We start from the raw sequence: 48803 nt of genomic DNA, 5'->3' as shown, positions 1-48803 counted from the left end.
CGATCTCGATACCCGTTCGCATGCCGCATCGTCGCACGGCACCGAAAGAATGGGAATCCCTCAAGCGGACTCATTCGTTCCGATCAATCCACTAGCACACTTTCCAAGGTCGCGCGCGGTGGCGGCAAATGACAATCATCCGACTTCGTATCCGCAGGAAAGGGGAGGGCGGATTGACCAGAATGGCGTGCCGCCGCCAGAAAGTCGCTTGTCCCGGCTTGAAACGGCTGTGCTCGCCTTGGCCGAAGCGGACGGTCCGTCGAGCCTTTTCGAGCCTTCGAAAGTTCGCAGATGGTATCGCGTCGTAACAGGAACGCGGTTGCCCAACCGTCTCGCGAACCCGCGGCTTGAAGCGCTCCGGCGTTTCGCGATCCTGGCCCGCGTCGGGCTTGCGAGTGATGCCGACGAGCGGGTTCGGATTCGGAGGGCGGGTTTCGACACCGAACAGATTAATGAGATAGCGGACAGGGCCTCCGCGTTTCACGAACCGCAGGGCGTCTTCTCCGCGCTGTCGATGTGGCGGCACCGCGCTTTACTGAAGCTGCTTTCGAAGCAAGTCGCCTCCCATGGAGACATGGGAGAGGAAGCGGCAAGCCAAGATGACGACCAGTCGCCCCATGGAGGTGAGCAACCCAGCGGCGATCATGTTGCGCCGGTGCGCCCCCTGAACGCAGATTTAAGCGCTCATTGGACCATTTTTCTGGGAAATGAGGGTGATGGTCCCGACCTTCGCACCATCCTCACCGATTTCGGACGGCGGTTGCTTGCGGCGATCACCTCGCCGACGCTCTTACCGATTTTTCGGGCGGTAGTTGGCGATTCTGAAATGTCGCAAGGCTCGATCAGGCAATTCTTTGAAGATGGGCCTCGCGCTGTGACCGATGGCCTCGCCGACGTGCTTCGGAACGCAGCTATGCGGGAGGAGATTGTCGTCGACGACTGCGCGATCGCCGCCCAGCAGTTCGTGGGCATGGTGCGCGCCAACATCCATCTGGAGGTGGCTCTGGAACTCCGGCCCGCCCCTGCGCGGGAAGAAATCGAACACGTCGTTCACCAAGCCGTCGAAATCTTCCTGCGGGGGATCGAATACGAGAGTCCCGCGCCGTTCGGGAGATCGCCCGCGGCCCAGCACAGGCGGCGATAGTGGCCACGTCTTACCACGACGATTCGCACACTACGCGCCCGTTTCTGACCCAACATGCATATCATAAGGGATGAATCGGTAGATGGCACAGCGACCGCAATCACCGCACGCAACAATTTACCGGCCCCCCATCGCGATGATGACTTCGATCATGCATCGCTTCTCGGCTATTGCGATTTCGCTGGTAGGCATGCCGATATTGCTCTGGTGGCTCTGGGCGATCGCTGACGGCCCGAAGGCATATGAGCGCTTTGCCCACTTCGCCGCGAGTTGGGTCGGCACCTATATCCTGTTCGGATTGAGCTGGTGCGTGTTCCAGCATCTCGCTTCGGGAGTGCGCCATTTAGTAATGGATATCGGAGCCGGTTATGAACTCAGGACCGCGCGCCTGGGCGCTTGGAGCACCTTCCTGTTCTCGTTCGTCATGACCTTGGGATTCTGGGCAATATTGGCGCTGAAGTGAGATATGGGGTATCAGGTTATGCGTTCTCCCAAACATCAAGGGTTTCAGAATATATTTGAGACCCTGTCTGTGACCAACAGCGTAGGGGCGACGATCCAGCTTTGCGTCTTGGTTGCGGCACTTTGCGCGATTTTCAGCACGTTCTTCTGGTGGATACGGTAATGAAGATGGTCGAGCCTCCCCAACCATGGGTAGGTGCGTCACCTCTTAGTCCGACATTGGCGTGACGGACTATCGTTGATGAGCGGGATTCTGACGTTGCTGCACCAGCACCCGCAGATCGAGCAACGCGCCATTCTCATTTTGCGAAACCTGGCGGGCAACGCCGGCGATCGAGCGCGGGCGCTGGAAACGATCGAGTCGCTCGGCGGGACGCGCACCACGCACGTCGCGCTGGCGCGATTGGTCGGCGCGGCACTCGCGATGGGCTGCGAACTGCTCCCGATCTACGCATCGCACGTTTCGAGTGATGAACTCGCGCTGCTGCGCCAACTTGCCCGCGTGCGAGGAAGTGCGGACTCCTCGACACTGCAAGGCGATATGGCGATGCGTGACGCGCTGGTGAAAGCTGCCCGCGCGTTCGATGACTTGGGCCTGTGCTTTCCTCCGGTCATTAAAGGGGAGGGCAGCGCTCCGGATGAGGGCGGCTGAAGATCAGAGGAACTTTTCGCCAGCGTGGTCGCGGAACATCTCGAAATCGCGCACGTAGTCGGCAAGCACCTGAACGGATTTGTGGCGGCTCACATCGCGCATCTTGAAGATGCTCGCGCCTTGCCGCGCAGCTTCCGTGAGAAAACCCGATCGCAGCGAATGTCCCGCATAGTCGGTCGGATCGAAGCCGGCCGCCGCTGCACAGCGCTGAACGAGACGAGCAACGGCGCGGTCCGACACGGGATCGGCCGTCAGCTCGCCACCGCGCGTCAGGCGCCGGAACAGAGGCCCGGATTCGAAGGTGATGAGAGGATTATTCAAGTTCCGTGCTGCTTCCATCGCTGCGTCGATCCAAGCGAGCAACAGCGCCTTGGGTCGGATGCGCCTGCCTTCGGGGATGGCGATGACGGCGCCTTCGCCAGACTGATCCGTCTTGGATCGACCGATCAGGAGGCGCAGTCCTTCGGGTGGTAGTTCGACATCATCAATAAGCAAGCCGGCCAGCTCGGAACGCCGCAGCGCCGCTGCCATGCCAATCGCCAGCATCGCGCGATCGCGGACCGCGCGCAGATCGTCGCCCTCGATGGTGCGGATCATGTCGCGCAGCGCGTCGGCATCGGCGGGGGCCTTGCGTTCAGGCCGTGTGCCGACCTCGCGGCGAATGCCGGCAAGCACTTCCTTGATCGCGGACGCGCCCGCCATTTCTTGTGGGGGGTCGAAGCCAGCTTGCCTATGGTGGTAGCCGATAGCGGCGAGCCGGCGGCCAATCGTCGGCACTTTCAGGCCGCTGTCGGCCTCGCTCGCCAGAAATGTCGCGACCGCGGCGGGCGTCGCTGGCAGGCTTTCCATCCCGCGAACGTCACACCAAGCGGTGAAGATATCCCAATCGGAGGCATAGGCACGTTGCGTCGCCGCTGACCGCGACGCCTTCGCATAGTCGGCCGCGCGATCGACCTCAGCGCGCAGGATGTCGGGCAGCGCCGGTTGCGGCACGGTCACGGGCAGGTTGCCGGTGTCGCTAGGATCGTCGGATGCCATCGCTGGACACCCTAAAACCCCCCCGCCAGACCGTCAATCTTATGTCCGAGAATCATAATTATCGGACATAATTGGCAACAGCACTCTTGTTGACCGAACGGTTCGGTTGATATAGACTCGCTGAGGTTTTGAGACTGCAAGATGGTCATGGTGCTGCACGCGAACGAATGCCGTCGTCCACATTGCCGGCTGCTGCCGTGGTTCCCGCGCTGCCGACACGCGGCCATTTCGCGTCGCAATGAGATTCAACCGCTTTCCGTCCCGCACGCCCCCCCGGGATGGAACGGGTCGCTCGCCACGCCCCCTGTTCCTCCCCGTGGCGAGCGACCTGAAGTTTCCCATATCGGTATGCGTTGCCCTTGATCGAGCCAGCGGCAATGACCGAAATGGTCCCTCCGGAGAGGTTCGGCGAGCTGCTGCGCGCTGCGTTTCGAGAAATGGAGGATTGGATCGAGCGACAGATCCGCGACAGCGGGCTTCGCCTCTCACATTGGTTGACGCTCAAATATATCGCGGACGGCCGCATATGTTTCATCGGAGACGTGTATCGGGAGCTTGGCATTACCGATGGTGCATCCACCCGGCTTATCGATCATCTTGAGCAGAAAGGTCTCGTGCGTCGAAACCGATCGCGCAAGGACCGCAGGCTGGTAGCGGTTGCGCTGCAACCGGAGGGAGAACGAATGGTCAGGCAGCTCCGGCTTCGCATCGAACGGCGCTGGCAGCGACAACTCGGCCCCTTCTGCGAAGCAGACCGGATTCACATCACCACCGCCCTCATACATCTCATCGACGCCTTCAGGTCGCTGGCTGCCGGCGAGAACGAGGCTTCGGACGCCGCAACGCCTAACAGGGACAGGTTATCAGCCATCTGAAGGAGCGACATCCAGCGTTGCTCTGCAAACGCCGCGCACGAAGCGCTCGATCCGATCCACATCGCTGGGTTTGGCCAGATCGAGTCCGGTGGTCCGCCGCATCAACTCCGGCGCCGCGCAAAACATACGAACATGGCTAAGGATAGCGAAGGTTTTAAGGCGAACTTCGGTGCTGCTCCATCGTTCTCCCCCGAGCTGGGCTATCAGCTCGCTGAGTCTGACGGTCACGCGTTCCAATATGGTCTCATATAACGAATTGAATGCTGGCGTCGGCTCCAGTTGTTCACGCAGCACGAACCTTTCCCACGGCTTGCTCTGACCTGCCAACATTAGATGAAGGAGATCGACGACAAGTCCGTCAATCTTCTCGAAGGCGGTCGCCTCGCCGAGCCAGATGTCCGCTCTTGCCCGCTCTAGGCTCGGAGCAAGCGCTTCTTGGCAGCGGTTGGCGATGTGCTGGGCGGCAGCAAGGTAAATACCTTCCTTCCCGCTGTAATGATAGGTGATGGACGACATTGCGGTGCCGGCCGCCGCGGCGATCGCCCGCGTGCTGGTGCCATCGATGCCATGTTGGCCAAACTGGTCGATGGCCGCGTCCAGAACACGGTCACTACAAGGCGAGGAGAACGCGCGCTTCGGCATGGCCGATACGATACGGCTACAAACCATCAACCTCAATCGCGGCCCCGATCGCGACGGTCCGGTGGGAGGGCCAAGTCAACCATGAGGCACGTCGAAAACAGCGCCACGCTCAAAACTATCCGGAGCGATGACTCAGGAAATCGGGTGATCGGTGACATCGGCTTTTCCAGAAGGGCGACTAGGTCCCTTTCATCCTGGGTGATCTCCTGCTGAGAGCCGGTAATCATCGGTCGTCCAAGGCAGGCCTCAAAGTTCAAAAACAGCGCGTCGAACACGGGCGCGAGAATCTCGCAAGCGAATGGCGCGAACGTCTGAACGAGTCGAGGCTGAACCGCCAGTTTTTCGCGCCGCGCAGCACACCAGCATCTGCCGGCTTCGAGAACGAAATCCCGATGGCCTGCGGCGGAGCTTTGTGCCTGCGCGACGCACATATACTTGGTCAGGCCCTTCTAGGCCCCTCTCCTTATCTCTCAGATCATGAAGCCAGGCGCGTCCCGAAGGCTCCAGTCCAATAGTTCCGTTAGTCCGACGTCAGATCCGTCAACGTCGTTTCAACCGTCTTTCCGAGATCCCGAAGATAGTCCCGGAAGGCGCTCAGTCGCGATTGGACGAACTCCGCCTGAAGCTCAGCCGCTTCCTTGAAATCCCGAATCTGCGTCAGCCGGGAGAGATGTTCCGCCGATGCCGTTGCCGCCGTTTGAGAATAGGCGATCGTTTTGGTGGTTGCCTCAACTGCAAGTTTGCTCGTTCGCGCGCTCGACGTCCGCAAGGCGTTCAACGACGCCTGCCTCGATCTGTTCGCCATATCGAGAAGCTGCTGCACTTGCTCGAAACCGGCATCGGCCGAGGTTGGCACGGTTGCCTTGCTGTCGGAAGAACTGTCGTTCGCAGGCATGATTCGATCCAGTTTTTGATGTTGCTTTCCTCGCTCGGATACCGCCTCATAGATAGAGAGTCAACCGAACGGTTCGGTTGACTCTCTTCACGCGGACGGAGTAAGCACAGCGCGGCAGGGGCGACGCAATCCAGCCAATGGCCAATCGGACAGGAACACTGCCTATGAATATCGATGACGTGCGGGCGCGCGCATTCGCGATGCCGCTATGCAATCCGGCATTTCCCCGCCCACCCTATCGATTCTACAATCGCGAATATATCGTCATCAAATACCGCACCGATCCCGATGCTTTGCGCGAAGTGGTTCCGGCGCCGCTTGAAATCGACGAGCCGATCGTAAATTACGAATTTATTCGGATGCCCGACTCCACCGGCTTTGGTGACTATACGGAAACCGGGCAGGTCATTCCCGTCCGCTTCAATGGCGAAGCGGGCGGCTATGTCCATTCCATGTATCTCAATGATGAGGCCCCGATAGCAGGCGGCCGCGAAATCTGGGGCTTTCCAAAGAAGCTCGCTACCCCCTCGATCGCACATGAATCGGACGTCATCGTTGGCAAGCTCCATTATGGAAGCTCGCTCTGTGCGCTCGGAACGATGGGCTATAAGCACGTCATTCTCGAACATGAGCCGATGCTTACGGCCCTGCGGCAGCCGAACTTCATGTTGAAGGTGATTCCGCATGTCGATTGTTCCCCGCGAATTTGCGAGCTGGTTCGCTATTATCTCGAGGACGTCGAGCTGAAAGGAGCGTGGAGCGGACCTGCCGCGCTCGATTTATATCCCCATGCTCTTGCCGATGTCGCTCGGTTGCCCGTGCGCGAAGTTCTAGGCGCGACGCACTATATTGCCGACCTGACGCTGGGGTTAGGCGAGGTCGTGCACGACTATCTGGGGCAGGAACGCCCCGGATGACACGCCATGAACAAGCGATCTGTCGCCGCAGCACCATCGCACAGCGCCGCCTCTCTAACGACAAGGTGGGCCATGAGCAGTGAGACGTTCGACTATCTGTTGCTAGGCGGGGGCCTGGCGAGCGCGACGGCGGCCGAGACACTAAGGCGCGAGGGCGCGGCCGGATCGATCTGTGTCCTGACGGCAGAGGATTTTCCTCCCTACCACCGCCCGCGGCTCTCGAAGCAGTATCTTCTCGGCACGTCGACCGAAGTCGATATTCTCGTTCATCCGGTCGATTATTACCGCCAGCAGAATATCAGTCTCATTCTGGGCATCGACGTCACCGGCATCGACCCGGCGTCCCGAACGGTCTCGGCCAGCGACGGCCGAACTTTCGCTTATGGCAAGCTCCTGATCGCAACCGGCACCCTGCCTCGATGCTTGGAAGTGCCCGGTTCCACCAAAGACGGAGTCTTTTATCTCCGCCGCAAGTCGGACTGCGATGCCGTGCGGGATTCGGCCCAGCCGGGACGCAATGCCGTAATCCTTGGTGCCAGCTTCCTGGGTATGGAGATCGCACTTTCGCTGATCGAGATGGGCCTGCAAGTGACCATGATCGACATTGGCGACCGTGTGCTGACACATTTGGAATCGCAGGCGATTTCAGCCTTCTTTCAGGACTACGCCGAGGGCAAGGGTGCAACGATCTTGCTGGGCGATACGATCAGCGAGGTCGTCGGCGATAGCCGAGTGACGGGGATACGGACGCGGGACGGCCGCGATATCGCGTGCGACATGGTCATTGTCAGCATGGGGGTCGAGCCGGCGACGCATTTTCTCGAAGGAAGCGGAATTCAACTCGAAAATGGTTTCGTTTCTGTCGACGACCGGCTGCGAACGAATGTCGAAGATGTTTTCGCAGCGGGAGACGTTACCCGTTTCTATGACCCTGTTTTTCGGTGCCGCCGCCACATCGAGCATTGGGACAATGCGGTCCGCCAGGGGCGGCTTGCCGCCCGCAACATGCTCGGGCAGCGGCTTATATATGATGAGGTGTCCTATTTTTATTGCGAAATAGGCGAACTCGGATTCGATATGCTCGGGGTGCCGGAGCACGCCGACGAATGGATAAGCCGCGGAGATCTCAAGGACCAGAGCTACGCTCTTTTCTATATGCGCGATCAGGTTCCTCGGGCCGCGTTCATGATGGGGCGACCTACGGGTGAGATTCGCGTTGCCGAAGGATTGATCCGCTACAGAGTCAATCTCGATCAATACAAGGAGCGGCTGGGCGACCCGGCCTATCTGCTCGACAAAATTCCCATGCAGAAAGTGCTGGTGCTGCAAGGCGGTGGCGCGCTTGGCGCCTTCGAATGCGGAGTGGTCCGCGCACTGGAAGAAGAACGAATCTTCCCTGATATCATCGCGGGCGTGTCGATCGGGGCGCTCAACGGCGCCATCATCGCCGGCAATCCGCATCACGCGACGGAAGCGCTCAAATCGTTCTGGGACGATATTACGGTCGTGGCGCCCCCGTTGCCGCTTGCTGAGATGCGCCGGGGTGCGGTTGCAGCCCAGATCCTGGCCTTCGGCGTGCCGAACTTTTTCAAGCCGCGCTGGATGCCACCGTTCGATCTCACATCCTCTTGGACGGGCTATTATGACACGGCCCCCATGCGGCATCTGATCGCAAAGTATGTTGATTTCGCCAGTCTCAAAAGCAGTCCGGTCAGGCTCCTGGTGGGCGCGGTCAACGTAAGCACCGCGCAACTGGAGGTGTTCGACAGCTACGTCGATGACATGACTCCAGACCATGTTCTGGCGAGCGGGAGCCTCCCGCCTGGCTTTTCCTGGACGGTTGTTGACGGAACGGCCTATTGGGACGGAGGGATCGTCAGCAACTCGCCCTTGGATCTTGTGCTGGATCGCTGCGGACCGGATGGAAAGCAGGTCTATATCGTCGATCTGTTCGCCGGGGAAGCTCCGCTTCCGACCAACATGATCGAGGTGCTCGCCCGTCGGGATGAGGTGGTCTATTCCGAGCGGATCAGGAGCGATCTTCGCGCGCGCGAAATGACCGACGCTTACCGCAGCATGATAAATGTCATCCTGTCGGGCATCGATCCGGTGGAGCGCGCAAAGATCATGCGCCATCCTCGGTTCATCCAGTTGATGGGCGATGGTTTCGCCAACGAGATCGTCCGCTTTCAACGCCCCCGTCGCGCCGGCGAAGCATCGTCCCGCGATTATGACTTCTCCGATGAGTCGGTCCGATACCTGCAAGATGAAGGCTACGCGCTCGTAAAGCAGACACTTGCCGAAGCCAGCAAGGCCGGCGTGTCGGCCACGCCCGCGGCAAACCCAGCGCTGCAAAAGATCAAACAGGCCGAAGCGGTCGCGGGTGTTGCCTCTCCCGGAACATCGCATTCCGGCGCAGACGCCATTCTCCAAGGGATCGTGCAGGCGGAGGCCCAGACCAAAGCTGACCCCGCTCACAAAATCCCATCGAAATCGAAAAGCAGAAAGGAAAATCCATGACATTAACAGGCAAGGTCGCCGTCATCACAGGTGCGGGGAGCGGCATCGGCAACGACATCGCCCATGAGTTCGTCCGCAACGGAGCGAAGGTTGTAGTCGCTGACCTCCAACTCGAAAAGGCTGAGGCTGCGGCAGCCGCTCTCGATCCTAGCGGCGAGACAGCGATGGCCGTGGCGATGGACGTGACTGACGAGGCTCAGGTGGAAGCGGGTATAGAAGCCGTTATCCAGCGATTTGGCCGGATCGACATTTTGGTGTCGAATGCGGGGATTCAGATCGTCGCGCCGCTCGACCAATTTAAATTTTCCGACTGGAAACGGCTCCTCGCCATTCATCTTGACGGCGCATTTCTAACGACGCGCGCTTGCCTCAAGCATATGTATGCCCAAGGTGGCGGTAGTGTGATCTACATGGGGTCAGTGCACTCCAAGGAGGCATCCGTCCTCAAGGCTCCCTATGTGACCGCGAAGCACGGCCTGATCGGGCTCGCGAAGGTGGTCGCCAAAGAAGGCGCCCCCCACGGCGTCCGCGCCAATGTCATATGTCCAGGTTTTGTCAGGACGCCGTTGGTCGAGAAACAGATCCCTGAACAGGCGCAGGAGCTTGGAATCAGCGAGGAGGACGTTATCAAGAAGGTGATGCTGAAGGAGACGGTCGACGGCGAATTTACCACCGTGGATGATGTCGCCCGGACCGCAGTGTTCCTTGCGGCCTTCCCTACCAACGCCCTGACGGGTCAGTCCATCGTCGTCAGCCACGGCTGGTTCATGCAGTAGGCGAATGTGTCGAGATACCCTGCGGCGCCGGTGACGGGCGGTGCCCTGCATCGCCCCATTCGCTGTTGAGACATCCCGCTTATGACCGGCGTCCATAGGCGGCCGTGAAGGTTTCGACGGCCGAGTCCACCAGATGATCGATCTCGACCCGATCAGGCGCTTCGCGGACGCAAAACAGAAATTCGAGCATGATATCCGCCTGGCATAAGCGGACGAATTGCGAGGCGGCGAGCGAGACGTCCGCAATATCATAGTGCCCCTGGTCTGTGCAGCGTTGCAGGAATGCGACCAACTTATCATGCGCGGCCTTTGGGCCGCCCTCATAGAACAATCGTCCAATCTTTGGAAATCGGCTCGCCTCTGCGATAACCAGACGCAGGATCGCAGAGACGGTCGGATGGGTGGTCAGTTCAAGGTATCGTATGCCGAGTTCGCGGAGCACGGCAGTAGGATCATCGGTTCGCGTGGGAAGTTCGAAAACGGGAGCGACGCGCGCTTCAATTTCCGCGTGCATGAACTCCTCGAACATTTGCTCCTTGCTATCGAAATAGGTGTAGAGCGTGCCCTTGGACCCTGCCCCAGCCTTGGCGATCTCCCCCATTGATGTGCCAGCGAACCCATGTTCGAGAAACAGCCGCCCCGCGACGTTGAGGATGTGCGTTCTCTTGTCGATGTGTTGCTGGCTTGCCATCGTCGCTCCTGGTGCATCATTTGGACAACTCTGCCGATTTGGCGGGTGTTAAGCCATGGCACCATACCGAACGGTTCGGTTGATGTCACGCCATCTATGGAAACGCGAGGTTGTCCTGCCCATCTGAGAACGGTCGTCGACACGCGGTGGAGCAGGCTAGTCCGCGATCGGCTCAGTGCCGCAGATGTCGCGCATCCGTTCGACAAGCGGCATGCGGTCTTCCCGCCGTGAAATCATAAACACTGTTACGCGCGGGTCTTCGTCGAGTGGAACCAGCCGCGCGGCGCTCACATCGGAGAGCGTGCCACGGAGGTCCGGCACGAGCGCCACGCCATAGCCTGCGGTCGCCATCGTGATCGCGACTGGCATACTCTCCACTTGCTGCCGGATATAAGGCTCAAAGCCAGCATCGTCGCAGATCTGGCATAGCCGCTCGTATGAGGCGGAGTAACCGTGCTTTGAAAGCGCCAGGAACGGCAGACCCACGAGATCTCGCGCCGAAACGCTCTGTCGGTCGGCCAGCGGGTGATCCTGCGAAACACAAAGCATGAGCCGCACATCCAGCGCCGGTCGCACATCAAGGCGATCGGTATCGCTGATACCCGCGTGATCGAGGGCGAGATCGACGAACCCGACGTCCAAATCACCCCGCAGCACCCCCATATACTGCTGATCCGACGGCTTGCGCGAAAGGATCAACTCGGCCGATGGAACCTCATCACAAAATCGCCTGAGATATGGCCGCAGCTTGAGCAGCATGATCGAACTCATGAAACCGACCGAGATGGTCCCTGCCGCGCCTTGATCGGCTCGCCGGGTCTCGGCTACAGCCTCCTGAGCCTGCGAAAGGACTTCCCGCGCTCGCTTGAGGAAGGTTCGGCCCGCTGCGGTCAATTCCACGCCCCGACTGTTCCGGACAAGCAGTTTCGCCCCCAATTCGGCTTCAAGCGCCGCAATCTGCTGGCTGAGGGGGGGCTGCGAGATATTCAGCCGCGTCGCGGCCCGGCTGAAATTTAGCTCCTCCGCGACCGCCACGAAATATCTGAGATGCCGCAGTTCCAAATCAGGGACTCCACCCATTTGCTCCACGCACGTCGAGCGAGGCTGCGTATCGCGAGACGCCACCGCCATACGTTTCGACTATGGAGGCGATTTGTCAAAGGTATTTGACCTCTTCAGCGCGCTGCATAAGCTGCAACACCGGAGAGGCCATTATGGGAAAGACGACGATAACAACATCTCTCGCGTCTTTCAATAAATCGGCCTGCATCGAAGAATAGAAAAAGAGACCAGCTTCGCGCTAGCCGCGTTGCATGGCATAGCAGGAGTGGGATTGTGAACGCCGAAGCACTTACTTTTCCAAGGGACGATGGTTCGCGCGTTCCTTATACTGTGTTCAGCAGTCAGGAAATCTATGATCGAGAGCAGGAACGCATCTTCCGCGGGCCTGTGTGGAACTTCCTCGGACTCGAAGCCGAAATCCCGAACCCGCACGATTTCAAGCGCACCTTTGTCGGCGATACTCCGGTGGTCATGACGCGCTGCGCGGACGGCAGCCTCGCCGCCTGGGTCAATCGCTGCGCCCATCGCGGCGCGGAAGTGTGCCGCGCCAATCGCGGCAACGCCCAGACGCATGATTGTGTCTATCATCAGTGGAGCTACGCGCCCAATGGCGATCTGATCGGCGTCCCGTTCCGCCGTGGCCAGAAAGGCGCCTGCGGCATGCCGGCCGACTTCAAGCCCGCCAACCATGGGTTGCAGAAGCTTCGCGTTGACAGCTATCGCGGACTGGTCTTCGCGACTTTCAGCGAAGAGGCGGTGCCGCTTCCGGACTTTCTCGGTCCGATCATGCGGCCCTATATCGACCGCCTCTTTCACAAACCGGTGGTCTATCTCGGCTGCACGCGGCAATATTCCAGCTCGAACTGGAAGCTCTATTTCGAGAATGTGAAGGACGCCTATCACGCCAGCCTCCTTCACCTGTTCCACACCACCTTCAACATCTACCGGGTCAGCGCGAAGCTGGTTCTCAAGCCTGACACCGATGGCCTGAGCAGCGTGTTCTTCGCCGCCAAGGGCGACGAAAACGAAGCGGTCGACGCCTATAAGGCACAGAATATCCGCACCTTCGCCGATGGCTTCCGTCTGGAGGATGATTCCGTGCTCGGGCTCATCAAGGAATATGATGAGGTGACGACCAACCACATCCAGGCGATCTTCCCCCAGCTTGTCCTCCAGCAGATTCACAACACGCTCTGCGCGAGACAGCTCCTGCCCAAGGGGCCGAGCAACTTCGAACTGGTATTTCACTTCTTCGGCTACGAGGACGACACGCCGGAGCTACGCGCGCTCCGCATCAAGCAGGCCAATCTGGTCGGCCCCGCCGGCTACATCTCCATGGAAGATACCGAGGCGACCGAGCTGGTCCAGCGCGGCACGGCCACGGCGCCGAACGCCTTTTCCGTGCTCGACATGGGGCGCGGCGCCGAAGGGAACGAAAGCTCGACGATATCGGAGCACATGATCCGCGCCTTCTGGCAGGGCTACGCCAAGATCATGGATCTCCCGGTGGAGGATGTCCAATGAACCAGGCGATCGCACTGCGCTCGGAGATCCAGGAGCTGCTCGATTCCTATGTCGAGACCATCGACAATGACGATCTGGAGGCTTGGCCGGACCATTTCACCGACGATTGCCTCTATGAGATCATCCCCAAAGAGAATGTGGATTTCGACCTCCCGGCGCCGCTGATCCGGTGCGAGAACAAGCACATGCTGCGTGATCGTGTCACAGCCTTGCGGAACGCGAACATCTACCCGCCGACGATCTACCGCCATTTCGTGTCGGGACTGAAGATTTCGCGCCATCAGGGCGATGAGGTCGAGTTCACCGCGAACTACCTGGTCATGTCGACCGGCCTCGAAGGCGAGACGAAGATCTATCAGGCCGGCCGCTATGTCGATCGCGCCGTTCGCCTCGACGGTCGATGGCGGTTCGCGAGCAAGCGCGCGATCTTCGACACGAGCCGCGTGGCGACGCTGCTGGCCCTGCCGGTCTAGCCTAGATACGAAATCCGTATGGCTAGGCCATCATAATAGTATTTTTCGGTATGCCAGCCGGAGGGCTAGACTCAGACGCGAAGAAAAGAGGCGTTAGGAGCGGAGAGATGAGCAACAATCGTATTGATGCCGTGGTGTCTGACATCGTGAACGGAATTCGTCAGGCGCTTATCAAGCATGAAGTGACGTTCGACGAATATCGGGCCGGCGTCATGTATGCCGTGAAAACGGGCGAGGCGGGCGAGATTCCGCTTTTGCTCGACGTCTTCCTGAACTCGACCATCAGCGACATCGAGAATGCCGCTTACGGCGGCACGGAGGGGACTATCGAAGGCCCCTATTATCTGCCGGACGCGCCCCTCATTTCGAACGGCGGCGAGATTCTTACCTATGACGACGATCGCAACGTCCCGATGATCGTGCGCGGCACGGTTAAGGATCTCCAAGGCAGGCCCATCGCCGGCGCTACCGTCGACATCTGGCATTCGACGCCGGACGGCTATTATGGCGGCATCCACAACGACATCCCGGCAAACTATTATCGCGGCAAGGTTCTGACCGACTCCGAAGGTCGATACTTCGTCCGTTCGACCGTGCCCGTCCCCTACAAGATTCCCGACCAGGGGCCGACCGGCGCGCTACTGGAGATGATGGGGGGACATAGCTGGCGCCCGGCGCACGTTCACTTCAAGGTCCGCGCGGACGGCTATCATACGCTCACCACGCAGAGCTATTTCGAGCAGGGCGACTATGTTGACGACGATTGCTGCAATGGCGTTCGTCAGGTCCAGATCAAGCCCGATGTGCGGGAAAATGGCGAGAAGGTGATCGAGAACGACTTCCAACTCGCACCTGACGTCATCGCGTCGCGCGCGGCCTGAAGCCGGTTCTTTCCAAGAGGTTTTCATCATGTGTCACATCGAGCAATGCAGCTCGTTTCCGAGCGGCGATGCAGGCGTGCTGTTCCAGGACGGCGAAATCAGCGGCTATCGGTTCGGAGACGATGCGTCCGACCGTCGCATCGCCGTCTTGCCGGACATTTACGGCTGCACCTCGTTCTACCGGGGCTTTGCCGCCTACCTTGCCGCCCGCGGCGCTGTCGTCGACCTGATCCGCACATTCGAGGATCTTGGCAAGCTCGCCGAGCATACACGCGAAGCGGCGTTCGAACGGCGTCATCGGCTGAAGGACCGCACTTTCGTCGATGCGTTCGAGCGTTATGCGCGGCGGCGTGGGATCGGCGGAGTCGTCGGCTTCTGCATCGGCGGCCTGTTCGTCTATGAGTTGGCGCGCAGGAACCTGCCGGCCGCACTGGTCAGCTTCTACGGCTTTCCGCAGGGGCTTCCCAACCAGGAAGCGGTCGATGTCCCCCTCACCTACCTCGACACGGTGACGACGCCGCATCTGACGCTGTTCGGGGCCGAAGACGATCTGATATCTGAGGAAGTCCAGACGCGGCTGGCGGACATCGGCCAGCGTCAGCCGGCGTGTCAGGTGCGTGCCTTCACCGGATCGGGACACGGCTTCCTGACTGATCTCGACGGAGCCGATGCAGGCCGTCGCGACAATGCCGCCAAAGCGCTCGCGCTCTGCGAGGAGGCGCTGTTTGTAACGGCGCGGACGACCGCATGAAGCCCTTCGTCTCCGACGTCCCCGCCTCGCGCGTCGTGTTCGGGGCGGGCACGCTGTCGGATTTGCGATCCGAGGTCGCCCGTCTCGGCATTAACCGGGCGTTTTTCCTCTCGACCGCCGCCCAGCGCGAGACGATCGCGGTGGCGCGAGCATCGATGGCCGATCTCTTCGCGGGCGAGTTTGCCGACGCGGCCATGCATACGCCGGTCGCCGTCACCGATACGGCGCTCGCGATGCTGCGCGCGGCCGATGCCGACGGCCTCGTTTCGATCGGGGGAGGCTCGGCGATCGGGCTGGGCAAGGCGCTCGCCCTTCGCACCGGCCTGCCGCATCTCGCCGTTCCGACGACCTATGCGGGGTCCGAAATGACGCCGATCCTCGGCCAGACCGAAGAGGGCGTGAAAACGACGATGCGCGATCCGGTCGTCCAGCCGGCCAGTGTCCTCTACGATGTCGAACTGACGCTGACCCTGCCTGCCCAGATGTCGGGCGTGAGCGGCCTCAATGCAATCGCCCACGCGGTCGAGGCGCTCTATGCGTCCGATGCTGACCCGATCATCCTGCTGATGGCCGAAGAGGGTATCCGCGCGCTCGCCGGCAGTCTGCCGCTGATCGCCAAGGATGCACAGAATGGCGAGGCCCGATCGGACGCGCTTTATGGCGCCTGGCTTTGCGCTACATGCCTCGGACGCACGACGGTCGCGCTCCATCACAAGCTATGCCATGTGCTGGGTGGAACATTCGATCTCCCCCACGCCGAGACGCACGCCGCCGTCCTGCCCCATGCCTGGGCCTATAATGCGCCCGCAGTGCCGGAGGCGGCGGCAAAGCTGCGCAGGGCCTTGGCCACCGATCGACCCGCGCAATCTCTCTTCGACATGACGGCCTCGTTCGGCGCGCCGACCGCCTTGCGCGACCTTGGCATGCCAAAGGACGGAATCGACCGGGCGGTCGAGCTGATCTTCAAGAATCCCTATGCGAATCCGCGTCCGCTGGAGCCGGACGCAATCCGTGCTCTGCTCGAGGACGTCTGGGCCGGCCGGAGGCCGAACGCGTGATGGCGCCGGACGATGACCCCGTGGACCGAACCGGCAGCGCGGCGAGGCTCCAGATTTTGGGAAACACTATGAGTTGGATCGATATAGGCCCTGTCGGCATCGTCGACGAAGGTGAGGTTGCCGGCGTCAACGCCAATGGCACGCCGCTCGCCATCTTCTGCAAGGAAGGTCGCTTCTTTGCGCTTCATGATCTGTGCACCCACGGCCAGGCCAGGCTCTCGGAAGGGTTCGTCGAGGATGGCTGCATCGAGTGCCCCTTGCATCAGGGTCTTTTCGACATCGAGACGGGCGAGCCGCGATCGCCGCCGGTGACGGTGCCAGTGCGGACCTATGGCGTGCGCGAGAATAACGGCCGCCTGGAGGTCATGCTGGAAAGTCAGGCCGATGAAGGATGAGGTCTTTGTCGTGGTCGGCGGCGGCCAGGCCGGTGGATGGATCATCAAGACGCTTGGCGCGGAGGGCTTTTCCGGCCGTATCGTTCTGATCGGCGAGGAAAGGCATCCTCCCTATGAGCGGCCGCCGCTTTCGAAAAATGCGCTGCGCGATGCAGAGGCAGTTTCCGAGACGGCCCTTTTGTCAATCGAGAACCTGGTTGAAGCCAATGTCGAGAGCTGGCTGGGCGAAGAAGTCGTCGAGATCGATCGCTCCGCGCAAACGGTTCGATGTGCGAGCGGCCGCGAGATCCGCTATGATCGGCTCTTTCTGGCAACGGGGAGCCGACCCCGCGTTCCCGACTGGATGGCCGGGCAGACATCAGACCGTATTCATCTGCTCCGCACCATCGATGATGCCGCCGCCCTCCGTTCCAGCCTCTCCGGCACGAAGCACCTCCTCATCGTGGGCGGCGGCTGGATCGGCCTCGAAGTCGCGGCCACGGTCCGCAGCCTTGGCATTGCCGTCACCGTGGTCGAAGCCGCGCCCCGGCTGTGCCAGCGCTCGGTCCCGGAGCCGGTCTCCGATTGGCTGAGGGCGCTGCATGAGAGCCATGGCGTCGCCTTTGTCATGGGCCGCTCGGTTGTCCGGCTTGCGGTGCAGCCTGACGGTCTCATGCTCGAACTGGATGACGACACTGCCCGGATCGCGGACCGCGTGCTCGTATGCGTCGGCGCAATTCCCAATGTCGCGCTCGGCGAGCTGGCCGGCCTGGACGTGAGCAATGGCATCCTCGTTGATGAATTCGGTGGAACTTCGGACCCGCGGATTTTTGCTGCGGGTGACGTGGCCTGCTTCCCTTGCTGCTACGCGGGGCAAGTGACCCGACGCGAGAGCTGGGCAAACGCCCAGAACCAGGCCATCGCCGCCGCGAAGGCCGCGTTGGGCAATCACGTCCGCTACGCCGACCTGCCATGGCTTTGGTCCGATCAATATGGACACAACATCCAGATCGCCGGACTTCCGGAACGGGCCACAAGCACGCTCTACAAAGCGGGGCCTGCCCCCGGCAGCGGCTGCTGGGTCGGCCTCGATGCCCAGAACCATCCGGTCGGGGCTGTCGGCGTGGACGCGCCGAAGCTGTTCCGGCCGATTCTCAAGGCTCTTAAGGATAACGCAGACATGGATCTCTCCGACTGGCAACCGACGCATTTCTGCCGCGGAGCTGCCGCATGAGCGCGGAAGTCGCCTTGCTCCAAAAGCGGCGCGCCGCTGCCCTGCCGGCGGCGCTGGTGCGGTCGGTCGAGACCTTCATCGTCGACATCCCGCTGCGGCGCGTCCACAAGCTCAGCCGCGCAGTGCTCACTCACCAGAGCTACCTGATCGTTCGGCTCACGACGGCCGATGGCGTTCAGGGCATCGGCGAGGCGACGGTTCCGGGCGGTCCCTGGTGGAGCGGGGAATCCGTCGAAGCGATGCGCGCCCTGTTCCTCAACCATATCGCGCCGCTGCTCGACGGGCGCGACATATTCTCGGCAAACGCCATCATGGCCGAGATCGATCAGGTTGCCTATGCGAACGCCGCCCTCAAATCCGCGGTCGAAACGGCGCTTCTCGATGCGACCGCCCGCACCCTGTCGATCCCGATGAGCGGCCTGTTCGGCGGCAGGATCGCAGACGCGTTGCCGGTGCTCTGGGTGCTGGCGACCGGCGAGCTTGAGGCCGATGTTGCCGAAGCGCAGGCAAAAATTGACGCCGGACTGCATCGCCGCTTCAAGATCAAGGTCGGCCGCGGCGATCCCGGCGACGATGCGCGACGCGCCGTCGAGACCGCCAGCGCGATTGGCTGTCCCTGCTCGATCGATCTGAATGAGGCGTGGAGCTTTGCGGACTCGACGCGCGCATTGGCTGTTCTCGATGGCTCTGGCGTCGATATTCTCGAACAGCCGCTGCCCCGCGCCGATCTTCCGGGGCTTGCCGATCTCGCGCGGCGCTCCAGCCTCGCGATCATGGCCGACGAGAGTGCTTGCAGCACGACCGACATGATTTCGGTTATCCGGGAACGCGCTGCCAGTTATGTGTCGCTGAAAATCTCGAAAGCCGGCGGCCCGAGCCGGATGCTCGCGATCGCCCGTATGGCGCAGGCCGCTGGCATCAATCTGTTCGGGGGCACTGCCCTGGATAGCTCGATCGGCACCGCCGCCAATCTCCAATGCTGCTCGACATTGCCGCTCGCCGGCGGGACCGAACTGTTCATGCCGCTCCTGCTCGCGGACGACATTCTGGAGGAGCCGCTGATCTACCGGGACTTCTGCGTGGAGGTGCCGTCGGGCGTTGGCCTCGGCGTGACGATCGATGATGCCAAGCTACGCCACTACGAGCGCAAATAAGGAGCATCCCCATGCCATTTTTCGTCGCCACCATTGAGAACAAGCCGGGGACCGAGGCAGCGCGGGCACGCGCCCAGGAAGCGCATCGTGAATATCTCCGCGCACAGGCCCACCGCATCCTTATCGGCGGCGCCGTGCTTGATGACGCGGAGACCGCGCCCCACGGCTCGGTCTATGTCTTCGAGGCTGAGACTGCGCGCGACGCGCAGCGCTTCACCGACGAAGATCCGCTGACGGTGGCGGGAACGCGCAGCGCCATCACCATCCGCCCATGGCGGCAGGCGGTGTTCAATCGCGACTATGTTCTCGGCACGCCCGAAGCGGGGGCGCCCTTCCCCGTCCCTGTGCGAGATTGAACTCGATCGGCTGCGACGGCCATCGGCGGCAACGCGAATATCACCGGAAGAGATAATCGATCAGGAGGAGCCATGAAATCATCGGCAACAGGAAATCCGGCGGGCTGTGTATTGCCGGACAGGACAATCGTGACACGCCTGCGAAAGCATGTTCATAAGCAGACAGACGAAAGTCTGAATGATCGTTTCGGTATCAGCTATAACACATGGCGCCGGCTCATAAGCGGCCGACCGGTAAGGGCGTCCCTTCTCTCACGCCTGGAGATGCGTCTGGATTTGATCGAGCAACGATCGACCGACCTGAAATTGGACTCCTGAACCGGGTCAGTTTGGCCAGCCGCCGCCGATCCACCACGATCGACGTGACGTTTCGCCAGGATCGATCACCGGCAGGCCGGCGGCGCCGCGTGGCGCCGTCGCGGAAATAAATATAGACATGAAGGACGGTCATCGATGAACGCGGCTTTCGTTTGGCTGCACCAACGCTCGCAAATCGATCAGCTCGTTGTTCTCCTCTTGCGCTCCCTGGCGGGCGATGCATCTGCTCGCGCGCAAGCCATGGAGGCTATTTTCTCGCTAGGTGGAACGCGTGCCGCGGTTGTATCGCTAGCACGCCTGGTCGGCGCCGCGCTCGCCGCGGGATACGAGCTGCTCCCACTATCAGCGCCGGATATCTCTATCGACGAAACAGCATTGCTCCGGCAGCTCGCGCTCTCGCAGCATGGTCTGGAATTGGGTGCCGCAAACCGCCACGCTGACTTGGCCGGCTTGTTGTCGGCGGCCGCTGACGCGTTGGAAGGACTCACATTACGCCTATCGCCTTCCGCCCGTGCGATCGCGAGGGGGATTAATTGAAGTCGGGAAGTCAGAACAGGGTATGCGAACGGAACTTACCGCGTCCGCCAAATGGGACGGTTCGCATTCCAATATTCTCCTATTTCATCATTTTGTGAACGACGTCCAGAAATGCCACCGTCGCGGGTCTCAAAGTCTCTTTAGAATACATGATATTGATCGGGATGATTGTGTCTGGTCCCGATATATGCCGAAAGCGAATATGGGGCCAATTGAGCGCAGCGACTGACTCAGGGACGATCGACACGGCAATTCCGCTCGCCACCAGCCCCATCGCCGACGTCACATCGTCCGTTACCTGAATCACATGCGGCGTGACCCCTGCGTTTCCAAGGAAGTGCAGGACTTCATCCGCAAAATTCGGGCGGCCGCCCTGAGGGAACAGGACCAGCGGCTTCGTCGCGACCTCGCCCGGATCGATATCGCCGTTCTTGTCGTCGGCCGACATTGCGGGGAAGGCCGCCATAAGCCTTTCTGTGCCAACCGTTTCGATCTCCATATCGGCTTCGATGGGGTAATAGCGCGCAAACCCGACATCGAGGCGATGCGCGCGCAGGGCCTCGATCTGCTCGGCCTTTCCGACCGTATGCAGCACAATCTCAACATCGGGCACTTCCGAACGAAAGCGCCGCAGAACCTGGGGAAGATAGCCATAGATGCTGGAGCCGTAGAAGCCGATCTGAAGCTGGCCTCGCTCGCCTCGACCGGCGGCGCTGCTCCTGTCGACCATCCGCTGCACCTGGGTCAGCGTCTTGCGAGCTTCGGCCAGAAATTCGACGCCTGCGGGCGTAAGGGACACGCCTTTCGTGCTTCGGGTGAACAGCGCGTGACCGACCTCCGCTTCCAGCGCCTGGATCGCTCGTGTCAGCGGTGGTTGAGATACATTCAATAATCGCGCTGCGGCGGTGACGTTCTGCTCCTCAGCGACTGCGACAAAATAGCGCAGTTGATACAGCTCCATCCAACCCTCCCGGCGATGCGCGAAACGTATGACCTACCCCATCTAATAGTATTTTCCCGCATTGCTACCCGGATTTAAGGTTCAAGATCAGCAGTGGACCTGCGCTCCAAGCGCGTGGGTCAGCCGCCATCAAAAAATGAAAACGACAATAATCGCAGGTGGAACAGGTTGATGTTCTGAAAAAGGGGAGTGGGAAATGAAAAGCAAAGCTATCGAAGTCCAATCACGCGCGCAGTGTTTATCAAAGGCAGGCTACAGATCATCTTCTGCGCTCGGCCTGGTTCTGGTTGTTGTCGGTTGTCTCGTTTCCCAGCCGGCATTTGCCCAGGCAGAGCCTGACGCAACGCCGGAGCCCGCGCCAGTGACAGACACGCAAAGCGCGACCGGCAATGCCCGCAATGCTGACGCTTCCGCTGATATCGTCGTAACCGCGAACAAGCGCGAACAGTCGCTCAAGGACGTCGGCATGTCCATCAGCGCGGTCGGTGGCGACCAGCTCCGCTCACAGGGCATCACCGACGTCAAAGATCTTGTTCGTGTCGTTCCAGGCCTCACCTTCGCCGTCAGCCAGAAAGGCGCCCCCGTCTATACGATACGCGGCGTCGGCTATTATGAGGAATCCCTAGCCGCTTCGCCCGCCGTGAGCGTCTATGTCGACCAGATCGGCTTTTCATTCCCGATCGAGGCGAAGGCCGCCGGTCTCGATCTCGAACGCGTCGAGGTGCTGAAGGGGCCGCAGGGAACCCTCTACGGGCAGAGTTCCACCGGCGGCGCAATCAACTACATTGCCGCGCGGCCGACCCACGACTTCGCCGCAGGCTTCACCAGCAGTTTGGAGCGCTTTGGCCGCTTCCAGTTCGAAGGCTATGCAAGCGGGCCGATCACCGACACCTTGCGGACTCGCATCGCGGTCGCCACCGAACAGTTCGGCGCCTGGCAGAAGAGTCACACGCGCAAGGACAAGATCGGTGACGCCGACATTTTCAAGGCCCGCTGGCTGACCGACTGGACGCCGACCGACAGATTGACCGTGCAGCTCAACATCAATGGCTGGAGCGACCGCGGCGACCCGAACGAAGCGGCGCTTCTCGCCGTCACGCCTCAGACTCCGAGCCGGGTTTTTCCGGTTGAGCTGACCCAGCCGATCGCGCCGAACAGGCCGGGCGTCGCGGACTGGAGCACGGATTTCCCGCAAAGGACCAAGCAGGATTTCTGGCAGGCTGCGCTGCACGTCGATTATGACCTCACCGATGATATCACGCTCACGTCGCTATCGTCCTACCAGAACTTCCGTCAGCACGACGCGCGCGACACCGACGGCAGCACCTTGTCGGTTTTTCATGTCCGGGTCGACGGCTCGATCGATTCCTACTCGCAGGAGCTTCGGCTTGCCGGTCGCGCTTTCGATCGGCGCCTGAACTGGCTGGTCGGCGGCTTCTACTCGCACGACCGCGTCAACGAGGTCGACACGTCGCGCTTCGACACCAATAGCAGCAATCCCGTGTTCGCCGGCTTCGGTATCGGAAACCTAACCGGCATCGGTGCCAAGAGCCTGCAACATACCGAAACCAAGGCCGTGTTCGGGAACATCGATCTCGACGTGACCGACCAGATCACGCTGCACGGCGGCGCCCGCTATACGAAGACCGACATCGATTTTACCGGCTGCACGTTCGGTCTGGATACGGTGTGGCCGCAGGGCATCAATATCCTGCAAAGCCGGCTTTTCCCGACCGGACCGCGTTTCCCGGTCGAACCTCTCGCTTGCGCGTTTGTGGGCGCTCCCGATGTCACGGGCCTCGTTCGCCAGGAGCTAAGCGAGGATAACGTGTCCTGGCGCGCGGGGGTCGATTTCAAGCCGGTCCAGGGGACGCTGCTCTATGGTTCCGTCAGCAAGGGCTACAAGCCCGGCAGCTTCGGCACCATCAACGCCTCCGCCGTCAGCCAGCTCGCCCCGGTCGTGCAGGAATCGGTGCTCGCCTATGAACTTGGCTTCAAGACCGATCTCGGCATGCGCGCAATCGACCTGACGGGTGCGGTCTTCTATTATGATTATTCGAACAAGCAGATCCGCGGCCGCATCCTCGATCCCAATGGTGTGCTGGGCGCGATCGAAGCGCTAGTCAATGTCCCGAAATCGCGCGTGAAGGGTGCCGAACTCGATCTTACGATCCGGCCGATCGACGGTCTCACCCTGAACGGAGGCGCCGTCTATCTCGACACCAAGGTCACGAAGGACTTCGCCAATTACGACCCCTTCGGCGCGCCGGTCAATTACAAGGGCGATCCCTTCCCGTTCACGCCGAAATGGACATTGCGGGGCGCGGCGAATTATCGCTTCCCGATCGCCGATGGCCTCGATGCCAATCTGGGCGGCGACGTCAGCTATCAGTCGAAGTCCTATAGCGCTTTCGGGCTAAATCCGGCGGTGGAAATCTACCCCGACAGCCTGTTCAACATCAAATCCTATGCCCTCGTGAACCTTCAGGCGGGCATTTCGTCGGCAGACGGGAAATGGGAGGTGTCTATCTACGGCAAGAATGTCTTCAATAAATTCTACTGGACGGACGTGTTCCGTCAGATCGACAATACTTCGAGGCATATCGCGCCACCGGCTACGTATGGCGTTCGCGTGCAATTCAAGTTTGGATCGTAACGTAAAGCGCGCGGTGCGTTTTTCATTGCCTCCAGACCGAGAAATGCACCGCCGCGCATCCGTCGGGCCGTCGACACGATAGCCGCATCAAAGCAACCTATGTGTAATGAGCGGGTCTCGCGGCCCGTGGGAGAAATATACTGTGCCCGATATCATCATCCGCGATATCGAATCGATCATCGTCGATTTGCCGCTGAGGCGATTGCAACGCTTCTCGGCACTTGCGGCCCAGCGCCAGAGCCTGGTCGTCATCCGCATCCGGTCGACCGACGGCATTATGGGTGTCGGCGAAGCCTCCATCCCAAGCGGCCCATGGTGGGGCGGCGAGTCGGTCGAAACGATCAAATCGATCGCGGACATCTATCTGGCGCCGGTCCTGATCGGGCAACGCGCGACCGATATGGCCGTCCTGCGCGCGCGCATGGACGAGGCGGCCTTCGGCAACAGCTTCGCCAAGGCGGGCCTCGAAATGGCGCTGTGGGATCTGATCGGTCACACGCTGGAGCAGCCGGTCCATGCGCTTCTCGGAGGCAAGGTGCGCGACAGCCTCAATGTCGCGTGGCCGCTTGCAACTGGCGATCCGCGGCAGGAGATCGACGAGGCGCTTGCCAAACTGGAGGCCGGCGAAGCGTCGGCATTCAAGCTGAAAATGGGCGCCGTCGAGTTGAAGCAGGATGTCGCTCGCGCGTGCGAAGTCACGCTGGCGCTCCGTGACCGGGCCGGAATCCGTGTCGATCCGAACGAGCGCTGGACGGAGGTCGACGCCTTATGGGCGATCCCGCGTCTTGCCGAGGTCGGTGTCGAGATGATCGAGCAGCCACTGCCACGCGAGGATCTCGATGGCCCCGTCCGTCTCCAGGCGCGCGCCGCGATGCCGATCATGCTCGACGAGAGCATCCGCACTCCCCACGACATGCTGGAGGCGGCGAAGAAGGGCGCCGGCGCGCTCATCTCGCTCAAGATCATGAAATCGGGTGGCATGGTGCCGTCGCGCGCGGTCGCGGATGTCGCGCTCGCGGCCGGGGCCGCGCTCTATATGGGCACCTTCCTCGAATCCTCGCTCGGCACGTCCGGCAATATGCAGTTCTGCGCCACGCTGCCGCATCTCCCGCTCGGCGGCGAGCTGGTCGGACCGATGCTTGTCGCCGACGACATCACGGAGGAACCCGTCCGCTATATGGATGGTGCGCTGCAACTCCCGAAGGGTAATGGCATTGGCGCGCGGATCGACGAGGATAAGCTGAAATCCTATCGCCGGGATCGCGCGCATACCACTGTTACCGCCAGCACGGGCCAGGGCGGCGGCGGCACCAAACTCGCAGTCGCGGGGGAGTGAGGGTTCGCCGTGGCCAGCAAGATCTTCGCAACCCCTGTCGACGCGCTCCGCGATCTCCTGTTCGATGGAATGACAATCATGTCCGGCGGTTTCGGACTTTCGGGCAATCCGGAAAGCCTGATCCCCGAAATCCGCAAGGCGGGCGTCAAGGGCCTGACCATCATTTCCAACAATGCCGGTGCCGATGGCTTCGGCCTGTGGATGCTGCTGGAAAGCCGTCAGATCAGGAAGATGATTTCCTCCTATGTCGGCGAGAACAAGCTGTTCGAGCAGCAATATCTGTCGGGCGAACTGGAACTGGAGCTGAACCCGCAAGGCACGCTGGCCGAGCGCATCCGCGCGGGCGGTGCGGGCATCCCGGCCTTTTTTACCAAAACGGGCGTCGGCACGGTCGTTGCCGAGGGCAAGCCTATCGAGATTTTCGAAGGCGAGGAATATGTCCGCGAAACATGGCTGTGCGCCGACCTCGCCATCGTCAAGGCGTGGAAGGCTGATCCGGCGGGCAATCTGATGTTCCGCAAGACTGCGCGCAACTTCAATCCCAATATGGCGACCGCCGGCAAGGTGACAGTCGCCGAGGTGGAGGAGATCGTGGAAGCGGGTGCCCTTGACCCCGACTGCATCCACACGCCGGGCATCTATGTCGATCGGATCGTCAAAAGCACAGTGAACGAGAAACGGATCGAGAAGCTCACCACACGCGCAAGGGAGGCAGCATAATGGCTTGGTCTCGCGACGAAATGGCGGCACGCGCCGCCAGGGAGCTTCACGACGGCATCTACGTCAATCTCGGCATCGGCATCCCGACGCTCGTGGCGAACTACATTCCCGAAGGACTCGACGTTACGCTGCAATCGGAGAACGGAATGCTCGGCATGGGGCCGTTCCCCTACGAGGGCGAGGCTGACCCGGATCTCATCAATGCCGGCAAGCAGACCATTACCACGCTTCCGACATCGAGTTTCTTTTCCTCGGCCGACAGCTTCGCCATGATCCGGGGCGGCCACATCGATATGGCCGTGCTCGGCGCAATGGAGGTGGCCGCCAACGGCGATCTCGCCAACTGGACCATCCCCGGCAAGATGGTGAAGGGCATGGGCGGCGCGATGGACCTCGTTGCCGGCGTCAAGCGCGTCGTGGTGGTCATGGATCACACCAGCAAGACGGGCGCGCCGAAGATTTTGGAACGCTGCTCGCTCCCGCTCACCGGCAGGCAGGTGGTCGACTTGATTATCACCGATCTCGCCGTGATCGCCTGCGACAAAAAGGCCGGCGGCCTCACCCTTGCTGAGCTGGCGCCCGGCGTCAGCGTGGCCGATGTGAAGGCTAGGACCAGCGCCGCGATCGATACGAGAGCCTTCGAGAACGAGGCCGCGTGATGACCGACGCTTTTCTCTGCGACGCAGTTCGCACGCCGATCGGCCGCTTCGGCGGCACGCTCGCCGCCGTCCGCGCCGATGATCTCGCCGCTACCCCGATCAGGGCGTTGGCGGAGCGCAATCCCCGTGTGGACTGGCAGGTGGTGGACGATGTTATTCTCGGCTGCGCCAACCAGGCGGGCGAAGATAATCGCAATGTCGCGCGCATGGCCACGCTGCTCGCCGGCCTGCCCAAGGAAATTCCCGGTTCGACGGTAAACCGCCTATGCGGTTCCGGGCTGGATGCCGTGGGGCTGGCCGCGCGCGCGATCCGTTCGGGGGATGCCCAGCTTGTGATCGCCGGTGGCGTCGAGAGTATGAGCCGCGCGCCCTATGTCATGGGCAAGGCGGACACCGCCTTCTCCCGCGGACAGAGGATCGAGGACACGACGATCGGCTGGCGCTTCGTCAATCCGGCGATGAAAGCCCTCTACGGCGTCGATGCGATGCCGGAGACGGGCGAGAATGTAGCGCGGGAATGGAGTGTCAGTCGCGAGGATCAGGATGCCTTCGCGCTTCGCAGCCAGCAGAAAACGGCGGCCGCCCAGGCCAACGGTCGCCTCGCCGCTGAGATCGTGCCCGTCTCCATTCCACAGAAGAAGGGCGACGCGATCGTCTTTTCAAGGGATGAGCATCCGCGTCCGAGCACGACGCTGGAGGCGCTGGCGAAGCTCAAGCCAGTGGTTCGCCCTGACGGAACGGTGACAGCGGGCAACGCTTCGGGCGTTAACGACGGCGCCGCAGCAATGCTGATCGCCTCCGAAGCGGCCGCCAAAGCGAACGGCCTCAATCCCCGCGCGCGCATCGTTGCGATGGCAGCGGCGGGCGTTGAGCCGCGCGTGATGGGCGTCGGTCCGGTGCCGGCTGCGCGCAAGCTGCTTGCGCTGGGCGGCATCGGCATCGACCAGCTCGACGTGATCGAGCTGAATGAGGCATTCGCCAGCCAGGCGATAGCGGTGCTGCACGACCTCGGTCTTCGAGCCGACGATGACCGCGTAAATCGCAATGGTGGCGCGATCGCGCTGGGCCATCCGCTCGGCATGTCGGGCGCTCGCATCGCCATGACGGCGGCGGAGGAGTTGCATCGCACTGGTGGCCGCTATGCGCTGGTGTTCATGTGCGTCGGTGTGGGGCAAGGCGTCGGTGCGCTCCTTGAACGCGTATGAGCACGACACGTCGGCTTTGCGCGACGAGTCAACGCAAGTCTCCGACGTCGAGGGAAGCTCAGCGCCGAACGGGGCGCTCGTGGCCGGGAAGCCGCAAGAACGATCCAAACGATCATTCCCATCCCCGCTGGCTGCGGCGATTGGGGGCGGCAGTGCCATGGGGGCTGTCGTGGGGCTACTGGTGGCGATTTCGCAGGCGTTCTCGACCGCACTCGTGATTACGTCTCTGGCGTCAAGCGCGGCGACTGTGATCGGGACGTCAGGGACGCCACCAACCCGCCCCCGCGCGATCCTGTTCGGCCACATCTCCTCGGCTTTGTGTGGCCTTCTGGTCGCCGCCATGATGACGCCTGGCCCGCTCGCATATGGGATCGCCGTCGGTCTCGCGAGTGCCGTAATGATTGCAACCCAGCGGCTTCATCCTCCCGCAGCGGCAAATGCGATCATTTCATTTATCTATCAGGACACCATGGTCGCCTACTTATTCGCGATTGTCGCGATCGCCGCAATGATCGCATTGCTATCGGCAATTTTGCGTGCCCGCCTGAGTGTGCCACGCTAAACTGGTATTGCCCCAGCGTAGAAGCCACCCTTAAGTAGCAAAACACGGTGTCCAGCGGATCGCAAACCCGGACGAATTCTGTATGCTCCAACTTCTCGGCAGGCGCACTTCATCGAACGTCCAGAAAGTCCTCTGGCTGTTGACCGAACTCGGTCTCCCGTATGAGCGTCAGGACTATGGCGGCCCCTTCGGAGGCAACAGGGCTGCCGACTATCTGCGCCTCAATCCGAATGGTGTCGTTCCAACCCTACGTGATAGCGGCACGGTCGTCTGGGAATCTAACACGATCCTGCGATATCTGGCCAATAAGGTTGCTGCGACCTCTCTCTATCCAGTCGACGCGGCGGCCAGATCCCATTGCGAGCGGTGGATGGATTGGCAATTGAGCACGTTGAATCCGAGTATCACCCCGCTTTATATCACGCTGATCCGCACACCGCATGTTGATCGTGATATGGGCCGTGTGGCGGAAACCGGGCGGCAGGTCCGCGATCACTTTCAAATCCTTGATCGCTGGCTGACTCGAAATTCGTTTCTGGCGGGGAACCAATTCACCCTCGCCGACATCGCTGTCGGGATCTACGCCTATCGCTGGTATAATCTCGATGTCGATCGGGGGGCTGATCTGCCGCAGGTGCGGGGATGGTATGAGCGTCTCGCGCAACGGCCTGCGTTCCAGAACCACGTCATGATCGGTCTTTCGTGATCGATCCGGCGCGGCCAGCAAGATCAGGCTATCGGCTCTTGTCGATGCGGCGATATTCTGCCGGTGGAAAAGACCGCTTGTCATCGACAACCTTGCTCAGCACCTTGCTGACGAAGAGGGAATCACTACCGGATGAGTTTTCCCTGCCGCCGCGCCGGTGCATGGTGGACTCCGATCCAGTCCGGAGCCGAACAGGCTCAAAGGACTTCCCTTCGGCCAGCGCGCCGGCGATGCGCTCGCGCGCGTTACGGATTATCTCACCCCTGAGTTCAGGCTTGTCGTGAAGCGCGTTGTTCAACAACGCCTCCATGAAGCGGAAATTGCTATCAGCGGCCCGTTTATTGGCTTCGCCGCCCGGCTCCGGCCGTTTTTTTCGCGCCATGGTGATTCTCCTGCTGGCGTCACGGTCTAGCGATTGCGTTGCCGCTCTGGCGGGCGATGTTCGCGTTGAGGTGCCGGCGCCGGCGATCGTTGCCGGGACGCCGCCGTGCGCCGTGCAGCCGGTTGTTCGGCCTCGCGCTCTGGGCCGCCTCGGACGCGGGCAGGTTTGATATCCCGCCCCTCCCCAAGCTGATCGGCAATCTGTTCCCGCGCGATCCGCATGACGCGATCCGCAGTTTCCGGTGAAGCTTCGAGCGCGCGTCGGACTACAATGTCCATTGCGCGAAGCTGGCTTTGGGCGGCGCGCTCATTGCGGCGCGTGCGGTCAGCAACCCCGTTGGCCCTCTCTCGCTCCTCGCTGTTCCAGGGCGACGTTCCGGGCTTGCGATCCGAATCTGGCGCATGGAGGCGCTTCTGATCGGTCAGATCACGCACCAGGCGCGGATCGCGATCGCCGCGCTCGACATACCAACGGCCGACAAGGGCCATGTCATAATAGTGATTGTCGGCGATCGCCGAGGCAATCTCCGCATGAGCACGGGATTTGCCGGCAAAGCTGTCCATCGCGGTCATTGCTCTATCGACGCTTTGGGCACCGCGCGTCCGGCTGTTGCTGTCATCCGCATACGTCCATGCCCAGTCGGCAGAGGCATAGGCCCTGTTCGCCGCCCGCGCTTCGGTTGGGTCCAATCCTGCCCGAAGCATGGTCACGCTGATCGCCCGATCGAGCGCTTCGGCCGTTGGGCGCCTATAGCCGTCAACCGGCGTCGGGAGGGATCGCGTCGGCGATGAAGCGGGCAGGTCCTGGGGCTGCGCCCTATCACGGGGCCGTGCTTCCCGGTCTGGTGCGGAATCTGCACCCTGCGTTGGCTCAGCAGGTGCTTCCCGTGCTTGATGCCGCTGAGGGACCGGCGCGATGCTATTACGCGCCTTGTCGTTCCTTATGCGGTCCAGCTCCTGTAAATCCCGGTCTGTCGGCTTATAGCCTCGCACGGCGATCCCGCGCTCCGCCGCCTCGAACCACACCGCGCGGCGAAAAGTCTCGCTGCCCGCAACCTGAACTCGGTCCCAGCCCCGATGTTCGGCGACGGTGACGAGATCCTTGGCGACCTCCCGGCTGTCATTGTCGGTGACAAGCCGGTTGCCTCGGTCCTGAAAGGCCGGCTTGTCGGCTGTCGGTGTGCTGAAATAGGCGGGATCGCCCGTCCAGCGCGAAGGTTGGGTATAATAGCGGCGCTGCACCGCCTCCGGCATATCACCGGCGTTGAAGGAAGGATCGCGCTTTCGTTCGGCCCCGTTGCGCAGTTCGATATCCGTCGCCGCGCGGTCCGCCTTTTCCTCCTGCTGGGATCGCTGATTATCCGGATCGCGGCGGAATACGCGGGTCAAGTCCGCCCAGATGCTGTTTCGGCCGCCATTTTGCTGTTCGCTCATCTTGCCCTCTCCTTCAGGCCGGCTCGCGCTGATCGGTTGCGCGTGCTATCATCTGTTCAACAAAAGCCTTGGCCTCGCCTTCGCTGGCGCCTCTCTTGGGCACTTCGATATCGTCAAGCACCAGCGCGTCAGCGGGAATGACGACGTTCCCGCTAATCTCCGCGTCGGTCATCTCCCTATCTGGTATCTGGCCCGTGTCCGTCTCGCCCGGCACATCGTCCGCGACTGGCGCAACGATCTTCTCTTTTTCATCCGCTGCGTTCGCCAGCGGCGGACCCGACGGAGCGGGGCGAGGAGCAGCGGGGCGAGCGTGAGCGGGTAGCGGGTGCGCCTCGATTTCTGGTGGTCGCATCAATCGGCGCTTAAAAACGGGCATCCGATAGTAGAACAGCTTTTTCGCCCGGATCGGCGGGATACCCGCGCGCAGCACCAGCATGTCCTTGCGCGACATCTGCATCAATTCCTGCGGCATCAGCAAGGCGCGACGCTGATCGCTCTCCGTTGTGCTGCGATTGGCGAGGAGGCCGTGTATTGTCAGGCTCTTGGATTTCGCCTTGAAGCTGTAGAAGCCCAATCGTTCCGATAGCTCCTTCGCCACGTCCAGCTCTTTGGGCGTGAAGGCAACTTCCACGCCGCAATTCGTGATGATCGAGCGGGCGACCTGATCGCCATAGAGCGCGCGCAATTGGGACTGTCCCTGGATCACCGGCAGCAGACGGAACCCATAGCCCGCGATGAAGGAGAAGCTGTTGGCGATCGTCATCGCGCGGCCGAGCTGGACAAACTCATCCAGCAAAGCCAGAACCTGCACCTTGAGCGTGCTGTCCTCTTCGGGCAGCGTGCGGGTGTTGAGGTCGACAAGCTGTTGCAGCAGCAAATTATAGACCGGCGCCACACGCTCCATATTGTCGGGCGACACGCCGAGATAGAGCGACATTCGGCGACGACGCAGATCGCGCATGTCGAAATCGCTTATTGAGGTCGCAGCATCGACATAGGGGTTGAGCCACAGGCTGAGCTTCGACGTTATTGTCTGCCGGACGCTGGAGAATGTGTTGTCCGATCCGCTCGTGAAGTCAGCAATGGCATTGACGCAGGGCATGGAAAGCCGGACCCCGGCCGTGGCGGCTTCCTCCACCAGCTTGGGCAGCGTCGTTTTTGGATCGCCTTGTGTCATCAGGCGATAGATTTCGCCGATCGTGAACGGCCGATGCGGCATGGCGGCGATATAGGCCCCTGTGCCGATGAAGCCGGTGCGCGCCGATTCCGCCCAGAACGGATCGCCCCTGTCCGGGCTGGGGAAGAGCATCAGCGCGATCTTCTGCAATTCATCAATGACGGCGACCTGATCGTCCCGATTTATATAAGAGAGTGGATTGTAGCGCGCCGTCCGCCCGTCGGTGGTGAGCGGGTCGAACAGCCAGACCTCTTGCCCGCCTGCCTGGCGAAATCCTGCCGTGCGTTGCCAATTCTCGCGTTTCACATCGAGCACGACGACCGAATCCGGCCAATTGAGCAGATTGGGAATGACAATGCCCACGCCCTTGCCCGACCGAGTTGGTGCTTCGAGAAGGACATGCTCGCTTCCCCCGAACGTCAGGAAACGCCCGCCTTTGCGGCCGAGGATGATTCCGCGGTCAGCGCGTAAATCCTCGCCCGCAATTTCGCTCTCGCGGGCAAAGCGGGCCGCGCCATGGAGCGGCCGACGCTGCCGCAGGACGATCAGCCCGCCTACGGCGCCGATCAGACCCGCGACGCTGTAGCCTCGTAGTAACCAGCTCCGTAGCGCGGGATCGCCCCTGTAATACCAGAGCCAGGACGGGAGCACCGTGAGATCGATACCCGTGCGAAGCTGTTTCAGGCCCGCCAGTGCGACCACCAGCGCGATCGCCGTGGCGAGGAGGACTGCGGCGAAGGCTCCGCCGCCAAACAGCAGCGCCCTACGCGTGGGCATCTATCCCGTCTCCCTGCGGCGCGAAGTGAACTTCCTCGACGCCAAACCGACCCGCATCCTTCCGGGTTTGGACAATGACGTCGACCAGCATTCGGAGCAGCCCGCGAATATCATCGCGCGCAAGATCGCGGCCGCCTTCCGATTCCTTGACGAGCAAGGTGAGCTGTTCAATCGCGCCGGCGGCCGACCCGGCATGGACGGTCGTGATCGAGCCGGGATGCCCGGAATTGACGTTCCGCAAATAGAAGAACGCGGTGCCGTCGCGCAGCTCCTGAAGGAGCACGCGATCGGGCCGCATCCGCAGGGCGCTTTCCAAAAGCTGCTTCGGGCCGACCTTGGCGAGACCTTGCCCGTCGTTGGCATAGACGAGGTGGACAGTATTGCGATGCGGAACGACCAGCTCGCGCGCGTCCTCGATCGTAACCAAGCGCTCGCCATCGGGAATGAGTTGGACCAGCGCCTTGGCAAAGGTCGTCTTGCCGGAGCCGGTCGCCCCGCTCACGAGGATATTCTTGCGCGACTGGACCGCGAGGCGGAAAAAGGCTGGCCAATCACCGGCATCGCGCAGCGCCAGCAACCGATGGTCCGCCTCCGATATGCCCTTGCCGCCAACGCGGGTCAGGGAAAACAACCCGCCATCGGCCAGATCGTCAATGCCAAGCGTGACCTGCGATGGCTTGCGGATCGTGAAGGAAGGCGTATCGGCTGGCGCTACGGGTGGAATGACAATCTGGCAGCGCTCGCCACCTGGCAGGACGGTCGAGCAGATCGGCGAGGCCGGCAAGATGTCCTGACGTGTATGGGCGGCGGCGGCGGTCGCAAGGGTCGTGAGCCACGCCGGCGTCAGCGCAGGGACATCAAGCCAGCGCCAGCCCTGCCGGTCCTCGATACCGACCTCGCCGGGACGGTTGATGACCAGCTCCGTCACATCGGCCGGCGCGAGCAGTGGCGCGATCGGCTCCAGATAGTGCCGCAAGACCGAAATATCGGCTGTCATGGGGACCGCCGAAGCTGAAGGCCATAGACATCAGCGAAGTTGAAATCCTTCGCGACGAAGATCGCCACTTCCTCGCCCTGGTTCTTTTTCAAGACGGGCCTGATCTGCATATTGTGCTGAAGCGCGATGCCAGCGGCATCCGAAGGGACGCGCACGGTATTATCGGCTTGATCGGCACCGGCGATTCTCTGCCCGGCAATATAGGCGGCATCATCGACCAGCGACATGAGCAATGCGCCGCCGAAGCGCGCCCAGAAGAAGGTATCGACCGCCCCGGCCAATCCGGCGCGGCCAAGCGCGTCCGCTCCGGGCGAGGCCAGATCGATGCGAACACCTTGCGGCGTGACGGCGCGGGTCCACAGCACGAAAAGCCTGTTCTGGCCCTGTTGAAGCCCGCCGCGATATTCGCCGAGGATCTTGGTGCCCTTTTCCATAAGGACGACGCGACCATTTTCCGAGAACACATCGCGCGGAATGATGCACGAGACATAGCCCGGCTGGGCCGAGTTCATCGCGGTTTCGAGAATGCAGGGGATAAGCGTCCCGGCGGTGATAAGAAAATTTCGGTTCGGAAGCATCGAAGCGCGCGCTTCTCCGATTGCCGACGACTGGCGGAGGAGATCGAGGGCATTGGGCGCCTGCCCCTCCCCGTCAGTGCTGTTGCTCCCGCCTATGCTCGCTGGCATCGCAGTCGGGGCACCCGCTGTCTCTCCGGCCGCGGGCGTCGCCCATTGCCTGCCGCCATAGGCCACCAGCGTCGAGCGTCGGGCATTGTCGGCAAGGGTCGCGGCAGGATCGCGCCGCCCTTCCCCGGCCGCGCCCTGCGGTGGCGCCGAGGGGTCAATCGCCGGAACGGCCTGGCCTTCTGGGGGTGGCACCAGTTGCGGGGGCGGCTGTATGCCGGTTCCCGTTACTCGCGGCGGCTCGTAGGCCACGACCTGCCGGGCCTTACTATCGGGTCGATCGGCATTGGCATTGCGCGTCATCAGCGCGCTTTCGCCATTGTTCCTGCTTGTGCCTGAATTGACCCAGATGATGCCGATGACCATCGCCACACCCGCGAGCACAAGGGCGCCGGTGCGCTTCGCCGGCGATATGGCGGTTACGGGCGTAATGCCACGATCGATATCGGCCGCTTCGGGCGTGGGATCGAGAATGCGGCCGCTTGGGGGTGTTCCCGGGGACTGCGAGGCCATCAGTCGTTCCTCCGCTGCATGGTCCGGTCGACATGCGGCGAGCCGGTATTGGTCCCGTAATCGACGCCCCATTGCGGCGGCGATTGATTGTAGATGCACAGCACCTCGCGGCCGCGGCGTAACCGGAACTGTTCGGCGACGGCGTGGACCACCACGAACTCATCGCGCACATCGAACGGGACGAGCGTTTCGCTGCCGTCCGGCCTGACGAGGTAGATCGCGGGAATCTCCCGGGTCGCCGGGAAGCGAAGCACTGTGAACTGCCCATTGTCCGATACTTCGGAAGGTTGGAGCGCGGCCGATCCCTGGACCTTGTAGGCCAGATTGCGCGGCCCCTCGATCACACCGCGATCGAGCGCGCCTTTGATCGCAGCGGCTTCGACGGCCGCGAGACGCACGGCATCCTGTGTCGCCGCGAGGCGGGCGGCGCGCTCCCGCTCATCTTCAGGATAGCGGAACCGGACCTGAAAGAAGGTGTTCGGCGATCCGGCCGTGATCGGGCCGCTTCTCGCGCTCAGCTCGAATGTATAGTTGCGCAGCGTTCCCCCGCGCGACGTGGTGACGATCAGATTGGTGGCGCCGGCACGTTCGCGGGGCTTGAGAAATAATATGTGCCCCGCCACGGCGACTTCCCAAGATACGGTGTCGCCGAGCGCCACATGCTCGATCGTCTCATCCGACCCCAGCAGGATTTGCGTGGCCGTCCGGAACGTGCCGACAATCCTATAGACTTCCCGCTCATTGTAATCGACCCAGCGCATGCGCGGATCAGCCGGATCAGGACGGGGCGTTTCGGCGGCCATCGCCGTCCCGCTCGCCAAAAGTGCCAGAATGAAGACTGTCGTCCGGCCGATCATTGTGCCACCTCCGGATCAGCTCTGTAGGTGAGCACCTGGAAGCCGAGGGGATTGCGATAGCGGTCTCCCTCTTCCATCGGGGCGTTGGTATAGGCAAAGCTGACTGTCGCGATCCAGTCGCTCGACGTCTCTTCGGCATCGACCCGAACAATGCGCGTGAAACGAACATTGGCGACTTTGGAGTTGATGAAGGCGATGTTGCGCACGCGCGCGTCCACCACCGTGTTCGTGCCCCACTGATTGCGCGGACTTTGCGGATTGGAAGGGCTGGCGGCGGCCTGCCAACGCTTCTGTTCCGAAGGAGTCGACAAAATGGCGACCTGTCGAAAATTCTCTTCTGCCGCCGAGGCAAGCCAGCTTTCGCGCGTCCGAACATACAACGCGAGGAAATATTTCGTGACGGCTTCATCATAGCCGATCGGCTTTGCGCCGGTGATGGCGGTCTGGACATCCACCGCGCCGGTGGTCTGATTAACGCGGATGACGAACGGCTCCACCGTCTTAAGCGGGGAGAGCGCTGCGACCGCAAGCACAGCCGCACAGGCGACGATGCCCGCGATTCCGGCGATAATCCATGCGAGACGTCGCGATCGAATGGCGTCGCGCACGCGATCCTGGTCCCAGCTCCGGGCTTCCTGAAAATAGGCCCGCAGCCCTTCAGCCTCGACGCCTTCGGCCATTATCCCTGTCCTCCGCAGGGGCGCAGCGAGGCGAGACGCGCCTTTTCTTCGGTATCACGCCACGCGCCGGTTGCGGGCGGCGGGGGCGGTGCTTCATCGGCGGCGGCGGGCGAGCCTGGCTGCTCTCCGCCCGGAAGCACGGTCCCATATATGTTGACGTCCCGCAGGTGCTTCCCATCGCAGGTTGCGAGCTTCGGCGGGTTGGTCGATGCGCATCCGGCTGCCCCCAGCAGCGCGATCGCGGGCACGACGCCCAACGCTCCTCTCCCGAACCGATCCATCCCGCTCTCTCCCTTCATCTGGCGCGCAGTGATCCGCCGCTTGCAGTTCTGCCCCGGCCCAACATGCGACTTGCGCCGCCGCCCACGGCGCGGCCCGCGCGCGCGGCCTGCCCGATTCCTGCGGCCGTATTGCCCGCGAAGTCCCCGACACCGAGCGCGGCCCCCATGGCGATCCCCGACGCGATCGTGGGCGCCAGCAGGAAGAAGACGGTTCCGAGAATGAGATAGGCCGCGAACAGGGCCGCCCCGACCGTCACATCGACGATCCCCTGCGACTGCGAGAGCGCGGTTTCGCCGAGATCCGTGATGAGCGAAGTGATCGCGATGATGACGCCCATCAGGACCAGATAGTTGAACGCCTGGCTGAGCCAGCCATAGAACATCCGGCGAGTGGCCTCGAACAACGCGAGCGCGATGAACAGCGGTCCCAAAGCGATGATGATCGCCAGCGCCACCTTGGCAAAGACGGTGACGGCGAAGCCGATCGCAGCGGACAGACCCGCGAGCACGTTCAGGGCCAGCGCGACCAGATAGAGGACGAGCTTCCAAGGGTTGACGTCATAATAGGTCGCCGCTTCCTCCCTGATCCGTAGGATCAGCGCGTCGGCCTGCGCGTAATAGTTATCGAATGCGCCGCCCACGCTGTCGATCGTCTTGCCCGCGAGCGCTTGGGCGATGGCGTCGGGCATCGAATGGAAAAGGGGTTGGGTAATCCATTCGGAATAGGCCACGGTCGTTGCGGCCAGATAGAGAATACAGAGCTTCACCATCCGATAGAACAATTCGCTCCACGGCTCCGAAATGACGCCGCGCATCACGGCATAACCATAAAGAACGATGTAGATGGTCAGGCCGACCGCCAACGGCCCACGGATGACGTCGACCATATTGGTCAGCCGTTCGTTGAGGAACAGGTCGAGCTTCCCGTCGATATTATCGTAGATGCTTTCAAACAGATGGCTCGCCATCCCAGCGCCCTCTATTGTCCCAGTGAGCCACGCGCCTTGCGCAAGATGTCGACATCGGCCGCATTCGCGCACTCCTGGGGCACGTTATGAGTGCCGTCGGCGCAAGCCTTCAGCACTGCCGCCAATTCGTCCGGATGCCGCTCGAAATGATCCTTGCCGCGCGGCTCTGACGTGCAGGCGCCCGTGGCCAGAGCGAGCGCGACAGCGGTGAGGGGCAAGCAGGCACGCATCACGGCTTGCCGAGGCTTTCATAGGCTTGCGACAGAATGCGTTCCGATTCCTGCTGAGCGCGAAGCCGTTCGCCGGCCGCCTGGCGCATCGCCACCGCCTGCAATTGCATAGCGTCATTCTGGATATGCGCGGTTTCCACACCGATCCGGGCCTGGATATCGAGCACGTCCTTGGCATCGGTTGCGCCGTCGAGCGCACCCCGCAATTCCTCCAGTCCATCCGTGCGCTTTTGTGTCACGTCATAGGCTGTTTCGGCGAGCGCGGCGTCCCTTGCCGCCTCGTTGCCCATGGTATCGAGGCGACCGCGCGCATCGAAGGATGCTTGCGGTGCGCCAACGGCGAGCGTCGGCAGGTTTACGCGTCCGACATCGCGGATCGTCGTCGCTCGATTACCGATGGCGCCCAACCCCTCCGGCCCCTCGTTCATCAGCACGGCGATGTCCCGTGCTTCGGGAGGAAGCCACCGGCGCACGGCGTCCTGGCTCAGCGATGTCGCGATGCCGTTCACATCGGTCAGTTTGTTGAGGCTTCCGAACAGCGCCTGCGCCTCGCTGATTTGCTGCTTGCCCTGTTCGATCATTGAGAGCGTGTTCTTCACGGTGGCAAGCGCCTGAGCAAAGCCGCTTTGGTCATAGACTGGAATGCCCTGCGCGGCGGCGGGGGTCGCCGCCATGGTCGCCAGCACGGCGGTCGCCATCAATGGTTTGCGCATGATCGTCATCCTTTCGAGACTTGGGGCGAGCGCCGCCGCTGGTGGAAAACCGGAAGCCAGATCGCTGGATCGTCGCCGACTTCGGCACGGATGGTATCGAGAAGCGCGACCGTATCTGCCCTGCCTGAGAGCACGGTCAGTTCGTTGTCGAGCCCGCCAAGGTCGAGTTCGACAACGATGGAATCGTGCCCCTGCTTGACGAGGAACCGCCGTTGTTCCGGGATCAGCTCGTGGCGGATCAGGTCGAATTCCTTCCCCGTCAGGCCGAGGCCCTTGATATAGTCGTCGGGATTGCCGTTCGGGTTGGGCAGGATGATCTTCGTCGCCATCTGTTCGATGATGCTGTGGGCGATCGGCGATTTGAGCGTGTCGGCCGGACTCTGGGTGCCGAACACGAAGAAGGCGTTGAGCTTGCGGTAGGTTTTCAGGCCATCCTGCGCGAACTCCTGAAAGCCCACATCCTCCAGCGGTCGCCACACCTCATCAATGTCAAGCACGAGCGGCTGACCAGTCAGCAACGCATCGATCCGGTGGAACAGGTAGAGCATCACCGGCGAACGGATTTCTGGATTTTCGAGGAAATCCGTCATATCAAAGCCGATGAAGCGAGCATCGAGACTGAGCGCGTCCTTTTCATTGTCGAACACCCAGCCCAGCGCGCCGCCCCGGCACCACTTTTCAAGGCGCGCGCCGATGCCTTCGGCGTCGCGCTGTCCGAGAAGCTGGCGCAGCGCACCGAACGAGCGCTGATCGGCAGGCAGGCGGGAGAGCGACACCAGGCCATCGCTGATCTGGCGTTCCTCGGTCACGTTGAGCGTGCCGTTGCGCGGCGTGACGAGCTGGCGGATCAGCTTTTCCAGAAACGCGAGATTGCGCGGGCTATTGTCGAGGCCCTTGAGCGGCGCGAAGCCGGTTGGTTCACCGTTGCGCAGGGTCAGATAGGTGCCGCCGCTGGCGCGGACATAGATTTCCGCGCCGCGATCCTTGTCGATGAATATCTGCTGTGCGCCTGTCTTTTCGAGCTGCGCCATAAGGAAATTCTGCACCACGGTCTTGCCGGTGCCAGTCGGACCGATAATCAGCGTGTGGCCGATATCGGCGTGGTGGAAGTTGAAATAATAGGGCGATTGAGCTGCCGTCTTGAGCAGTGCCACCGCCTGCCCCCAATGGTTGCCGCTGGCCTTGCCGCTCGGATAGGTGTGGAACGGGGAAAGTGCCGCGAAATTGCGCGACGTGATCGCAGCAGGCCGCGAGCGCCATGGGAAGTTGCCGGGAAGCTGCGACCAGAAGGCCGCTTCCAGCGCCGGTCCCTCGCGGGCTGCGACGAGGCCCGCATCGGCCAGCGCTGCGCGCGCGCCGGAAAGATTATCGTTCAACCGTCGGATGCTGTCGCCGAACACTGCCAGCGAAAAATGATGCTCGCCCAGCACGAAGCGATTGCTTTGCAGATCATCGGCGGCCGCGATCAGATCTTCGGCCTGGCTGGACGCGGCATCTTCGGTCGATGCCATCTGGTTCTGCCGGCGCCGCAACCGCTCAGCAGCTCGTGCCTTACCCATGAACGCGAAGGATTGAGACACGACGAGCGGGAAGTCCGCACTTAGTAGCGCGTTCAACTGGCCCGGACGGGTTGCCGCCGGATATTCCCGAATGCCGAACATGCCGATGTAGCGGCTGCGATCATGGGCGCGGACCTCGATTGTCTCGCGACCGAAGATCAGCCGTTCGCCATAGAGCGCGCCGCCTAGATGACCGCGCACCAGAGGGACTCGCCGGTGCACCCCCATCATCACCATTTCCAGAACTTCCATCGGCTCTGAAAACATGATGCCGCCATATTCATAGGTCCCGAGGCGACGAGGGGCACAGCGCCCCAGCAGCTTTACCGTATCGCGGGCTTTCTCTTCGAAGCGGAGCAGTTCGTCCGCGTCGATTTCCTCATCTTCGCGCCGGGCTTGCGATATGCGCTTAAGCAGCACGGCCGTTCGATCCGCCGATCCAGCGGCAGGGCGCATCACAAGGGTCAGATAGATTTCATTGACGAACATCCGCCGCGCCGTAACCCGCTCGCGATAGCGGGCATCGAGCGCCGCGGCGAAGGCAGACCGGAAGCGACCTTCAGGATAATCGGCGACATCATGGCGAACGATATGCGTCCAGAGCGCAAGACGATCATCGGCGATGTTGCGCAGCACGCCGTTCAGCTTTTCATGCCAGTCATTGAGATCGGCGGGATCAGCCGTCTCGAACGACAGGCCGTCGAGCCGGAACATGGTCATCAGGTCGCGATTTTCGAGTGCGACGACATATGGATCGACATGCCGGACATAGGGCAGATAGCGGCCCGGCTCCGTTTCGTTTCGCAGAACGCGCCACGGCGTCCGTTCCGCTGCCGCTCCCCTAGCCATGATGAAATCCCCGGCGCTTGAGGCCCGCGACGGGCAGCGGCGAATAGGAGCTTCCGCCCCACCATACCCGATTGCGGCAACGTGCCTTGGTGCGGGTCCACAGCATGAGCAGCCGGAAGGCATTGGCATCGTGACGCACGACGAGCCGCGCGACCGCAAAGGCCGCACCACCGAACGCAAGCGCATAGAGCGGATTGCCCGTGACGATGAGCGTCACACAGGCGGCGAGCGCGATGGGTAGCGATGCCTCGATCGGCACGCCCAACCACATCGTCGGTCGCGTGACGGCGAGGAATAGGATTTCCTCTCGCAGCTTCTCCTGATTGCTGGACGGATTGGCCGCGCGCATGGGATCAGCCTCCCGTAATCGTATCGACTATCCACTCCGCGCTGAACACGATGAATATGCCGACAATGATGGTAACGAGGAGCGGCAGGCTGGCGCGGCCCGTAAAGAACATAAAACCGACGATCACGACCGCGATGACCGAAATGGTCTTGGCAAACGTGCCGGTCAGCCAGGAAAGGATATTCTGCGCCATCGACGTGATGCCGTCAGCCGCCTGCGCATAGGCCGGATCGGTCATCACCATGCTCACCGCAGCGGCCAGCACGAGCAGGCCGAAGCATCGTTTGATCGCCGGTAGATTGACCGGCAGCGGACGGACGACACGCGGAAAGGTCATTGCATCATTTCTCCTTGAAGCTCCTCGACTTCCTTGAGGCGGCCGAAAATGAGCGCTGGCGCGGCGGGCCGCGCGAACACGTCCCATTTGGGTGCGGCTTGAGCGACCTCGGAAGGCGTCGGAGGCGGCGCTGGCGCGATGGGGGTGGATCGCCCCTCCCCTCTTGCAACCGCTTGAGGCGGAGCCGGGGCCGCTGCGCCAAGTCCTCGCCTGACGATCGCGGCCGAGCGGTAAACGCGCGCCACATAGCCGTTGGCAAAACCCCGGCGCGGCTTCCCGGTATTATAAAGCGAAAGCGCGATCCCCATTGCTTCTGGCCCGCTCGCGCCCCCGCGCGCGGCCGTGCTGTAATTTAGGCCGATAACGCGCGCGGCTGCTGCAAGATTTCGGCAAGGATCGAATGTGTCCTCGACGCTCAGGCCGAGCCATCCGAGATTGTTACTGTTGATCTGACCAAGGCCCAGATCGACGCTGTAGCCTGCGGCGATATAGCGCTGGGCTAGTGCCGCGGCGTCGGCCGCGCTGGTGGCAGGCCGCAGCTTGGGGCCGCCGTTGACGTTGATCGCCAGCGTATCGAGTTCGCTTTCGGCATGAGCAATCGCGAGAATCGTCGCTGGGGCCACCGACGGAGCGCATTGCCGCGCCAGATCGAGGGCCATGGCGAACGAAACAATCATTGCGAGCGGACCTGACCCACCGCTTCATTGGACGCCGCTCGCTCGATGCCGGCGAGCGAATAGGTTACGACCCGCCCGTCGGCATAGGTCATTTCGACCCGGCGCCGCGTGCTGCTGTCCTTATTGCGCACCTTGGTTTTGACGACGCCGCCCGCCGTGCAGGACGGAAAAGGCTTGCCCAACGCGAGCTGACGCCACAGCTTCGAGATTGGCGGAACGCATTGCTGATATTGTGTTGGCCCGCCCGGATTGGAGAGGCACAACAGAACCTGACAGCCGAAATCGCTTGCGAGGGCCGGTGCAGGCGCAAACGTGGCGAGCAGCGCTACGCTTGCTGAGACGGCCAGAGGCTTTCGCATCTCTCCTCCCCCTTCTTATGGGCGATCTGTTGTTGTAACATAATAGCCCTATTGTTTTACAAGGGCAAGCATCGTTACACAGGCATAATTGCGATCAGGAGTCGGGAGTCGGGGGAGACAGAGAGGATGAGCCTGAGATATCCGCATGAAGTCGGTAATTATGCGGAAAGTTGTTATCGTTCTTCCGTGCTGGGTCAGAGTAAAGCACCGAAGATATCAATAGAGTTATCGCGTCTGACTATGCGACGATCGCGTCCAAATCGCGATCTGCGGCTAAGATGGCTTCCCGATCCAGCTTGTTTCGCTGTCATTATCGCCGATGGCACGAATCTTCGTGGAGCATATCGCCAAAAGCACGAGGATTCGCGGGTGGTCATGCAGGGCCGCTCCGGCGATGTCTTGACCATGCACAGCCATGCCCTCCCGATTCTCGCGAAAAGGTTCGCCGAACCGACGGGGCGGCTGCGCATGTGGAAATCCGGCAGCAAAGGGCGCGCGCGCTGCCAGCGGATGAACGACGCGCGGAAGGAGCTTTGGTGAGGGCATAAAAAACCCGGCCAGTGGCCGGGCTTTTCGAGGGCCTGCAAGCAAGCCGGTGTGACGACCTCTAGCTATACGGTCCTTCGATAAACAACAAGTCCTAAACGCGCGATTCCGCGCCACGGATCTTTTGTGTCCGCACGGGCTCCAGAATTGGAGTGACCGAATGATGTTGTCTATCCCGCAACCAGGCGCCGGATATAGGCGCTACGATACGCATTTCGCGGCGGCTGAGGCGACTGCCCAGCAGTTCCGGGGCTTTTCAGGCCGCACCACCCATGGTCAGGCCCTTGCCGCTTTCAAGCGCGCCGCGACCAGCATAGGCGCCAGCGCTCGGATCGTGCGTCTGATCGACCTGCTTTTCGCATGGACAAAGCCACAGGACTGGCAGGAAGGCCGCCAGCCTTTAGTCTGGCCCAGCAACGAGCGCTTGGCGGAGGAGCTGGGGGTAGAGGTGCGGCAGGTGCAAAACCTGCTGCGCAAGGCCATAATGCTGCGCCTGATCGTCGCGCAGGATTCTCCGAATGGCCATCGTGGCGGTGCGCGTGGCGACGATGGTTATATTGTCTGGGGCTACGGCTTCGACCTGCGGCCGATCGGCGCGCGCATGATGGAGTTTACCGAGATCGCCGAGCGTGCCACAGCCGTTCGTCGCGAGAAGCAGGAACTGCGCCGGCGGCTCACCATTGCGCGCAAGACGATTGCTCAGCTCGCCCAGACGGCCATTGATGAGGGCCTAGAGGGCTGTAACTGGCTGGAGGAAGTCGAGACGGCCCGCATGATCGTCGACCATGCACGGGGCCTTACCGATATCGAAGCCCTTGCCCGCCTCGTGCATCAGATCGAGCTTCGCAAGCGCCGCGTCCATCTCGCCTTCATCACCGCCTCGACGGCCGCTGACGGTGCGCAAGACGCCCGAAAATTGGTGGATAATTCAGTAGATATTACACCCACCGATGAAGCGAATTGCACCCACTATACAACTACAACCCAACTCCAACCTGCTAATGCAGAAATACGTAATAGCTTGGCAGGGGGCAGTAGCGGCGAGGGAGGCGCTTCTTCTTCACCGGCATCGCGTGTCGAAACGGACCTCGACAAATACGGGATCGACGTCGATTTTATCGGCAAGGCGTGCAGCGAGATTTGCTGGGAACTGGACCTCAGCACTCGAACGTGGCGCGATTTGATCGCCATCGCTGAGCAGCAGGCGACCTATCTCTTCATCAACAATCACACCTGGCGGGAAGCCTGCCGGATAATGGGCCGGCGCGGTGCGGCCGCGGCGATGATCGCCGTCGCGCACAAGGAACGCGAGGGCCAAGTGACCAACGCTGGCGGCTATCTGCGCGCCATGACCCAGCGCGCGACGATCGGTGAGCTGCACCTAGGCCGGACCTTTCATGGTCTCCGCGAGGCGGCGGAGATCCAGTGATGCTCGATCCAACGAACGAACGTGCTTTCGGCGATGATCGAAAATCGACCGGGCGCGACGCTCGCGGCAAAGAAAAATCGCTGTTTTCCGGGGTTTCCGACAATGCCGATCCCACGATTGCGCGGATTTCGGCGCTCGTGGACCCAAATCCAGCCATCGGCGAAAGCACGAAAGCAGCCGCCGCACGGGCATTGTCGATTCGTCTATGCGAATCAGGTTGCCTTGAATCGCTGAAAGCACGAATCCGGGCGTGCCCAAGAATCGGCGAAAGCACGAATCGAACGGTCATTTTCCGGCGATCGGCCTCAACGTATCGTGCAAAACCGTTCTCCAAACCGCCGGAAATGCGTCAAAGATTCGTGCTTTCAGCGATGGAAGGGGGTGTCCCGGTTTACTTCGCATCGGAGCGGGGACAATCTGAGAATCGGAAAAAGCGCGGCGGATTCGTGCTTTCGGCGATCAGAAAGAGGAAGGACCGGGGTGGCCTCCAGCCAAGGCGACCTTTTTGTATTCGACAGCCCCCTGCATGGTGATGTTCGGGGTGAGCGGTCCATTATGGCCTTCCCCTTCTTCGCCCTCACCAAAACCGCCCAGATGAAACCGATCGAATATCATTCGGAGAATGTGTCGATCGAGGTGCGCCCAAGCCAAAATGGGGTCGCCACCATCTATGATAAAGAAATCGTGCTCTACATCGCCAGCCTCATGGCCGCGAAGCTCCGCGAAGGCGAGCCGGTCGGGCAGGATTTTACGTTCACCGCGCATGACTTTTTCCGGGTGACAGGAACCAGTCTTTCGGCTCGCTCCTACACTCGCCTTTCTGAAGCCTTGTCACGACTTCAGGGCACGCAGATCCGGACCAACATCGAGACCGGCGGCGAGGGCGAAGAAGGTTACTTCTCTTGGCTCGCTGAGGCCAAGCTGGCTTATTCGACGCGCGGGCGCGGGGGCGATAAGAGGCTGAAGGCGGTTCGCGTCCGGCTTTGCGACTGGCTATATCGCGCGATCAAGCTGGATCAGCGCATCCTCGCCTATCATCATGATTACTTCTCGCTGGGGCCGATCGAACGGCGCCTATACGAGCTGGCGCGCTCCCATTGCGACGGCGACGAACCATGGGAGATCGAGATCGAGGTGCTTCGTCGCCATGTCGGCAGCAACGATACGGCGCCGCGCTTCAAACATACCCTGAAAGGCATCGCCGAGGCTGATGAGCTTCCGGAATATCAGATGGCGCTTTATGATGTCGTGGTGCCGCCAAAACCCGGTGCGCCCAAGCCGCGCCGACGCGAGGTGCTTACAACGGTTGTTATCACGCCTCGCGCGAATCGAACCCGCTCGCATCCTATTCCCCTGACCACTCAGCTTGTGCCCGCTGTTTGACCTCGTTCGGGGTGTGCGCGTTCCTCAGCCTCAGCAAAGTCTCTTGGCCTTCGTGCTTTGGCCGATTAGAGATCAAGGCAACTCACGGAGACGTGAGCTGAGGCATGGAAACCTTTCAAGCGCAGCTTCTCGGTCGGCATTTCGGCCGGGTGGCATGCGCGCATGTCCAACCGGCAACGGTAAAGGCGCATGCGCGCTGCGCTGTGCCAGTGTTTCCAACACCCGGCTTTGGGCCGGCACGCCTCTCGCCCCGGAGACGCGTCGCCGGCAGGGCGCGATTTTTTCGGTTGTGCAGCGCCTGCCCGGACCGCGGCCATCGATCATGCCAATTTCGCCAGCATTGCAAGGCTACCTTCCCACAACGCAGGGGAGGCTCCGATGGCAGCGCGTTTGATTGGTTATGCGCGCGCAACGCTTACCGGCCCGTCGCTGGACGATCAGGAAAAAGCATTGCGCAAGGCAGGCTGTAAGATCATTTTCCGCGATGATCTTCCCCAGCGCCCTACCCGTCGCTTTGCGCAGCGTGCCGCTGCTATCGAGGATCTTGAGAAGGGTGATATCTTCGTCACTGGCAGCCTCGATCGAGTGGCATCTTCGCTTCCTGACCTGGTTGCAACGATTTGGTCGATTATTTGCCTCGGATGCGGTGTGCGCACGCTGGCCGAACCGCTGAAGCTCGACCCCGATGGTGTCGATGGAGGCCGCGCTGTTGTCGGAGCGCTCGCGGCCGCCGCCAAAGTCCAGAACGCGGAAGTTTATGCCGAATCCGAGAGCAAGCGCCGCGTCCGCCGCGGCCGAAAGGACGCCCTCGCGGACGAGGATTGGCCTAAGGTAGCGGAAATGCTGGAAAAGCAGAGCGTGTCAGACGTGGCACGTCAGCTCGGCGTTAGTCGGCCGACGATCTATCGACTCCGCAAGCGCATGGAATAGCCCGGCACCGCCGGCGCATCTTGCCTTTTCGTTCTTTTTTTGTTCTCATCGTTCTATGGAACGAATCGAACAGGATGCGCTATCCGCCATCATTCTGGCGGCGCCGGGATGGGCGCGCGTTGGTTTGACGATGCCGGACGAAGAGTTACGCGAGCGGGCCGCAAATGCACTGGCGGCCGCGATCATCGAAGAATTGATCGGCACGTCTAGCCCCGACGCCAATCAACTCGCGCTGCCGCTTGATGTCAGGCCCGAAGGCGAACGCGCTCCCCAATAGCGCCGTAGAGAGCCTTCGGGCTTCGGAGGTCCGGGTTACGCGATCGAGGGGGGAAGTCTCCCCCTGAGTTCGAGCCGCTTCGCCGTCTCGCCCTACCCCCTCTGCGGGGGGACGCGTCCCCCCGCAACGCCCCCTGCCCGCTTCCACGTCGCCCAGCTCGCCGGCACGACCCATGCCGCCTGGTCGACGCCGCGGCCGATCAATGACGCCGCCCAGGGCGGCGAGATCCTTGTGTCTGTCGGGGAAAGGGGCGCGCGGCCCCCTCTCCCCAGCAACGATAATCAGCCGGACCGAGGCTCGCTGCGCTGCGCCCGCACCACCCCGGCAGATTTTCGCTGCCCCCCTCTCCCTCCGCGTTCTTGGGCGTCCGTGTCCGCCAAGGCCGATGGCGAAAGGAGCCATCGGCCTGACGGCCAATTGAAAAGCAAGGAGAAAATGAAATGACGACGCTCAATATTCTTTGGAATGATCTTGTTGCGACCCCGCGCAATGTTCGGAAGGTCAAGACCGGGATCGAGTCCCTAGCTGCCAGCATGGCATCCGAGGATGGACAGATTCAGAACCTTGTCGTGATCGCCCGCGAGGACGGCAAATATGAGGTTATCGTTGGCGAACGCCGCAGGCGGGCCGCCGTCCATAACGTCAAGACGAAGGTATGGGGCCGCGATGCGACGTTGCGCTGCGAATTGCGCGACGGCAAGAATGCCACATCGATTAGCTATGCGGAGAATGCAGAGCGTGAGGACATGCATCCCGCCGACGCGATCCGGGCTTTTGCGACCTTGCGAGATGAGGGGTTCACCGAGGAAGCTATCGCCAATCGCTACCTCTATGATCTGGCCGAGGTCCGCAAGACGCTGGCGCTCGCCGCTCTTTCCCCGAAGGTCATCAACGCGCTTGCGGCCAATAGGATCGACGTCGCTTGCGCGCAGGCGTTCACCCTGACCGACGATCACAAGCGGCAGGAGCGAATCCTGAAACGCTATCGCACCGCCCATGAGGTCCGCCGTGCCCTTACCGAAACCAAGGTGACGACCGGGCACCGGCTGTTCAGCTTTGTCGGTATGGATGCCTATCAGGCAGCGGGCGGCACCATCACGGGCGACCTGTTCTCCCCCAAGGGGGAAGGCTATGCCGACGATCCCGATCTTGTGCAGCGGCTTGTCGATGAGAAGCTGGATACGGGGGTTGAGTAGCAACGGAACAGAAAACCTACATAAGGCAGCACGCCTCGAGGCCCCGCGCCCTTCCGGAATGGTAGAAAGTGGTGGTTTCCTG

Annotated in this window: 53 protein-coding genes; 31 read left to right on the top strand and 22 right to left on the bottom strand. The window is 61.7% G+C overall.

What is annotated here, in order from left to right; all coding sequences use genetic code 11:
• From GGQ90_RS24700 to GGQ90_RS24690, 3 genes are all read left to right on the top strand, one after another.
• A partial coding sequence (locus GGQ90_RS24700; protein WP_223178435.1) for a TetR/AcrR family transcriptional regulator C-terminal domain-containing protein occupies nucleotides 1-1144 on the top strand: 1144 nt, incomplete at its 5' end.
• Nucleotides 1145-1226: 82 nt separating this feature from the next.
• The gene (gene sdhC, locus GGQ90_RS24695; RefSeq protein WP_072598908.1) at nucleotides 1227-1607 is read left to right on the top strand and encodes a succinate dehydrogenase, cytochrome b556 subunit; all 381 of its coding nucleotides are present in this window, start codon (nucleotides 1227-1229) and stop codon (nucleotides 1605-1607) included.
• Nucleotides 1608-1847: 240 nt separating this feature from the next.
• Complete coding sequence (locus tag GGQ90_RS24690) at nucleotides 1848-2258, top strand: hypothetical protein (protein WP_072598907.1); 411 nt, start codon at nucleotides 1848-1850, stop codon at nucleotides 2256-2258.
• Nucleotides 2259-2261: 3 nt separating this feature from the next.
• On the opposite strand, the gene GGQ90_RS24685 is transcribed toward GGQ90_RS24690, so the two are convergent.
• Nucleotides 2262-3296 (bottom strand): site-specific integrase, encoded by a 1035-nt coding sequence (locus GGQ90_RS24685; protein WP_072598906.1) that lies wholly within the window; start codon nucleotides 3294-3296, stop codon nucleotides 2262-2264.
• A gap of 377 nt (nucleotides 3297-3673) precedes the next feature.
• Between GGQ90_RS24685 and GGQ90_RS24680 the strand changes: the two genes are divergently transcribed.
• Nucleotides 3674-4171: a MarR family winged helix-turn-helix transcriptional regulator gene (locus tag GGQ90_RS24680; RefSeq protein WP_158011109.1), complete on the top strand. Its 498-nt coding sequence runs from the start codon at nucleotides 3674-3676 to the stop codon at nucleotides 4169-4171.
• On the opposite strand, the gene GGQ90_RS24675 is transcribed toward GGQ90_RS24680, so the two are convergent.
• From GGQ90_RS24675 to GGQ90_RS24670, 3 genes are all read right to left on the bottom strand, one after another.
• A complete protein-coding gene (locus GGQ90_RS24675; protein ID WP_072598904.1) occupies nucleotides 4160-4813 on the bottom strand; it encodes a CerR family C-terminal domain-containing protein in 654 nt (217 codons plus the stop codon). The genes GGQ90_RS24680 and GGQ90_RS24675 overlap by 12 nt on opposite strands.
• 32 nt (nucleotides 4814-4845) lie before the next feature.
• The gene (locus GGQ90_RS29110; protein ID WP_158011107.1) at nucleotides 4846-5088 is read right to left on the bottom strand and encodes a hypothetical protein; all 243 of its coding nucleotides are present in this window, start codon (nucleotides 5086-5088) and stop codon (nucleotides 4846-4848) included.
• A gap of 245 nt (nucleotides 5089-5333) precedes the next feature.
• A complete protein-coding gene (locus tag GGQ90_RS24670; protein WP_072598902.1) occupies nucleotides 5334-5708 on the bottom strand; it encodes a phasin family protein in 375 nt (124 codons plus the stop codon).
• A gap of 164 nt (nucleotides 5709-5872) precedes the next feature.
• On the opposite strand from GGQ90_RS24670, the gene GGQ90_RS24665 reads away from it, so the two are divergent.
• The 3 genes from GGQ90_RS24665 (at nucleotide 5873) to GGQ90_RS24655 (ending at nucleotide 9921) form a co-directional block, all read left to right on the top strand.
• Nucleotides 5873-6625, top strand: a complete 753-nt coding sequence (locus GGQ90_RS24665; protein WP_072598901.1) for an acetoacetate decarboxylase — start codon at nucleotides 5873-5875, stop codon at nucleotides 6623-6625.
• 72 nt (nucleotides 6626-6697) lie between these two features.
• On the top strand, nucleotides 6698-9145 hold the full coding sequence (locus GGQ90_RS24660; protein ID WP_072598900.1) for an FAD-dependent oxidoreductase: 2448 nt from the start codon (nucleotides 6698-6700) through the stop codon (nucleotides 9143-9145).
• Nucleotides 9142-9921: a 3-hydroxybutyrate dehydrogenase gene (locus tag GGQ90_RS24655; RefSeq protein ID WP_072598899.1), complete on the top strand. Its 780-nt coding sequence runs from the start codon at nucleotides 9142-9144 to the stop codon at nucleotides 9919-9921. Before GGQ90_RS24660 ends, GGQ90_RS24655 begins: the two co-directional genes overlap by 4 nt.
• Nucleotides 9922-10000: 79 nt before the next feature.
• Here the strand turns inward: GGQ90_RS24655 and GGQ90_RS24650 are convergent, their stop codons facing one another.
• Nucleotides 10001-10612 (bottom strand): TetR/AcrR family transcriptional regulator C-terminal domain-containing protein, encoded by a 612-nt coding sequence (locus GGQ90_RS24650; protein WP_072598898.1) that lies wholly within the window; start codon nucleotides 10610-10612, stop codon nucleotides 10001-10003.
• Nucleotides 10613-10768: 156 nt separating this feature from the next.
• On the bottom strand, nucleotides 10769-11674 hold the full coding sequence (locus tag GGQ90_RS24645) for a LysR substrate-binding domain-containing protein (RefSeq protein ID WP_072598897.1): 906 nt from the start codon (nucleotides 11672-11674) through the stop codon (nucleotides 10769-10771).
• 273 nt (nucleotides 11675-11947) lie between these two features.
• Here GGQ90_RS24645 and andAc point away from each other — a divergent pair, with 273 nt between their 5' ends.
• From andAc to GGQ90_RS24595, 10 genes are all read left to right on the top strand, one after another.
• Complete coding sequence (andAc, locus tag GGQ90_RS24640; RefSeq protein WP_226998730.1) at nucleotides 11948-13198, top strand: anthranilate 1,2-dioxygenase large subunit AndAc; 1251 nt, start codon at nucleotides 11948-11950, stop codon at nucleotides 13196-13198.
• Nucleotides 13195-13671 carry an anthranilate 1,2-dioxygenase small subunit AndAd gene (gene andAd / locus GGQ90_RS24635; RefSeq protein WP_072598895.1) on the top strand — a complete coding sequence of 159 codons (477 nt, stop codon included), beginning with the start codon at nucleotides 13195-13197 and terminating at the stop codon, nucleotides 13669-13671. Before andAc ends, andAd begins: the two co-directional genes overlap by 4 nt.
• A gap of 107 nt (nucleotides 13672-13778) precedes the next feature.
• On the top strand, nucleotides 13779-14552 hold the full coding sequence (locus tag GGQ90_RS24630; protein WP_072598894.1) for a chlorocatechol 1,2-dioxygenase: 774 nt from the start codon (nucleotides 13779-13781) through the stop codon (nucleotides 14550-14552).
• Nucleotides 14553-14580: 28 nt separating this feature from the next.
• On the top strand, nucleotides 14581-15303 hold the full coding sequence (locus GGQ90_RS24625; RefSeq protein WP_072598893.1) for a dienelactone hydrolase family protein: 723 nt from the start codon (nucleotides 14581-14583) through the stop codon (nucleotides 15301-15303).
• Nucleotides 15300-16361 (top strand): maleylacetate reductase, encoded by a 1062-nt coding sequence (locus GGQ90_RS24620; RefSeq protein ID WP_072598892.1) that lies wholly within the window; start codon nucleotides 15300-15302, stop codon nucleotides 16359-16361. Before GGQ90_RS24625 ends, GGQ90_RS24620 begins: the two co-directional genes overlap by 4 nt.
• Nucleotides 16362-16429: 68 nt before the next feature.
• On the top strand, nucleotides 16430-16756 hold the full coding sequence (locus GGQ90_RS24615; protein ID WP_072598972.1) for a non-heme iron oxygenase ferredoxin subunit: 327 nt from the start codon (nucleotides 16430-16432) through the stop codon (nucleotides 16754-16756).
• A complete protein-coding gene (locus GGQ90_RS24610; RefSeq protein WP_072598891.1) occupies nucleotides 16746-17969 on the top strand; it encodes an NAD(P)/FAD-dependent oxidoreductase in 1224 nt (407 codons plus the stop codon). Before GGQ90_RS24615 ends, GGQ90_RS24610 begins: the two co-directional genes overlap by 11 nt.
• The gene (locus tag GGQ90_RS24605) at nucleotides 17966-19123 is read left to right on the top strand and encodes a muconate/chloromuconate family cycloisomerase (RefSeq protein ID WP_083579358.1); all 1158 of its coding nucleotides are present in this window, start codon (nucleotides 17966-17968) and stop codon (nucleotides 19121-19123) included. Before GGQ90_RS24610 ends, GGQ90_RS24605 begins: the two co-directional genes overlap by 4 nt.
• A gap of 11 nt (nucleotides 19124-19134) precedes the next feature.
• Entirely contained in the window at nucleotides 19135-19479 is a 345-nt protein-coding gene (locus GGQ90_RS24600; RefSeq protein WP_072598890.1) for a YciI family protein, read from the top strand.
• A gap of 453 nt (nucleotides 19480-19932) precedes the next feature.
• Nucleotides 19933-20334, top strand: a complete 402-nt coding sequence (locus tag GGQ90_RS24595; protein ID WP_072598888.1) for a hypothetical protein — start codon at nucleotides 19933-19935, stop codon at nucleotides 20332-20334.
• 79 nt (nucleotides 20335-20413) lie between these two features.
• Here GGQ90_RS24595 and GGQ90_RS24590 read toward each other — a convergent pair whose 3' ends face one another.
• Complete coding sequence (locus GGQ90_RS24590) at nucleotides 20414-21295, bottom strand: LysR family transcriptional regulator (protein WP_072598887.1); 882 nt, start codon at nucleotides 21293-21295, stop codon at nucleotides 20414-20416.
• Between the two features lie 361 nt (nucleotides 21296-21656).
• On the opposite strand from GGQ90_RS24590, the gene GGQ90_RS24585 reads away from it, so the two are divergent.
• From GGQ90_RS24585 to GGQ90_RS24555, 7 genes are all read left to right on the top strand, one after another.
• Nucleotides 21657-23951, top strand: a complete 2295-nt coding sequence (locus GGQ90_RS24585) for a TonB-dependent receptor domain-containing protein (protein WP_188084226.1) — start codon at nucleotides 21657-21659, stop codon at nucleotides 23949-23951.
• A 142-nt stretch (nucleotides 23952-24093) separates the two neighbouring features.
• A complete protein-coding gene (locus tag GGQ90_RS24580; protein WP_072598970.1) occupies nucleotides 24094-25287 on the top strand; it encodes a muconate/chloromuconate family cycloisomerase in 1194 nt (397 codons plus the stop codon).
• A 9-nt stretch (nucleotides 25288-25296) separates the two neighbouring features.
• A complete protein-coding gene (locus GGQ90_RS24575; protein WP_072598969.1) occupies nucleotides 25297-26007 on the top strand; it encodes a CoA transferase subunit A in 711 nt (236 codons plus the stop codon).
• The gene (locus tag GGQ90_RS24570; RefSeq protein ID WP_072598968.1) at nucleotides 26007-26666 is read left to right on the top strand and encodes a 3-oxoacid CoA-transferase subunit B; all 660 of its coding nucleotides are present in this window, start codon (nucleotides 26007-26009) and stop codon (nucleotides 26664-26666) included. Before GGQ90_RS24575 ends, GGQ90_RS24570 begins: the two co-directional genes overlap by 1 nt.
• Nucleotides 26666-27871, top strand: coding sequence for a 3-oxoadipyl-CoA thiolase (gene pcaF, locus GGQ90_RS24565; RefSeq protein ID WP_072598967.1), 1206 nt, complete (start codon nucleotides 26666-26668; stop codon nucleotides 27869-27871). The genes GGQ90_RS24570 and pcaF overlap by 1 nt, the downstream gene beginning before the upstream one ends.
• Before the next feature lie 157 nt (nucleotides 27872-28028).
• Nucleotides 28029-28433 (top strand): HPP family protein, encoded by a 405-nt coding sequence (locus GGQ90_RS24560; protein ID WP_158011126.1) that lies wholly within the window; start codon nucleotides 28029-28031, stop codon nucleotides 28431-28433.
• Between the two features lie 82 nt (nucleotides 28434-28515).
• Nucleotides 28516-29139, top strand: a complete 624-nt coding sequence (locus tag GGQ90_RS24555; RefSeq protein ID WP_072598965.1) for a glutathione S-transferase family protein — start codon at nucleotides 28516-28518, stop codon at nucleotides 29137-29139.
• Nucleotides 29140-29167: 28 nt separating this feature from the next.
• On the opposite strand, the gene GGQ90_RS24550 is transcribed toward GGQ90_RS24555, so the two are convergent.
• The 15 genes from GGQ90_RS24550 to GGQ90_RS24480 all read right to left on the bottom strand — a co-directional run bounded on the left by GGQ90_RS24550 (nucleotide 29168) and on the right by GGQ90_RS24480 (nucleotide 42960).
• The gene (locus GGQ90_RS24550) at nucleotides 29168-29521 is read right to left on the bottom strand and encodes a hypothetical protein (RefSeq protein ID WP_072598964.1); all 354 of its coding nucleotides are present in this window, start codon (nucleotides 29519-29521) and stop codon (nucleotides 29168-29170) included.
• A 26-nt stretch (nucleotides 29522-29547) separates the two neighbouring features.
• Nucleotides 29548-30954, bottom strand: a complete 1407-nt coding sequence (locus GGQ90_RS24545) for an LPD7 domain-containing protein (RefSeq protein ID WP_072598963.1) — start codon at nucleotides 30952-30954, stop codon at nucleotides 29548-29550.
• 13 nt (nucleotides 30955-30967) lie between these two features.
• On the bottom strand, nucleotides 30968-32908 hold the full coding sequence (locus tag GGQ90_RS24540; RefSeq protein ID WP_072598962.1) for a type IV secretory system conjugative DNA transfer family protein: 1941 nt from the start codon (nucleotides 32906-32908) through the stop codon (nucleotides 30968-30970).
• Nucleotides 32895-33905, bottom strand: a complete 1011-nt coding sequence (gene virB11 / locus GGQ90_RS24535; RefSeq protein ID WP_072598961.1) for a P-type DNA transfer ATPase VirB11 — start codon at nucleotides 33903-33905, stop codon at nucleotides 32895-32897. Before virB11 ends, GGQ90_RS24540 begins: the two co-directional genes overlap by 14 nt.
• Nucleotides 33902-35101 carry a type IV secretion system protein VirB10 gene (gene virB10 / locus GGQ90_RS24530; RefSeq protein WP_072598960.1) on the bottom strand — a complete coding sequence of 400 codons (1200 nt, stop codon included), beginning with the start codon at nucleotides 35099-35101 and terminating at the stop codon, nucleotides 33902-33904. Before virB10 ends, virB11 begins: the two co-directional genes overlap by 4 nt.
• Nucleotides 35101-35958 carry a P-type conjugative transfer protein VirB9 gene (gene virB9 / locus GGQ90_RS24525; RefSeq protein ID WP_072598959.1) on the bottom strand — a complete coding sequence of 286 codons (858 nt, stop codon included), beginning with the start codon at nucleotides 35956-35958 and terminating at the stop codon, nucleotides 35101-35103. Before virB9 ends, virB10 begins: the two co-directional genes overlap by 1 nt.
• Nucleotides 35955-36638 carry a VirB8 family type IV secretion system protein gene (locus tag GGQ90_RS24520; protein ID WP_072598958.1) on the bottom strand — a complete coding sequence of 228 codons (684 nt, stop codon included), beginning with the start codon at nucleotides 36636-36638 and terminating at the stop codon, nucleotides 35955-35957. Before GGQ90_RS24520 ends, virB9 begins: the two co-directional genes overlap by 4 nt.
• Before the next feature lie 295 nt (nucleotides 36639-36933).
• Nucleotides 36934-37887: a TrbL/VirB6 family protein gene (locus tag GGQ90_RS24515; RefSeq protein ID WP_072598956.1), complete on the bottom strand. Its 954-nt coding sequence runs from the start codon at nucleotides 37885-37887 to the stop codon at nucleotides 36934-36936.
• 11 nt (nucleotides 37888-37898) lie between these two features.
• The gene (locus GGQ90_RS30030) at nucleotides 37899-38117 is read right to left on the bottom strand and encodes an EexN family lipoprotein (protein WP_072598955.1); all 219 of its coding nucleotides are present in this window, start codon (nucleotides 38115-38117) and stop codon (nucleotides 37899-37901) included.
• A complete protein-coding gene (locus GGQ90_RS24505) occupies nucleotides 38117-38830 on the bottom strand; it encodes a TrbJ/VirB5 family protein (protein ID WP_072598981.1) in 714 nt (237 codons plus the stop codon). Before GGQ90_RS24505 ends, GGQ90_RS30030 begins: the two co-directional genes overlap by 1 nt.
• Before the next feature lie 5 nt (nucleotides 38831-38835).
• Complete coding sequence (locus GGQ90_RS24500; RefSeq protein ID WP_072598954.1) at nucleotides 38836-41238, bottom strand: VirB4 family type IV secretion/conjugal transfer ATPase; 2403 nt, start codon at nucleotides 41236-41238, stop codon at nucleotides 38836-38838.
• Complete coding sequence (locus GGQ90_RS24495; protein ID WP_072598953.1) at nucleotides 41231-41587, bottom strand: VirB3 family type IV secretion system protein; 357 nt, start codon at nucleotides 41585-41587, stop codon at nucleotides 41231-41233. Before GGQ90_RS24495 ends, GGQ90_RS24500 begins: the two co-directional genes overlap by 8 nt.
• 4 nt (nucleotides 41588-41591) lie before the next feature.
• Entirely contained in the window at nucleotides 41592-41924 is a 333-nt protein-coding gene (locus GGQ90_RS24490; protein ID WP_072598952.1) for a TrbC/VirB2 family protein, read from the bottom strand.
• Nucleotides 41921-42583, bottom strand: coding sequence for a lytic transglycosylase domain-containing protein (locus tag GGQ90_RS24485; RefSeq protein ID WP_246428429.1), 663 nt, complete (start codon nucleotides 42581-42583; stop codon nucleotides 41921-41923). Before GGQ90_RS24485 ends, GGQ90_RS24490 begins: the two co-directional genes overlap by 4 nt.
• Nucleotides 42584-42597: 14 nt before the next feature.
• Nucleotides 42598-42960, bottom strand: a complete 363-nt coding sequence (locus tag GGQ90_RS24480; RefSeq protein WP_072598950.1) for a hypothetical protein — start codon at nucleotides 42958-42960, stop codon at nucleotides 42598-42600.
• Between the two features lie 126 nt (nucleotides 42961-43086).
• On the opposite strand from GGQ90_RS24480, the gene GGQ90_RS24475 reads away from it, so the two are divergent.
• The 7 genes from GGQ90_RS24475 (at nucleotide 43087) to GGQ90_RS24445 (ending at nucleotide 48721) form a co-directional block, all read left to right on the top strand.
• The gene (locus GGQ90_RS24475; protein WP_158011124.1) at nucleotides 43087-43500 is read left to right on the top strand and encodes a hypothetical protein; all 414 of its coding nucleotides are present in this window, start codon (nucleotides 43087-43089) and stop codon (nucleotides 43498-43500) included.
• Nucleotides 43501-43666: 166 nt separating this feature from the next.
• Nucleotides 43667-44935, top strand: coding sequence for a plasmid replication protein RepC (gene repC, locus GGQ90_RS24470; protein WP_072598948.1), 1269 nt, complete (start codon nucleotides 43667-43669; stop codon nucleotides 44933-44935).
• Nucleotides 44935-45468 carry a hypothetical protein gene (locus GGQ90_RS24465; protein WP_083579373.1) on the top strand — a complete coding sequence of 178 codons (534 nt, stop codon included), beginning with the start codon at nucleotides 44935-44937 and terminating at the stop codon, nucleotides 45466-45468. Before repC ends, GGQ90_RS24465 begins: the two co-directional genes overlap by 1 nt.
• A 22-nt stretch (nucleotides 45469-45490) precedes the next feature.
• On the top strand, nucleotides 45491-46318 hold the full coding sequence (gene trfA, locus GGQ90_RS24460; RefSeq protein WP_083579372.1) for a plasmid replication initiator TrfA: 828 nt from the start codon (nucleotides 45491-45493) through the stop codon (nucleotides 46316-46318).
• Nucleotides 46319-46696: 378 nt separating this feature from the next.
• Nucleotides 46697-47248, top strand: a complete 552-nt coding sequence (locus GGQ90_RS24455) for a recombinase family protein (RefSeq protein WP_072598945.1) — start codon at nucleotides 46697-46699, stop codon at nucleotides 47246-47248.
• A 55-nt stretch (nucleotides 47249-47303) separates the two neighbouring features.
• Entirely contained in the window at nucleotides 47304-47525 is a 222-nt protein-coding gene (locus GGQ90_RS24450) for a DUF6771 family protein (RefSeq protein WP_072598944.1), read from the top strand.
• Nucleotides 47526-47965: 440 nt separating this feature from the next.
• On the top strand, nucleotides 47966-48721 hold the full coding sequence (locus GGQ90_RS24445) for a ParB/RepB/Spo0J family partition protein (RefSeq protein WP_188084224.1): 756 nt from the start codon (nucleotides 47966-47968) through the stop codon (nucleotides 48719-48721).
• The last annotated feature ends 82 nt before the right edge of the window (nucleotides 48722-48803 follow it).

The organism is Sphingobium scionense (assembly GCF_014197035.1).
GTDB lineage: Bacteria > Pseudomonadota > Alphaproteobacteria > Sphingomonadales > Sphingomonadaceae > Sphingobium > Sphingobium scionense.
Note: the sequence above shows the minus strand (reverse complement) of the source record. Positions and strands in the feature narration are given on the sequence as shown.

Excerpts from the sequence above, each read along its gene's own strand:
- sdhC (WP_072598908.1), top strand. The coding sequence starts at position 1,227 with ATGGCACAGCGACCGCAATCACCGCACGCAACAATTTACCGGCCCCCC.
- GGQ90_RS24690 (WP_072598907.1), top strand. The coding sequence starts at position 1,848 with ATGAGCGGGATTCTGACGTTGCTGCACCAGCACCCGCAGATCGAGCAA.
- GGQ90_RS24685 (WP_072598906.1), bottom strand. The coding sequence starts at position 3,296 with ATGGCATCCGACGATCCTAGCGACACCGGCAACCTGCCCGTGACCGTG.
- GGQ90_RS24680 (WP_158011109.1), top strand. The coding sequence starts at position 3,674 with ATGACCGAAATGGTCCCTCCGGAGAGGTTCGGCGAGCTGCTGCGCGCT.
- GGQ90_RS24675 (WP_072598904.1), bottom strand. The coding sequence starts at position 4,813 with ATGCCGAAGCGCGCGTTCTCCTCGCCTTGTAGTGACCGTGTTCTGGAC.
- GGQ90_RS24670 (WP_072598902.1), bottom strand. The coding sequence starts at position 5,708 with ATGCCTGCGAACGACAGTTCTTCCGACAGCAAGGCAACCGTGCCAACC.
- GGQ90_RS24665 (WP_072598901.1), top strand. The coding sequence starts at position 5,873 with ATGAATATCGATGACGTGCGGGCGCGCGCATTCGCGATGCCGCTATGC.
- GGQ90_RS24660 (WP_072598900.1), top strand. The coding sequence starts at position 6,698 with ATGAGCAGTGAGACGTTCGACTATCTGTTGCTAGGCGGGGGCCTGGCG.
- GGQ90_RS24655 (WP_072598899.1), top strand. The coding sequence starts at position 9,142 with ATGACATTAACAGGCAAGGTCGCCGTCATCACAGGTGCGGGGAGCGGC.
- GGQ90_RS24650 (WP_072598898.1), bottom strand. The coding sequence starts at position 10,612 with ATGGCAAGCCAGCAACACATCGACAAGAGAACGCACATCCTCAACGTC.
- andAd (WP_072598895.1), top strand. The coding sequence starts at position 13,195 with ATGAACCAGGCGATCGCACTGCGCTCGGAGATCCAGGAGCTGCTCGAT.
- GGQ90_RS24630 (WP_072598894.1), top strand. The coding sequence starts at position 13,779 with ATGAGCAACAATCGTATTGATGCCGTGGTGTCTGACATCGTGAACGGA.
- GGQ90_RS24625 (WP_072598893.1), top strand. The coding sequence starts at position 14,581 with ATGTGTCACATCGAGCAATGCAGCTCGTTTCCGAGCGGCGATGCAGGC.
- GGQ90_RS24620 (WP_072598892.1), top strand. The coding sequence starts at position 15,300 with ATGAAGCCCTTCGTCTCCGACGTCCCCGCCTCGCGCGTCGTGTTCGGG.
- GGQ90_RS24615 (WP_072598972.1), top strand. The coding sequence starts at position 16,430 with ATGAGTTGGATCGATATAGGCCCTGTCGGCATCGTCGACGAAGGTGAG.
- GGQ90_RS24610 (WP_072598891.1), top strand. The coding sequence starts at position 16,746 with ATGAAGGATGAGGTCTTTGTCGTGGTCGGCGGCGGCCAGGCCGGTGGA.
- GGQ90_RS24605 (WP_083579358.1), top strand. The coding sequence starts at position 17,966 with ATGAGCGCGGAAGTCGCCTTGCTCCAAAAGCGGCGCGCCGCTGCCCTG.
- GGQ90_RS24600 (WP_072598890.1), top strand. The coding sequence starts at position 19,135 with ATGCCATTTTTCGTCGCCACCATTGAGAACAAGCCGGGGACCGAGGCA.
- GGQ90_RS24595 (WP_072598888.1), top strand. The coding sequence starts at position 19,933 with ATGAACGCGGCTTTCGTTTGGCTGCACCAACGCTCGCAAATCGATCAG.
- GGQ90_RS24590 (WP_072598887.1), bottom strand. The coding sequence starts at position 21,295 with ATGGAGCTGTATCAACTGCGCTATTTTGTCGCAGTCGCTGAGGAGCAG.
- GGQ90_RS24570 (WP_072598968.1), top strand. The coding sequence starts at position 26,007 with ATGGCTTGGTCTCGCGACGAAATGGCGGCACGCGCCGCCAGGGAGCTT.
- pcaF (WP_072598967.1), top strand. The coding sequence starts at position 26,666 with ATGACCGACGCTTTTCTCTGCGACGCAGTTCGCACGCCGATCGGCCGC.
- GGQ90_RS24560 (WP_158011126.1), top strand. The coding sequence starts at position 28,029 with ATGGGGGCTGTCGTGGGGCTACTGGTGGCGATTTCGCAGGCGTTCTCG.
- GGQ90_RS24555 (WP_072598965.1), top strand. The coding sequence starts at position 28,516 with ATGCTCCAACTTCTCGGCAGGCGCACTTCATCGAACGTCCAGAAAGTC.
- GGQ90_RS24550 (WP_072598964.1), bottom strand. The coding sequence starts at position 29,521 with ATGGCGCGAAAAAAACGGCCGGAGCCGGGCGGCGAAGCCAATAAACGG.
- GGQ90_RS24545 (WP_072598963.1), bottom strand. The coding sequence starts at position 30,954 with ATGAGCGAACAGCAAAATGGCGGCCGAAACAGCATCTGGGCGGACTTG.
- GGQ90_RS24540 (WP_072598962.1), bottom strand. The coding sequence starts at position 32,908 with ATGCCCACGCGTAGGGCGCTGCTGTTTGGCGGCGGAGCCTTCGCCGCA.
- virB11 (WP_072598961.1), bottom strand. The coding sequence starts at position 33,905 with ATGACAGCCGATATTTCGGTCTTGCGGCACTATCTGGAGCCGATCGCG.
- virB10 (WP_072598960.1), bottom strand. The coding sequence starts at position 35,101 with ATGGCCTCGCAGTCCCCGGGAACACCCCCAAGCGGCCGCATTCTCGAT.
- virB9 (WP_072598959.1), bottom strand. The coding sequence starts at position 35,958 with ATGATCGGCCGGACGACAGTCTTCATTCTGGCACTTTTGGCGAGCGGG.
- GGQ90_RS24520 (WP_072598958.1), bottom strand. The coding sequence starts at position 36,638 with ATGGCCGAAGGCGTCGAGGCTGAAGGGCTGCGGGCCTATTTTCAGGAA.
- GGQ90_RS24515 (WP_072598956.1), bottom strand. The coding sequence starts at position 37,887 with ATGGCGAGCCATCTGTTTGAAAGCATCTACGATAATATCGACGGGAAG.
- GGQ90_RS30030 (WP_072598955.1), bottom strand. The coding sequence starts at position 38,117 with ATGCGTGCCTGCTTGCCCCTCACCGCTGTCGCGCTCGCTCTGGCCACG.
- GGQ90_RS24505 (WP_072598981.1), bottom strand. The coding sequence starts at position 38,830 with ATGCGCAAACCATTGATGGCGACCGCCGTGCTGGCGACCATGGCGGCG.
- GGQ90_RS24500 (WP_072598954.1), bottom strand. The coding sequence starts at position 41,238 with ATGGCTAGGGGAGCGGCAGCGGAACGGACGCCGTGGCGCGTTCTGCGA.
- GGQ90_RS24495 (WP_072598953.1), bottom strand. The coding sequence starts at position 41,587 with ATGCGCGCGGCCAATCCGTCCAGCAATCAGGAGAAGCTGCGAGAGGAA.
- GGQ90_RS24490 (WP_072598952.1), bottom strand. The coding sequence starts at position 41,924 with ATGACCTTTCCGCGTGTCGTCCGTCCGCTGCCGGTCAATCTACCGGCG.
- GGQ90_RS24485 (WP_246428429.1), bottom strand. The coding sequence starts at position 42,583 with ATGGCCCTCGATCTGGCGCGGCAATGCGCTCCGTCGGTGGCCCCAGCG.
- GGQ90_RS24480 (WP_072598950.1), bottom strand. The coding sequence starts at position 42,960 with ATGCGAAAGCCTCTGGCCGTCTCAGCAAGCGTAGCGCTGCTCGCCACG.
- GGQ90_RS24475 (WP_158011124.1), top strand. The coding sequence starts at position 43,087 with ATGAGCCTGAGATATCCGCATGAAGTCGGTAATTATGCGGAAAGTTGT.
- repC (WP_072598948.1), top strand. The coding sequence starts at position 43,667 with ATGATGTTGTCTATCCCGCAACCAGGCGCCGGATATAGGCGCTACGAT.
- GGQ90_RS24465 (WP_083579373.1), top strand. The coding sequence starts at position 44,935 with ATGCTCGATCCAACGAACGAACGTGCTTTCGGCGATGATCGAAAATCG.
- trfA (WP_083579372.1), top strand. The coding sequence starts at position 45,491 with ATGGCCTTCCCCTTCTTCGCCCTCACCAAAACCGCCCAGATGAAACCG.
- GGQ90_RS24455 (WP_072598945.1), top strand. The coding sequence starts at position 46,697 with ATGGCAGCGCGTTTGATTGGTTATGCGCGCGCAACGCTTACCGGCCCG.
- GGQ90_RS24450 (WP_072598944.1), top strand. The coding sequence starts at position 47,304 with ATGGAACGAATCGAACAGGATGCGCTATCCGCCATCATTCTGGCGGCG.
- GGQ90_RS24445 (WP_188084224.1), top strand. The coding sequence starts at position 47,966 with ATGACGACGCTCAATATTCTTTGGAATGATCTTGTTGCGACCCCGCGC.